The organism is Shouchella oshimensis (assembly GCF_004375095.1).
In the GTDB taxonomy this organism is placed as follows: Bacteria; Bacillota; Bacilli; order Bacillales; family Bacillaceae_D; genus Shouchella; species Shouchella oshimensis.
On the sequence record NZ_SNUX01000002.1, the window covers coordinates 653,180 to 710,850 of the forward strand.

The 57,671-nt window shown below is 40.1% G+C and carries 55 protein-coding genes, 3 CRISPR repeat arrays and 2 riboswitches (2 of these 60 running past the window's edge); of the genes, 28 read left to right on the top strand and 27 right to left on the bottom strand.

Annotation, left to right across the window (positions count from 1 at the left end; translation table 11 throughout):
* Positions 1–775: direct repeats of the CRISPR family, unit length 32 nt; unit sequence ATCGCACTCTATATGAGTGCGTGGATTGAAAT (it extends 450 nt beyond the left edge of the window).
* 123 nt (positions 776–898) lie between these two features.
* From E2L03_RS09265 to E2L03_RS09290, 6 genes are all read right to left on the bottom strand, one after another.
* Positions 899–2,404 carry an SLC13 family permease gene (locus E2L03_RS09265; protein ID WP_134259031.1) on the bottom strand — a complete coding sequence of 502 codons (1,506 nt, stop codon included), beginning with the start codon at positions 2,402–2,404 and terminating at the stop codon, positions 899–901.
* A 155-nt stretch (positions 2,405–2,559) separates the two neighbouring features.
* On the bottom strand, positions 2,560–3,744 hold the full coding sequence (locus E2L03_RS09270) for a pyridoxal phosphate-dependent aminotransferase (RefSeq protein WP_134259032.1): 1,185 nt from the start codon (positions 3,742–3,744) through the stop codon (positions 2,560–2,562).
* A gap of 59 nt (positions 3,745–3,803) precedes the next feature.
* Positions 3,804–4,352 (bottom strand): AraC family ligand binding domain-containing protein, encoded by a 549-nt coding sequence (locus tag E2L03_RS09275; protein WP_134259033.1) that lies wholly within the window; start codon positions 4,350–4,352, stop codon positions 3,804–3,806.
* Between the two features lie 38 nt (positions 4,353–4,390).
* Positions 4,391–5,017 carry a methylthioribulose 1-phosphate dehydratase gene (locus E2L03_RS09280; RefSeq protein WP_134259034.1) on the bottom strand — a complete coding sequence of 209 codons (627 nt, stop codon included), beginning with the start codon at positions 5,015–5,017 and terminating at the stop codon, positions 4,391–4,393.
* Positions 5,014–5,679 (bottom strand): 2-hydroxy-3-keto-5-methylthiopentenyl-1-phosphate phosphatase, encoded by a 666-nt coding sequence (locus tag E2L03_RS09285; protein WP_124741401.1) that lies wholly within the window; start codon positions 5,677–5,679, stop codon positions 5,014–5,016. Before E2L03_RS09285 ends, E2L03_RS09280 begins: the two co-directional genes overlap by 4 nt.
* Positions 5,676–6,866 carry a 2,3-diketo-5-methylthiopentyl-1-phosphate enolase gene (locus tag E2L03_RS09290; RefSeq protein ID WP_134259035.1) on the bottom strand — a complete coding sequence of 397 codons (1,191 nt, stop codon included), beginning with the start codon at positions 6,864–6,866 and terminating at the stop codon, positions 5,676–5,678. The genes E2L03_RS09285 and E2L03_RS09290 overlap by 4 nt, the downstream gene beginning before the upstream one ends.
* 92 nt (positions 6,867–6,958) lie before the next feature.
* Positions 6,959–7,072, bottom strand: a riboswitch (SAM riboswitch).
* Between the two features lie 195 nt (positions 7,073–7,267).
* Positions 7,268–7,405, top strand: a riboswitch (SAM riboswitch).
* Between the two features lie 115 nt (positions 7,406–7,520).
* Between E2L03_RS09290 and mtnK the strand changes: the two genes are divergently transcribed.
* The 14 genes from mtnK to E2L03_RS09360 all read left to right on the top strand — a co-directional run bounded on the left by mtnK (position 7,521) and on the right by E2L03_RS09360 (position 26,762).
* Positions 7,521–8,741 (top strand): S-methyl-5-thioribose kinase, encoded by a 1,221-nt coding sequence (gene mtnK, locus E2L03_RS09295; protein WP_241741816.1) that lies wholly within the window; start codon positions 7,521–7,523, stop codon positions 8,739–8,741.
* Positions 8,728–9,777, top strand: coding sequence for an S-methyl-5-thioribose-1-phosphate isomerase (gene mtnA / locus E2L03_RS09300; RefSeq protein WP_134259036.1), 1,050 nt, complete (start codon positions 8,728–8,730; stop codon positions 9,775–9,777). The genes mtnK and mtnA overlap by 14 nt, the downstream gene beginning before the upstream one ends.
* Positions 9,778–10,242: 465 nt before the next feature.
* The gene (cas6, locus tag E2L03_RS09305; protein ID WP_134259037.1) at positions 10,243–11,148 is read left to right on the top strand and encodes a CRISPR system precrRNA processing endoribonuclease RAMP protein Cas6; all 906 of its coding nucleotides are present in this window, start codon (positions 10,243–10,245) and stop codon (positions 11,146–11,148) included.
* 15 nt (positions 11,149–11,163) lie between these two features.
* A complete protein-coding gene (locus tag E2L03_RS09310; RefSeq protein ID WP_134259038.1) occupies positions 11,164–12,114 on the top strand; it encodes a DUF6602 domain-containing protein in 951 nt (316 codons plus the stop codon).
* Positions 12,104–13,600 (top strand): Cas10/Cmr2 second palm domain-containing protein, encoded by a 1,497-nt coding sequence (locus E2L03_RS09315; RefSeq protein ID WP_134259039.1) that lies wholly within the window; start codon positions 12,104–12,106, stop codon positions 13,598–13,600. Before E2L03_RS09310 ends, E2L03_RS09315 begins: the two co-directional genes overlap by 11 nt.
* A complete protein-coding gene (locus E2L03_RS09320) occupies positions 13,582–15,657 on the top strand; it encodes an RAMP superfamily CRISPR-associated protein (RefSeq protein ID WP_197196479.1) in 2,076 nt (691 codons plus the stop codon). Before E2L03_RS09315 ends, E2L03_RS09320 begins: the two co-directional genes overlap by 19 nt.
* Positions 15,650–17,026: an RAMP superfamily CRISPR-associated protein gene (locus E2L03_RS09325; RefSeq protein WP_134259041.1), complete on the top strand. Its 1,377-nt coding sequence runs from the start codon at positions 15,650–15,652 to the stop codon at positions 17,024–17,026. The genes E2L03_RS09320 and E2L03_RS09325 overlap by 8 nt, the downstream gene beginning before the upstream one ends.
* Positions 17,016–17,549: a type III-D CRISPR-associated protein Csx19 gene (gene csx19 / locus E2L03_RS09330; protein ID WP_134259042.1), complete on the top strand. Its 534-nt coding sequence runs from the start codon at positions 17,016–17,018 to the stop codon at positions 17,547–17,549. The genes E2L03_RS09325 and csx19 overlap by 11 nt, the downstream gene beginning before the upstream one ends.
* A gap of 1 nt (position 17,550) precedes the next feature.
* The gene (locus tag E2L03_RS09335; RefSeq protein WP_166740257.1) at positions 17,551–19,446 is read left to right on the top strand and encodes a TIGR03986 family type III CRISPR-associated RAMP protein; all 1,896 of its coding nucleotides are present in this window, start codon (positions 17,551–17,553) and stop codon (positions 19,444–19,446) included.
* 173 nt (positions 19,447–19,619) lie between these two features.
* A CRISPR array of direct repeats spans positions 19,620–20,119; the repeat unit is 32 nt; unit sequence ATCGCACTCTATATGAGTGCGTGGATTGAAAT.
* 313 nt (positions 20,120–20,432) lie between these two features.
* Entirely contained in the window at positions 20,433–21,143 is a 711-nt protein-coding gene (locus E2L03_RS09340) for a YvcA-related protein (RefSeq protein WP_134259044.1), read from the top strand.
* Positions 21,144–21,325: 182 nt separating this feature from the next.
* Positions 21,326–22,039 (top strand): YvcA-related protein, encoded by a 714-nt coding sequence (locus E2L03_RS09345; protein ID WP_134259045.1) that lies wholly within the window; start codon positions 21,326–21,328, stop codon positions 22,037–22,039.
* The gene (locus E2L03_RS09350) at positions 22,029–24,020 is read left to right on the top strand and encodes a DUF6792 domain-containing protein (protein WP_134259046.1); all 1,992 of its coding nucleotides are present in this window, start codon (positions 22,029–22,031) and stop codon (positions 24,018–24,020) included. Before E2L03_RS09345 ends, E2L03_RS09350 begins: the two co-directional genes overlap by 11 nt.
* A gap of 18 nt (positions 24,021–24,038) precedes the next feature.
* Entirely contained in the window at positions 24,039–24,377 is a 339-nt protein-coding gene (locus E2L03_RS09355) for a hypothetical protein (protein WP_038477055.1), read from the top strand.
* Between the two features lie 565 nt (positions 24,378–24,942).
* A CRISPR array of direct repeats spans positions 24,943–25,571; the repeat unit is 32 nt; unit sequence ATCGCACTCTATATGAGTGCGTGGATTGAAAT.
* A 108-nt stretch (positions 25,572–25,679) separates the two neighbouring features.
* Positions 25,680–26,762 carry a phosphotransferase gene (locus tag E2L03_RS09360; protein WP_134259047.1) on the top strand — a complete coding sequence of 361 codons (1,083 nt, stop codon included), beginning with the start codon at positions 25,680–25,682 and terminating at the stop codon, positions 26,760–26,762.
* An 83-nt stretch (positions 26,763–26,845) separates the two neighbouring features.
* Here E2L03_RS09360 and E2L03_RS09365 read toward each other — a convergent pair whose 3' ends face one another.
* Positions 26,846–27,622 (bottom strand): Cof-type HAD-IIB family hydrolase, encoded by a 777-nt coding sequence (locus E2L03_RS09365; protein WP_134259048.1) that lies wholly within the window; start codon positions 27,620–27,622, stop codon positions 26,846–26,848.
* Positions 27,619–28,509: an aminoglycoside phosphotransferase family protein gene (locus E2L03_RS09370; RefSeq protein ID WP_134259049.1), complete on the bottom strand. Its 891-nt coding sequence runs from the start codon at positions 28,507–28,509 to the stop codon at positions 27,619–27,621. The genes E2L03_RS09365 and E2L03_RS09370 overlap by 4 nt, the downstream gene beginning before the upstream one ends.
* Positions 28,510–28,772: 263 nt before the next feature.
* Between E2L03_RS09370 and E2L03_RS09375 the strand changes: the two genes are divergently transcribed.
* From E2L03_RS09375 to E2L03_RS09400, 6 genes are all read left to right on the top strand, one after another.
* A complete protein-coding gene (locus tag E2L03_RS09375; RefSeq protein ID WP_038477067.1) occupies positions 28,773–29,150 on the top strand; it encodes a GntR family transcriptional regulator in 378 nt (125 codons plus the stop codon).
* Positions 29,150–30,019: an ABC transporter ATP-binding protein gene (locus E2L03_RS09380; RefSeq protein ID WP_134259050.1), complete on the top strand. Its 870-nt coding sequence runs from the start codon at positions 29,150–29,152 to the stop codon at positions 30,017–30,019. Before E2L03_RS09375 ends, E2L03_RS09380 begins: the two co-directional genes overlap by 1 nt.
* A 27-nt stretch (positions 30,020–30,046) precedes the next feature.
* A complete protein-coding gene (locus tag E2L03_RS09385) occupies positions 30,047–30,883 on the top strand; it encodes an ABC transporter ATP-binding protein (RefSeq protein ID WP_134259051.1) in 837 nt (278 codons plus the stop codon).
* The gene (locus E2L03_RS09390; RefSeq protein ID WP_134259052.1) at positions 30,880–31,536 is read left to right on the top strand and encodes an ABC-2 transporter permease; all 657 of its coding nucleotides are present in this window, start codon (positions 30,880–30,882) and stop codon (positions 31,534–31,536) included. The genes E2L03_RS09385 and E2L03_RS09390 overlap by 4 nt, the downstream gene beginning before the upstream one ends.
* 86 nt (positions 31,537–31,622) lie before the next feature.
* Positions 31,623–31,802 (top strand): hypothetical protein, encoded by a 180-nt coding sequence (locus tag E2L03_RS09395; protein ID WP_124741414.1) that lies wholly within the window; start codon positions 31,623–31,625, stop codon positions 31,800–31,802.
* Positions 31,803–31,890: 88 nt separating this feature from the next.
* The gene (locus E2L03_RS09400; protein WP_243839519.1) at positions 31,891–32,421 is read left to right on the top strand and encodes a GNAT family N-acetyltransferase; all 531 of its coding nucleotides are present in this window, start codon (positions 31,891–31,893) and stop codon (positions 32,419–32,421) included.
* Positions 32,422–32,588: 167 nt separating this feature from the next.
* Here E2L03_RS09400 and E2L03_RS09405 read toward each other — a convergent pair whose 3' ends face one another.
* Entirely contained in the window at positions 32,589–33,926 is a 1,338-nt protein-coding gene (locus E2L03_RS09405; RefSeq protein WP_134259053.1) for an amidohydrolase family protein, read from the bottom strand.
* Positions 33,927–33,931: 5 nt separating this feature from the next.
* Positions 33,932–34,423 (bottom strand): GNAT family N-acetyltransferase, encoded by a 492-nt coding sequence (locus tag E2L03_RS09410; protein WP_095149642.1) that lies wholly within the window; start codon positions 34,421–34,423, stop codon positions 33,932–33,934.
* 109 nt (positions 34,424–34,532) lie between these two features.
* Here E2L03_RS09410 and E2L03_RS20390 point away from each other — a divergent pair, with 109 nt between their 5' ends.
* Entirely contained in the window at positions 34,533–34,685 is a 153-nt protein-coding gene (locus E2L03_RS20390) for a hypothetical protein (RefSeq protein WP_166740258.1), read from the top strand.
* A 235-nt stretch (positions 34,686–34,920) separates the two neighbouring features.
* Here E2L03_RS20390 and E2L03_RS09415 read toward each other — a convergent pair whose 3' ends face one another.
* From E2L03_RS09415 to E2L03_RS09430, 4 genes are all read right to left on the bottom strand, one after another.
* Complete coding sequence (locus tag E2L03_RS09415; RefSeq protein ID WP_134259054.1) at positions 34,921–35,838, bottom strand: AEC family transporter; 918 nt, start codon at positions 35,836–35,838, stop codon at positions 34,921–34,923.
* A gap of 137 nt (positions 35,839–35,975) precedes the next feature.
* Positions 35,976–36,707, bottom strand: a complete 732-nt coding sequence (locus tag E2L03_RS09420; RefSeq protein WP_095149644.1) for an ABC transporter permease — start codon at positions 36,705–36,707, stop codon at positions 35,976–35,978.
* Positions 36,704–37,438 carry an ABC transporter ATP-binding protein gene (locus tag E2L03_RS09425; protein ID WP_134259055.1) on the bottom strand — a complete coding sequence of 245 codons (735 nt, stop codon included), beginning with the start codon at positions 37,436–37,438 and terminating at the stop codon, positions 36,704–36,706. Before E2L03_RS09425 ends, E2L03_RS09420 begins: the two co-directional genes overlap by 4 nt.
* A complete protein-coding gene (locus E2L03_RS09430) occupies positions 37,435–37,863 on the bottom strand; it encodes a type II toxin-antitoxin system RelB family anti-toxin (protein WP_197196478.1) in 429 nt (142 codons plus the stop codon). Before E2L03_RS09430 ends, E2L03_RS09425 begins: the two co-directional genes overlap by 4 nt.
* A 223-nt stretch (positions 37,864–38,086) precedes the next feature.
* Here E2L03_RS09430 and E2L03_RS09435 point away from each other — a divergent pair, with 223 nt between their 5' ends.
* Positions 38,087–39,076, top strand: a complete 990-nt coding sequence (locus tag E2L03_RS09435; protein ID WP_038477097.1) for a zinc-dependent alcohol dehydrogenase family protein — start codon at positions 38,087–38,089, stop codon at positions 39,074–39,076.
* Between the two features lie 379 nt (positions 39,077–39,455).
* Here E2L03_RS09435 and sda read toward each other — a convergent pair whose 3' ends face one another.
* Positions 39,456–39,644, bottom strand: coding sequence for a sporulation histidine kinase inhibitor Sda (sda, locus tag E2L03_RS09440; protein ID WP_038477103.1), 189 nt, complete (start codon positions 39,642–39,644; stop codon positions 39,456–39,458).
* Between the two features lie 140 nt (positions 39,645–39,784).
* On the opposite strand from sda, the gene E2L03_RS09445 reads away from it, so the two are divergent.
* The 4 genes from E2L03_RS09445 (at position 39,785) to E2L03_RS09460 (ending at position 44,197) form a co-directional block, all read left to right on the top strand.
* Positions 39,785–40,882 (top strand): DNA alkylation repair protein, encoded by a 1,098-nt coding sequence (locus E2L03_RS09445; RefSeq protein WP_134259056.1) that lies wholly within the window; start codon positions 39,785–39,787, stop codon positions 40,880–40,882.
* 466 nt (positions 40,883–41,348) lie between these two features.
* Positions 41,349–42,392, top strand: coding sequence for a Delta(5) desaturase DesA (gene desA, locus E2L03_RS09450; protein ID WP_134259057.1), 1,044 nt, complete (start codon positions 41,349–41,351; stop codon positions 42,390–42,392).
* A gap of 75 nt (positions 42,393–42,467) precedes the next feature.
* Entirely contained in the window at positions 42,468–43,601 is a 1,134-nt protein-coding gene (locus E2L03_RS09455; protein ID WP_134259058.1) for a sensor histidine kinase, read from the top strand.
* Positions 43,598–44,197 carry a response regulator transcription factor gene (locus tag E2L03_RS09460; RefSeq protein ID WP_038477113.1) on the top strand — a complete coding sequence of 200 codons (600 nt, stop codon included), beginning with the start codon at positions 43,598–43,600 and terminating at the stop codon, positions 44,195–44,197. The genes E2L03_RS09455 and E2L03_RS09460 overlap by 4 nt, the downstream gene beginning before the upstream one ends.
* A 108-nt stretch (positions 44,198–44,305) precedes the next feature.
* Here E2L03_RS09460 and E2L03_RS20395 read toward each other — a convergent pair whose 3' ends face one another.
* From E2L03_RS20395 to E2L03_RS09490, 7 genes are all read right to left on the bottom strand, one after another.
* On the bottom strand, positions 44,306–44,473 hold the full coding sequence (locus tag E2L03_RS20395; RefSeq protein ID WP_158318490.1) for a hypothetical protein: 168 nt from the start codon (positions 44,471–44,473) through the stop codon (positions 44,306–44,308).
* A 193-nt stretch (positions 44,474–44,666) separates the two neighbouring features.
* Positions 44,667–45,734, bottom strand: coding sequence for a sulfate/molybdate ABC transporter ATP-binding protein (locus E2L03_RS09465; protein WP_038477115.1), 1,068 nt, complete (start codon positions 45,732–45,734; stop codon positions 44,667–44,669).
* The gene (cysW, locus tag E2L03_RS09470; RefSeq protein WP_134259059.1) at positions 45,731–46,549 is read right to left on the bottom strand and encodes a sulfate ABC transporter permease subunit CysW; all 819 of its coding nucleotides are present in this window, start codon (positions 46,547–46,549) and stop codon (positions 45,731–45,733) included. The genes E2L03_RS09465 and cysW overlap by 4 nt, the downstream gene beginning before the upstream one ends.
* Positions 46,549–47,376 (bottom strand): sulfate ABC transporter permease subunit CysT, encoded by an 828-nt coding sequence (gene cysT, locus E2L03_RS09475; protein WP_055736662.1) that lies wholly within the window; start codon positions 47,374–47,376, stop codon positions 46,549–46,551. Before cysT ends, cysW begins: the two co-directional genes overlap by 1 nt.
* A gap of 16 nt (positions 47,377–47,392) precedes the next feature.
* Complete coding sequence (locus E2L03_RS09480; RefSeq protein WP_055736663.1) at positions 47,393–48,394, bottom strand: sulfate ABC transporter substrate-binding protein; 1,002 nt, start codon at positions 48,392–48,394, stop codon at positions 47,393–47,395.
* Positions 48,395–48,678: 284 nt separating this feature from the next.
* Positions 48,679–49,668, bottom strand: a complete 990-nt coding sequence (gene mgrA / locus E2L03_RS09485; protein WP_134259060.1) for an L-glyceraldehyde 3-phosphate reductase — start codon at positions 49,666–49,668, stop codon at positions 48,679–48,681.
* A gap of 138 nt (positions 49,669–49,806) precedes the next feature.
* Positions 49,807–50,319 carry a GNAT family N-acetyltransferase gene (locus E2L03_RS09490; RefSeq protein WP_134259061.1) on the bottom strand — a complete coding sequence of 171 codons (513 nt, stop codon included), beginning with the start codon at positions 50,317–50,319 and terminating at the stop codon, positions 49,807–49,809.
* 358 nt (positions 50,320–50,677) lie between these two features.
* On the opposite strand from E2L03_RS09490, the gene E2L03_RS09495 reads away from it, so the two are divergent.
* A complete protein-coding gene (locus E2L03_RS09495) occupies positions 50,678–51,271 on the top strand; it encodes a hypothetical protein (RefSeq protein WP_134259062.1) in 594 nt (197 codons plus the stop codon).
* 74 nt (positions 51,272–51,345) lie between these two features.
* On the opposite strand, the gene E2L03_RS09500 is transcribed toward E2L03_RS09495, so the two are convergent.
* Positions 51,346–52,215: a TetR/AcrR family transcriptional regulator gene (locus E2L03_RS09500; protein ID WP_038477137.1), complete on the bottom strand. Its 870-nt coding sequence runs from the start codon at positions 52,213–52,215 to the stop codon at positions 51,346–51,348.
* A gap of 148 nt (positions 52,216–52,363) precedes the next feature.
* Here E2L03_RS09500 and E2L03_RS09505 point away from each other — a divergent pair, with 148 nt between their 5' ends.
* Complete coding sequence (locus tag E2L03_RS09505; RefSeq protein WP_124741430.1) at positions 52,364–53,836, top strand: DHA2 family efflux MFS transporter permease subunit; 1,473 nt, start codon at positions 52,364–52,366, stop codon at positions 53,834–53,836.
* 240 nt (positions 53,837–54,076) lie between these two features.
* Here E2L03_RS09505 and E2L03_RS09510 read toward each other — a convergent pair whose 3' ends face one another.
* The 4 genes from E2L03_RS09510 to E2L03_RS09525 all read right to left on the bottom strand — a co-directional run.
* A complete protein-coding gene (locus tag E2L03_RS09510; protein WP_148305223.1) occupies positions 54,077–54,799 on the bottom strand; it encodes an amino acid ABC transporter ATP-binding protein in 723 nt (240 codons plus the stop codon).
* Between the two features lie 101 nt (positions 54,800–54,900).
* A complete protein-coding gene (locus E2L03_RS09515; protein ID WP_134259063.1) occupies positions 54,901–56,103 on the bottom strand; it encodes an amino acid ABC transporter permease in 1,203 nt (400 codons plus the stop codon).
* A gap of 4 nt (positions 56,104–56,107) precedes the next feature.
* Positions 56,108–57,283, bottom strand: coding sequence for an amino acid ABC transporter permease (locus E2L03_RS09520; protein ID WP_134259064.1), 1,176 nt, complete (start codon positions 57,281–57,283; stop codon positions 56,108–56,110).
* Positions 57,284–57,347: 64 nt separating this feature from the next.
* A protein-coding gene (locus E2L03_RS09525) for an amino acid ABC transporter substrate-binding protein (protein WP_038477149.1) crosses the window boundary here: on the bottom strand, positions 57,348–57,671 show its end. 723 nt of this gene lie beyond the right edge of the window; the window shows 324 of its 1,047 coding nt (coding positions 724–1,047); its start codon lies off the right edge, out of view; it ends in the stop codon at positions 57,348–57,350.

Here is a 57,671-nt window from a genome sequence, read left to right on the forward strand (position 1 = left end):
CTTGTTCAAACGTTGTCGCACTCTATATGAGTGCGTGGATTGAAATATCATTCGGTTACCACGTTGTACAGCCGGAGCGTTGTCGCACTCTATATGAGTGCGTGGATTGAAATAACGAAGAGGATTTTATAAAAGAACATGGGTTTGAGTCGCACTCTATATGAGTGCGTGGATTGAAATTTGAAGGAAAAGGTCGTAAAGCAAGTGGTCAATTATCGCACTCTATATGAGTGCGTGGATTGAAATATCTGGACCGCATGTTCCCTTTCGAATTTTATGATCGCACTCTATATGAGTGCGTGGATTGAAATTAAAATTGTTGGCTTCCAGCAATTTGGACCACCTCATCGCACTCTATATGAGTGCGTGGATTGAAATATAAATGGTTTATACATTAATCACTTTACTACTATCGCACTCTATATGAGTGCGTGGATTGAAATTCGAAGCAAGCTCTTCGAAAAAAGAGAAAGAACAATATCGCACTCTATATGAGTGCGTGGATTGAAATAAAGAGCGGGACTGGAAATGCGATAAACTATGCTATCGCACTCTATATGAGTGCGTGGATTGAAATTTCTATGTACTTTCTTTCTTCCTGAACCTGCCTGATCGCACTCTATATGAGTGCGTGGATTGAAATAACTCCTTTATTGGATTGTGTTCATCGTGAATATATCGCACTCTATATGAGTGCGTGGATTGAAATTCTAATCATTCCATTGAAATGTCTTCTGCCGGGAATCGCACTCTATATGAGTGCGTGGATTATAGAGTGCACGAATTAGAATGATGACCATAGCATCCTAGAAAATCGGACTATGTATCCCTCTCGCTATGTCTGTACTTGTAAATGTCTAGACAAAAACCCCCACTTTTAAAGTAGGGGTTTTCAAGTTTACAATCCAAACACAATTGGCATCCAGAAGTACACGGCTCCGGTAATGACGATAATAGAGACGATGTTGAGCCATACACCAGCTTTCGCCATGTCACCGACAGCGAGATAGCCTGCGCTAAATACAGCTGTATTCGGAGGTGTGGCGACTGGGAGCATATAACAGGAACCAGCAGCTAGTGCAGCGGCAGCCATAAGAGGTAGAGGATCAACACCTAAGGCAATACCGAGTCCGACAGTAAGTGGTAGAATTAAATTTGAAACGGCTGTATTCGAGAGAATTTCAGTAATCCCGAGTACAAATAAGACTAAAAGCAATAGGACAAAAATGTATTCCATCCCTTGAAGCATTTGTAGTAAATCTCCAATCGATTCATTCAGCCCAGATTCTCCAAAAGCGGCTGCGATGGACATCCCTCCGCCAAATAGAATGAGAATTCCCCATGGGAGGTCTTTCATATCTGTCCATTCGAGCACCCGCTCACCTTTTCTCGAACTAGGAAGAAAGAATAGTAAGACAGCACCAAATACGGAAATGGTGGCATCATTGAGATTGTCGAAAAACTCACCGACTTGACCAGGAATAAACCCAAGGGCGGAAACAAATGGAGACAATGTCCATAGTAAGACTGTAATGCCGAATACAACAGCCACTTTTTTCTCGTCGGATGTAAAGTTTCCTAGTTTCGTTATTTCTTCTTTAATAAAGGCCATTGTACTTTCTGTGTCTTCATCATTTGAATCTACTTTGAATTGTATTTTTGTTAAATAAAAGTAAACAACAATTAGTAAGATGATGGCTACTGGACTCGCGAATAATAACCATTCAGCAAATGTTACGGTACGATCAAGCTGAGAGGATGCGATCCCTGCAAGTAGGGCATTCGGGACTGCTGCAACAAGGGTTGCAAGTCCACCGATTGTAGCTGCATAGGCGACTGCCAGTAGTATGCCTTTTGAGAAATAGTCGAAATTCTTACCTTTAAGGATGTTTTTATCTTTCACTTCGTTAATTAAAGCGATTGCAACGGGAAGCATCATCAATGCGGTAGCAGCATTTGATACGAACATGGAAATGGCAGCGGTTGCGATTAAGATACCGAGAATGATTCGGTTGCTTTTCGTTCCGATCATCTTAATAATATTTAACGCGATGCGTCTATGTAGATTCCATTTTTGAATGGCAAGGGCGATGACAAAACCACCACCGTACATGAAAATTACGGAGCTGCCGTATGCTGGTGCAATTGAACCGATCTCGACTCCGTTAAATGCAGGAAATAAAACAAGAGGAAGTAGAGACGTTACTGCCATATGGATCGGCTCTGTTACCCAGTATGTTGCAACGAGGAGGGTTACCCCTAATACGATTTTTGGTTCATGGGATAAAACGCTTTCAGGAATGAGGAAATAAACTAAGGCAAAGAATAGAGGACCTAAGAATAGCCCGACTAAGTTGCGCGTTGTGTACTGCTTGTTGTTATCTGTCTCTTTGTTTGCCTCCATAAAATAAGACTCCTTTTTCAAAATATATTCCGAAAAACTAGTATAATGTTTCGATCCGTAGATTGTCAAAACGATAGAGAGAGAATGCTAAGGGAAAATCCTAGCAATAATAATAAGAGACGGAAGAAGAACTCTTCCTGTCTCTTATGTCTTCATTATGATGTAATAGACGCAAAACGTAGCTTCGCCATTCTCTGAATCGCTTCTTCTAATCGATCTTCCTCTGCAAGTAAGCCAATTCGAACGTAGCCTTCGCCATATTGACCGAATCCATTTCCAGGTGCTACAACGAGATGTGCTTCTTTTAGTAAATAGTCAGCGAACGATTCGGATGTGAACCCTTGTGGAACAGGCATCCACACGAAGAAGGAGCCTTTTGGTGCTTCCACTTCTAAACCGATGCGTTTTAATCCGTTAACAAAGACATTTCGTCGTTTTTCATAACGGGCAACTAGTTCTTTTACTTCGTTTTGATCGGATAAGAGTGCGGTTGCTGCAGCTTGTTGAATGGCACCGAACAGGCTGACGTACAGGTGATCTTGTAGCAAATTAATAGACTTTATAACCGACGCATTTCCAACCGCGAAACCAACACGCCAGCCAGCCATATTATATGTTTTTGAGAGAGTGTACATCTCGACGCCGGTTTCTTTTGCGCCAGCAGCTTGTAAAAAGCTCGGCGGTTTCACACCATCATAACCAATCGCGCCGTATGCAAGATCGTGAACAACACAAATGTTATTCGCTGATGCAAACCGGACCGTTTCTTCGAAGAAATCGTGTGTGGCGACGCCAGCAGTTGGGTTATTTGGATAATTTAAAAACAAGAGCTTAGCTCGTTCGGCTGTTTCTTTTGAGATGGACTTGTAGTCTGGTAAAAAGTCATTTTCCGCAAGCAATGGAAAGAGTGACGCTTGAGCTTGTGCTAATGCAATACCGGACGTGTAATCAGGATAGCCTGGATCTGGTAGAAGCGCTACGTCGCCTGGATTTAGCAAGCATTGACTAATTTCTACAAGTCCTGTTTTGGCACCGAAAAGAACGGCGACTTCCGTTTCTGGATCGATGGTGACGTTGTATTCACGTTTATAAAATGTGGAAACAGCTTCTTTTAAAAAAAGATGACCACTAAAAGGAGAATATTGCTGAAATTGTGGCTCGCTTGCCGCTTGCTGAAGCGTTTCAACAATAAAGTCTGGTGTCGGTAAATCAGGATTGCCCTGACCTAAATTAATGATGTCGTGACCTTGTGCTAGGTGTTTTCTTACAGTCGCTGTTAAACGGGCAAAAAATTGATCGGGAAGGCCTTGCAAAAGTGCTGATTGTTCAAATTGGGTCATCATTTCCCCTCCAAAAAATAGGGCTTAGGACAAAGGTGCCATAAGCCTGAATAAATCGATTATACTTCGTTAGAGTTCTTAAAGGCAGGATCATCATACTTGTGCGCAACCCAACCTTCGGAATCAATGAAAAGGCGCACTGCAACAACTTGACGTTCGTCAGAAAGAGTGAAGAAGTGGGGTGTATCTACGGGAACGCTAATCACATCACCTGGCTCTAGCTGGACATCGAAGTACCCAACGTCAGCCCCTTTTATCACAAAGCTTCCTGAGCCTGCGGTAATAGCACGAACTTCGTCTTCGGTATGGGTATGAACCTGTTCAAACTTTTTCAGGAGCGCATCTAAATCAGGTGTATGTTCGTTTAATGCGATAACGTCCCAATTTTTGTAGCCGCGGCGTTCAGCAAGGGACCGAATATCGGCATCATACGTAGTTAAAATTTGTTCTTTGTCCTCATCACTGATTTGGCAGTTTCCTTGTAGACTACTCGGTAATTTTGCTGGGTCCCACTGTTCATATAGGACGTCTTGACTGTCTAGAAAAGCTTGTACTGCTTCTTGTCCTTTAATGATTTCCTCTGTGTCTCGAATAACGATTGTTGCCATTGTCCATTCCTCCTCAAAGTAGATACTAGGCGACGTAGTTAACGTGCCAACAGCTCTTTTTTTAGTTGATATGAAAATAAAAATTCAAAGGCTTCTAAATGTTTTTTAGCTTCAAACCCATTTCGTCCCCACGCAGTAATGCCATGGTTACGAATTAACACCCCATAAATGCCAGGGTGAATTCGATTGGCAACGACATCTGCAAGCTTAGTAAGATCGGCGTAATTTTCAACAATTGGAACGGTTAATGCACCGTCTTCCTCCCAAATTTGAAAGGCTTTAATAAGCTCTTGGTTTCGAAAGACAATCTCACCTTTGTCCCCGTAAAGATCGGAAATAAGGTTGTTATCAACTGTGTGGATGTGAAGGGAGCACCCTGCATCTGTTTGCTCATAAATGCGTTGGTGAAGCACCGTTTCAGCTGATGGTTTTAGTAAAGTTGTTTCAACTGGCTGGCTATCTCTTCCAACAAGAAGAAAGTCTTCAGATGTTCGCTTACGTTTGTCTTTGCCACTAGCTGTCACAAGAAAAGTGAGGGGATCAGTGGATACTTTGATGGATAAATTTCCACTTGTACCAGGAAACCAATCCCGTTCAGCAAGCTCATCTTTAATGGCTGCTAATTCATCCCATTTTTGTGTAAGAGAAAGTTGTCCAGTAGTCATCGCGTCACTCCTAACGTTTGTAAGGCATCTACAACGGTATGGAACTGTTCAAAGCGCGTATAAGGGAGCTGAAGAGCTTTGCATTTGTCTTCCAGATAGTCCCCACATACAAAAACATGGTCGGCGATTTTTGCTGCTTCAAGATCGGTTATGGAATCCCCAATAACAATTCGATAATAGGAATCTTCTGGGTACTGACGTAAAATAGATGGTTTGCAACAACCGCAGTCATTTCCGCAATGTTGGTCACAGGCATGGGGCCACGTAATGTGAATTGTGTCACCACTAAAATCGCTGCCATTGCAATAAAGTTCCCCGTTTAATGAATACCCCCTCAACATCGGTTCTACAAAAAAATCAATTCCGCCGCTGACAATGTGAAGGGGAATGTTTTGACGGTTGGTTTCATCGACAAAGGCGGCAAATCCAGAACGAATGGTTGCTTGTTGAACGAACGCACGAATCTCTTCTTTTTTTGAAGAAGGAATTAAATGAAACATGTCGCCAACACCAGAGCGAATGGAACGCTTTTGCGCAAGTATGTCATCTTTTATCTTTTCCCATTCTGGTGGAGCAAAAGCAGCCATAATGGCCATGATGTTGTCTTTCGTTGTTATGGTTCCATCAAAATCACAGAATAGGACAGGTTGGCGTTGCGTCATCCTTTTCCTCCCCACTGTTCAAGAGCTGCCGCGAGTTCAGTTTTTTCATAGGCGGCATCTGTTAACTGGGAATTCGTTAACACTGCATCAATGGCTTGGCGAAAAGCTGTTGCACCAGCGGCAGCTCCTTGAGGATGCCCGTGAACACCGCCTCCAGCATTAATAACAGATTCTTTTCCGAAATCTTCAACCAATTGAGGAACAAGCCCTGGATGAATTCCTGCGGATGGAACAGGAAAAGAAGGGCGATAAACAGCTAATTCAGTTAATGCAGATGCAATTGCGGTTGTCTCGTTTTTCTTTAAGGCAACATTTCCGTATGGGGATGGAAATAGGACAAGGTCAGCGCCTGCCGCCCGTAAGAGTGTACCTAGTAATACTTTGTTAGAAATGCCGTACTGATCTGAAGCCGTTAACGCTCCAGATACTGCTGGATGAGCCATAATCGGTAGTTGAATGTCAGGATCTTCTGCGAGGGCTTGCAGCACATCTAGTCCATACGCGAACACATTAAGCAAGAGTGCTGATGCACCGAGCTGCTTAGCTTGACGTGCTTTTTCTCGTAACTCATAGGTACGGCCACTTAGATTAACAGCGTATAATACCCGCTTGCCGGTTTCCTGTTCAACTTGGTCGAGTATACGTTTTCCTCGTTTAACACGCTCTTCAAACGGTGTAAGAGGGTTATCAAACAAAATTTCATCATCTTTAACAAGGTCAACGCCACCACAGGCTTGCGCATAAAGCTGTTGTTCAAATTCATCAAGCCCCTTGCCGATCATTCCTTTAAAAATACTCATGACGAGCGGACGGTCATAAACACCAATTAGCTCACGAATACCTTCTATTCCAAAGGATGGTCCGGGGAATTGGCGAGCAACATCTTCGCTAAACGAGAGATCAATGAGCTTAATGGTGCCATCTAATGACAGTTTCCCAAAAACGGTTGTTAATATAGCGGGAATGTCATCGCTAAAATTGGCTGAGGGGTAGCGCACTGTAAGAATTCCACTTTTACCGTCGTCTTGAACATCTACAACCACACCTTTATGCTTGTGAAGTTGTTGCTTTTCAAGTGTTGGCAAGTTCGTCCATGAACCAACCGTTAGTCCAAGAGCAATGTTTTCTGCTTTTTTATGTAAATCTCCACCACTTGGAACAAGGTAAGTCGCTGTCACATCGCTCATCGAAGTAGCCCCTTTCGTTATGCTTACAAATAAAAACGTCCCCTTCGTATGAGGAAGAGGACGTGTCGCGTGTATACAACAAAAGTCGTGTCCTCTTATCTGCCACGCACAATGCGCGAGAGAATTAGCACCTTGAATCAGCCTAGGGACTGAAACAGGTTGCCGGGCTTCAACGGGCTCGTCCCTCCACCTGCTCTTTATAAGAGTTGTATCTTTCATTCAATTATGAATCGTTGGAATAGATTATGACAGGGTTCTTGTGGCACGTCAATCTTTTTTTCTTCTTTATTAAGATTCCAACAGACGGTTCTTTTGTAAACCGTTTGGATTTTTTTGAAAAAAGAGTATTGACAAATAACGGAGCTGCATTTTATGATTACTCCCAACACAATAAAATATTGCTCTTATCGAGAGTTGGCTGAGGGATTTGGCCCTTTGACGCCCAGCAACCGACCTTCCGTATATTATTTTATGGAAACCTCTTAGAAGGTTCAAGGCACGGTGCTACATCCAACAGGTTTTCACCTGAGAGATAAGAGACGGATTAAGTATGCTACCGCCTCTTTCTTGTACATGAAAGAGGCTTTTTATATGAAATGATGGCGCTAGGTGCAAGGAGAGTTGATACAAGCAAACGAATGAGGAGGAAAAACGATGACGAAACAAGAATGGCCGGCAGCCATTATGACAGAAACAGAAGTGGTTACGTATGTAAAAGAAGCGTTTGGTTTTTTTAATAAGGATGCTCGCCTTGTCTGCAAGGAAATTGGAGATGGTAACTTAAATTATGTGTTTCGTGTGCATGATGAAGAGAGTAAGCAGTCATTAATTGTTAAGCAAGCAGGTCCCGTTTCGCGTCTTTCGGATGAATTCGTCGTCTCTCCAGATCGCAATCGAATTGAGACGGATATTCTTCGGTTGCAAGGAGAGCTTGCTCCTGGCTTTGTTCCGAAAGTATACCACTATGATCGGGACAAGAACTGTGTTGTTATGGAGGATTTATCGGATTATACAATTTTACGAACCGCTTTATTAAACAGGCAACAATTCCCCCAGCTCGCTGAACACCTCTCAACGTTTCTTGTGGAAACCCTTGTGTCGACGTCTGATCTTGTTCTGGATCACAAAGCGAAAAAAGAGCTAGTGAAATCTTATACAAATCCAGAATTATGCGAAATTACAGAAGATCTTGTTTACACGGAACCATTTTTTCCACATCCCCGAAACGATGTTTTTCAAGGAACAAAGTCTTTTGTTGAAAAAGAAATTTGGGGAGATCGACAATTAGCTCTGGAAACAGCGAAGCTTAAATTCCAGTTCCTTACAAATGCGCAAGCGTTACTCCATGGTGATTTACATACAGGCTCCATTTTTGTTACATCATCAGAAACAAAAGTCATTGACCCTGAATTTGCTTTTTATGGACCAGCTGGCTATGACGTTGGCAACATTATCGCAAACTTCATTTTTGCGTATACGAACAGTGTCTACACAAGTGAAGGAGAAGAAGCATTTCAACACTATCTTTTAGACACAATTGAAACATTAGTTGATCAATTTAAAAAGAAGTTTATTACGGCGTTTCAGGAGAAAACAACAGAAAGAGTGGCTCACTATGAAGGGTTTCTAGAACATTACTTACAAAGTGTTTTAGAAGATGCGGTAGCGGTTGTTGGTTTGGAACTATGTCGCCGAATCATTGGCATTGCAAAAGTCGTTGACATAACAAGTATTGATGACAGTCAAGCCCGTAGTGAAGCTGAAATCGCATGCTTAACTTTAGGAAAGACGTTTATTTTGAATCGTAGCGATTATCAAACAGGCCATGGGATTGTCGAAGCGATTAGAGGAGTCGGAAGCTATGTCAGCCATTGAATCAGTTAAGCTAACGAGTGAAGATACACTCGTCATTCTTGATCAAACGCTTCTGCCAGGTGAAATCGTGTATCGAACATTAACAACTCAAGAAGATGTTTGGCAAGCCATTGTTGCCTTGCAAGTGAGAGGAGCACCAGCCATTGGGATTGCCGCGGCTTATGGTGCCTACGTGGAACTTGTCCGGCATCCTTACGTTACAGTGGCTGAGCTTCGGCAGACGTTTGCTGATGTAAAAGCGTATCTCCTTTCATCTCGTCCAACTGCGGTCAATTTAGCATGGGCGTTAGAGCGCTTGGAGAAGATTGTTCAGCAGCCAAGGGCAAATGTAGAAGATGTACTACAAGCGGTGCGTACAGAAGCGGAAGCCATTCGTACTGAAGACGCACAGGTTTGCGAAGTAATAGGCAGGCATGCCCTAACATTACTTAAAAAAGAAGATGGGATCTTAACCCACTGTAATGCAGGCGGCATGGCAACAGCAAAATATGGAACTGCCCTTGCACCACTTTTTCTTGGAAATGAACAAGGCTATTCCTTTCGTGTGTATGCTGATGAAACAAGGCCACTTCTGCAAGGCGCAAGGCTCACCGCCTGGGAGCTTCAGCAAGCGAGCATTGATGTTACATTAATTTGTGATAATATGGCGTCGATTGTTATGCAGCAAGGCAAGATTGATGCTGTACTTGTTGGCTGTGACCGAGTTGCTGCCAACGGGGACACAGCGAATAAGATCGGCACGTCAGGTTTAGCGATCCTTGCCAATCATTACGGCATCCCGTTTTACGTCTGTGCACCAACATCCACCATTGATTGGAGCTGTCATACAGGAGCAGACATTGAAATTGAAGAGCGTTCAGGTAAAGAGATAACCGACTCTTGGTATGAACAGCCGATGGCGCCACCGGCTGTAAAGACATACAATCCAGCTTTTGACGTAACAGACAATGCTCTTATTACCGCGATTATTACAGAGCATGGTATTGTTCGACCAGCATATAAAGAAAACCTTGCCGAACACCTTCAAGTAACCTGATAGGGTGTATAAAAAAGAAAAAGCAAATAAATACGTAGCACTCTGAAAATGGTGCGGGCCCGAAGCGAACATGCCTAGGAGACCTGCACCATTTTTTTCGACTCAACATGTAACAATGTGTAATAGGTATTGTGAAAAGCCTTTCTGGAAAATGAATATATGGTAATATTTAGGGATATGAAGGTGGCGTGAACCTATTAATATTAACAAGGTAGGTTACTATTTTATGGTGGATAAAAGTATCTTGGTTTTTTATCGAAAGTATGACAAATTGAACTAGTATATAGAAAAGATCCCTTTCTACATGTCGGTTTAATTTTTAAAATATTAACTTTAATTTAATTTCATACAAAATTCGACAAGTACATATTAATATAAAGGAATAAAGTTGTTTTGTGTCGAAAGGTATGGGTATATAGATCGGAGATTCTGGAAAAATGAATTGAATTGAGGGTGAAGTGAGTTTTGTTCGAACATATTAATTTAATAACATTACGAATTACATATAAAGCAAGAATAGCAGGGCGATTGCCTGCTTTTTTGGGGTCTAGTATACGGGGAACTCTTGGTCACACGATTCGAGCATTTTCTTGTCCAACACCAAAAAAACAATGCTATCTTTGTCCAATCTCGGCTTCTTGTGATTATGCTAATCATTTCAATACTGTCGGTAATGAGGGTGGTGCAGTAAATCCCTTTACGCTTCGCATGGTCACTCCGTCTGGAAAAATAGATTGGAGGGAAGGTGATCGTTTAGTTTTTGATCTGACACTGCTTGGAGAAACTAGTTTTCGAGCAGGTCTTTTTATTGATGCCTTGCAAGAGTTGGGCAAACGTGGATTAGGTATAAGACGGTTGCCTTTCCAACTTACGACAATCGAAAACTATGATCTAAAAAAAGTTATCTGGAAAGATGGTCAAATGGCACTGAGATATTTACAACCGCAACCACTTATCTGTAAAGAGACACCTTCACAGATAGTTGAACTCCGATTTCATAATCCCGTTCGTGTAAATGTAGGAAAAACGATGCTTCTTTCTCTCAATTTTTCCGATCTTATTCGCTCAATCAGTCGTCGATTGACACTATTGTCACAAGCTTTTGGAGAAACTGAGCTAGAGTGGAACGCAGTCAGTCTATTTCAAGCATCAGAACAGATTAAAACCATTGCACAAAGCTGGGAATTAAATGATTTTAAGCGCTATTCAATCAATCAAGGCACTAAACTAGAACTTCCGGGAATTGAAGGTTGGGTAGAGTTTGAAGGGGATTTAACACCATTTACACCGTTACTTGAAGCTGGTAAGCGTCTGCATGTTGGGAAAAATGCGACGCATGGTTTTGGCAGTTACACGATTATTTATAAATAGAAGAGGGGAGTTCGCATGGATAAAAAAAATATGATTAAACAAATTGCTTTAAATTATAAACGCATTGAAGACTCATATGCGTATCAATTGGGGGTGGATACACCGAACCATTATCTATCAATCGGGAGTTACCGTGAAAAAGTATGGCTCCAGCTTTTTGAACAAATGATTCCAAAGAAATTTCGAATTGCGCAGAGTGTATTTATTATTGACTCGTTCGGGACAATTTCACCTGAAATTGATATTTTGATTTACGATGAACAGTATACACCATACATTTTTCAAGCTGGAAATCAGTTAAAGTTCATACCAATTGAAGCCGTCGCCGTTGCCGTGCAATGTAAAAGCGAAAACGTAGATAAAGGGGATGTCGATGATTGGGCTAAAGAAGTGAAAAGTTTAAAAACGATTCTTAATGCGGTTGTGCGTTTGCAGACAGGGTTATTAGAGACGAACCCTGATAAATTACTCAATGCAAAAAGGAAATTACCGCAAGCACAAACTTCAACACGTCCAATTCTTATTTTATGTAAATTAAATGATACACAAAAAATAGTAGAAGAGAATTTTGACATTATCCTAAGTACAAACCAAAAAAACGCCTCCAAAGATAAAAAGCCTTTTGAGATGAGTAAGAAAATCAACAATGAAAATAAAGACCTCGCGTTCTGGCATTACCAATTGAACCATTATAATCATGAAGACTATGAAAAAGATTTAAGAGACAAATTAAAGAAATTGCTCTATCTCGGGAAAGATATTATATGTACCGATCTCATTAATACAAAACTCTCCGACCTAGCCGTAATTGATAAAGACGGCAATGAAAACGTCATTCTTTCACTAACATTTCAACTGAATCAACTTTTAATGTTGTTAAATAATCCACTGTTTTTTCCGCACCAATCATATGCAGATTTATTTGATGAAACTCGATTAAAAGGAGAAACGCAGAATGAGTCATGACAAGCTTCTTCTCGCCATCTATGATATTAGTGGTATCCAAGAGTATATTTTCGCAACAAACGAACTAAAACAAAATATTGGTGGCTCGAAAATTGTAGGAAACTTAATGAAAAAAGAATTAGTCTATGTTTTTCAAGGGTTAGAAGATCCGTACAAAGTCAAATGGGAGTGGGAAAGTACAACGTCGTTTGATTTGTATGACGATGTTAATCTAGATGCCGAAGTGATTTTCATTGGTGGAGGGAATGCCTTAGTCGTCTATGGCAATAAAGAATTATACCAAAAAGTGAATAAAGAATTAGCGATTCGTTTAATTGAAAAAAGCTATTCATTAACTTTAATGACCGAATCAATTGAAATTGAAACGGATAAATCTTATTTTGCTATTTACGGGGAATTGCAAAAGAAGTTAAGAGAAGCCAAAGAAGAGCGCGTTCGGCCACAGCCATTTGGGGCTTATCCCATCTCTGCACAAGAATCATTTGGAGGATTTCCAATCACGCAAAGTAATGAGAAGTCAACGGTTCAGGCTTTAAAAGAACAAGCAGTAGGCAGCGATGACGAAATGATTCCGATGCCGAGCGAAAAGAACTGGGCACTACAGATTAGTGATCTGAAAAAGAATCAAGGTGAGGATAGCTATATAGCGGTTGTACATATAGATGGTAATGGAATAGGAGAACAGTTGAAAAAGCAACTTGGAGGTATTACAGGTCAGGAGAATGATGAGGAACATCATTTTCAACATGCAGTACAAAAGCATCGAGAATTATCTAAATTTATTTCTACGGGCTATAAAGAACTTGTTAAAGAAGTAATGGCGGAATTGAATTGGAATAAAAAAACGCTTCCTATTCGGCCTCTAATAATGGATGGGGATGATTTAACATTCCTCTGCCGCGGCGAGTGGGCACTGCCCCTTGTTGAAAAACTCCTTAGTAAGATGGAACAGCATGAAGGTGAAGTAGGTTTGAAATTAACTGCTTGTGCTGGCATTGCCTATGTACATGGTCATTTTCCTTTCCACGTTGCTTATAACATTTCAGAAGCTTGTTGTAAGGAAGCGAAAGGAAAGCGATTGTTAAAGGGAAAAGAGGGTTCCTATATTGATTTTCAACTGGTGAGAGGAAGCGACACAACTGAACGAGATGTATCGGGTCGAGGAGATGAGCAATTGGGAAGAAAAAGGCCTTATCGCCTAGATGAGGACTTAGGGGCGCTAACAAAAGCAATTGATGTCTTACAAACGGAACGGAAACGAGCAAGAGAAAGTGATTTTGCCCGCTCTAAACAAGCGCAGCTTTATCAAGCTTACTTAAAAACCGAAGAAGAAATTTATAACACGATGAGTAAAATTAAGTCACGCGGTTTTTCATTTGAGGATTTAGATAAAGCCTTGTTGCTTGATGCGTTTGAGTTAGTTGATTACTACGAAAAAGAACTGTTTAAAGAGAGTGGGGATCAATCGTGCAGTCTTTTAACTTAATTATAAAAACAAAAAGCGAGTTATGTGTGGCGACTGGTCACAGTATTCCTGGGCTTGTCGATATGGAAATCGCACATGAAAAAGGATTTCCTCTTATTCCAGGGAAGCGTATAAAAGGTGCTTTGCATGGTGTTGGACGTGAACTTGTTGACTGGGGTTTGATAACCATGGAAGAGTTGGAGCAGTTGTTCGGTCAAGCAGGCGGTGGCAAGTCCAGTCCGTTACAAATATTTGACGCGAAACTTTCAGGCATTTGTGAAAGAGAAGATGAAAAAGATGGTAAAAGCAAGAATGAAAATGCAAAGCGATTTAAGCAAAGAAAGATAGAGAATATTCAAGCCGTAATGGCAGATTTCAACGAAGATGAAGAAGAAAAAGTGTTGGAACAATTTACAACGATTCGCACACAGACGGCGATTGAAAACACAACAGGAGTTGCAAAACCAACTTCACTACGAACCATTCGTACCGTGAATAAAGGGACAGAGTTTACATGCTGTGTTGTATTAGAAGACAATGCATATCAACCTGTCTTAGAAAAGTGTGTCCAAGGACTACGCGCTATTGGCTTAAATCGCACGCGTGGGCTTGGAGAAGTAGTTTGCAAGCTTGAAAGAGTAGTCTGTAAGTGTGAAGAAGCAAAAAATCATGAATATAGTGTAAAATCTAGTCAATTTAATTATTCACTCACGCTTGAACAACCACTCTTAATTGCTGGTTCAAAAGGGCTTTACCATAGTAGTGAAAGCTGGATACCGGGGCAAATGATCCTTGGGGCGATGGCTGGCATGTATATTCAGGATCATCAATTAGGTGATGATGCTCATGCAGATGAAACCTTCGCCCGTATTTTTTTACGTGGTGGCGTGACGTTTGACTATGCCTATCCTCTAGTAAATGAGAGAGTATTTTCTCCTTGTCCAGCACATTTACAACAAGAGAAAACAGATAAGAAACATGTTTATAATATTTATTCAACAACAAACCTACAACAACCCCGCACTCTTCATGCGCTTGTTCATCTTGAAGAAGAAACGCTATACGTACATCAACCAGCTCATGAAATTCGAATGCATCATGCTCGACCTCAAGATCGGTCGTTTGGGCGTGCATTGGGAAAAGATGAGGGAAAGAAAAAAGGCATTGAAAATCCAGGGCAGTTTTTTCAATATACGGCTTTATCAAAGGGACAAACCTTCTATGGATCATGGCAAGGAAGCGAAAGTGACTTAAGACTCTTAGTTAATTGTATGAAAAAGCGGAACGGGCAGCTTCGTCTAGGTCGTTCACGAACTGCTGAATATGGGACGGTAACGATGGAGCAAAGTGAACCGTTAAGAAAGCTCACTACAAATAAAGAAGCTTTAAAAACAAGCAAGATCGCTATCTGTTTTCAAACACCTTATATTGGCATAAATGAGTTGGGCGTTGCAACTGCTGATCCAGATGTCTTTATAGAAGAAATAAACGAACACCTTGGCATAAATATTGAGATAAAAAAGAAGTTCTTAAAACAAACAACGGTATCAGGTTTTCATGCGAAGTGGCGTATGCCGAAAAAACAACAAGCTGCGCTTGATGCAGGAACTGTACTTATTGTGGATCGAGCTACTATTGATTGGGAATCTATTGAACAGCATTCATGGGGCGAGCAAACAGGTGCCGGTTATGGACGTGTGAAGATACTACCAGTTGATTCTGACAGTAGTGAGTTTGTAAAAGAAGAATGGAATCCTCAAGCGAGAGAATCCTCACAATCAACCGACAGTTTTTCTAAATATTTGAGGGGAAATATAGAAAAAGCTTTAGAGATAGAAAAAGACAAACAGCAAGGTCGTATGTGTGCCAAGGCACTAAATATAGATGACTCATTTGGACAAACGATGATTCATAACGCGGCAGCGGCGATAAGGTATGGAGAGAGATCTGGAGAAAATTTGAAAAAGAAAGAAATATATAAAGCGATGCAAAGAGCATGTGAGAATAAGTCATCAGCGTTCCAAAAAAGTTATTTCCAAGAGCTTCTTATTATATTGAGGGAGGGAAAACATGACTAATCACATTACAGAACGGACTTACTTCTTATTAAAAGGTAAATTGGCGTCTCCCTTACTTTCAGGATCTGGTGAAACAGAAGAAACGGAAAACGATATTGTCGTCGATCAATTTCAACAACCATTTGTACCGGGCAGCTCTCTTGCAGGTGCATTTCGGCACTACATAGGGAATAGATTTCCAGATACGAAAGATATTCCTAAAACGGGCAAACTTGATGAGTCCGTTTCTGACTTGGAGAAATTGTTCGGTGGAAATGAACGCCAAAGCCGTTTAACAATTCACGCAATGATGATCGAACATGAAAAGCTTACAATACGAAATGGTGTGAAGCTTGATGAGAATAAAACAGCAATTGAAGGTGCGCTCTACGATTATCAAGTCATTGAGTCAGGGGCAAGCTGGACAATTCGGTTGGAGTGGATTGTTCGTGCTCAAGACAAAGAAGCAGAAACGACTAAAGGAAGAGAAATACTAAATGCGTTATTAATCGGAATAAACGAAGGAGAAGTCACGATCGGCGCAAAAACAAACCGTGGTTTTGGGAAACTACAGCTTGATACGGTGTATCACAGAACCTTCGATTATCGTAATAAACTAGAAGTGTTAAATTGGTTGAAGTGGGATTGGAGCAAGGAAGTAGATACGAAAAATTCACTGATGAAAGAGTATCCTTTAACTGGAATAGAGCTAACACAATTAAAGCCTATTCAAGAATATTGCTTACGGGTTCCTCTAAAGTTAGAGACTACTTTAATGATTCGTTCTTATTCTTCGGAGAAAAAAAATAAAGAGGATGAGAAAGAAAGCGATTATGCTTCACTTCAATCTAATGGTCAACCTGTTATTCCCGGAACGACGTGGACAGGAGCAATACGTGCAAGACTAAATACGATTATTAAAACGATTTTAAAAAATGATCGTGAGTCAATCTTATTAAATGAGTTATTTGGATCGGACTCGGAAAAGAGAGCATCACGTATTCGAGTGGAAGAATCGACTTTAGAAGGTAGTCGCTCTCTTCTTATTACACGAAACGCGATTGACCGATTCACTGGTGGAACCGTCGAGGGTGCTTTGTATACTGGCGAACAAGCAGTTGGAGGCACGACAGAACTTATCATACGCTGGTCAGAGCAAAAAGACAGTGTATTAAGCAAAGACGAAATTTGTGGTATGTTGCTTTGGGTTATTAAAGATTTACAGAACGGATTACTGGCAGTAGGTGGAGAAACATCGGTTGGGCGAGGTGTATTTTGCGCTATAGAAAGTCAGTCTATCACATTAAATGGAGAAAACATTGCAGGTGAGCAAAGTTTTTTTAAAGCGGCAATCAATAAAGTGAAGGAAAGGGAAAAAGATGCAAATTAAGGTTCAGACAGGAAAATCTTCCTTTGAAAAATATGATCTACTAAGCGAAGGAGATTTACTGCAATCTATTCCTAACTTTGGTAGTGATACCTTTGTGTACGCTGTGTTTGACGATCAAATCTGTTTTGGTACATATAAAGACGAGACGATCAATTTGTTTGATAGAGGTATAGAAGAGACTCGTGAGCATTTGTTAGAGCTACGAATATTTTCTAAAGAAAAGGAATATCGAGCTATTCGCGCCGGGCAACATTTTAGAGCGAGAATAATTGAAGAACACGGTCATGGGAATGATTCTCATTATATCGAAGAGACGCATAAAGTTTGGGGGAAAGTGTCATCAGTTAAAGAAGACTGGATTCACTTGAAAGAGACAAGAGGTGCACAGCTACATGTGCCGTATTGGTTGAAAAAAGGGGAACAGCTCGGGTTACGTGTGCGGCAATATATTGAATTTAGTGATGAAAACTATGCATTTGTCGATGAACGATTTGTTGGTTTTGTAAGGTGGGAGGATGATTGAAATGACGGATAAGAAAAAGAATTTGGTTGTTGCAGGGGATCGCTTTGTTAATCCATATAACTTTGTCTCTCTAGCGGAAAAGTGCAAGCGAAGGAAACCGGAAAAAGGGGAGTTCACGGGTTATTTTGAGTGTACATTAACTAATTTGTCCCCTTTATTTATTCCGAATTCAGAGACAATTAGTGAAGATGAAGTACAGGAATTTTTTTCGTATAACTATAGGAAAGGAGAAACTAATTACAAACCAACGATACCAGGATCGGAACTAAAAGGAATGGTGCGAAGCGTACACGAAGCTGCATTTAATGGTTGCTTATCGCAAATTAATCTTGATAAACCTATCCACAAGCGCTCAATGGAACCGAAAAAGCCGGGGTTGTTATCAATGGACAAAAAAACGGGCCAATTTTTCATTCAGCCGTGCGAGAGAGTAATGCTGAATGTGACTAAAGGAAATCCTCATGGGGAGCTAGTTAAGAAGGGGGAGTATGTTGAAGGAGAAGTAGTATATATCAAAAGGTCAATAGACCGTTATAAAAAGGATATAAACGGTTTTGAGTATCCTTATGTAGTAGATAAAGTATCTAAAAAATTTGAAGAAGGTTTTACAAAAGGATATATTCATATTGGTGAACATTTTGTAAGAAAACACCATGAATCGGTGTTTGTTCCAAATAATGAAGATAGAACTCCAATAAAAAAAGAGGAGATTGATAAACTAGAAAAAGTGATAGCTAATTATGGGGAGAATGATATAAATAAAAACTTAAAAACGGAAGGGGGAAAGCATTTCGGTTACAGCAAGTATAAATCTCTATTTTACAGATTTTTAAATAAGACTTATGCAAATCGGTTTCTTGTTTTTTATTCAGAAGAAAATCACCATAAGAATAAACCAATTTTTGTGAATTTAGCTCCTGCTATGTTATCTCAAGAAGCATCATTGAAAACCATAAACGAATTAATAAAAGAACATGGAGAGTATCAGCCTTGTGTATGTAAAGATTTATTGTGCCCAAGCTGTGCTTTATTTGGATTCGCATCAAATAAGGAAGCAAAAGCCTCAAAGGTAAGATTTGGTGACGCTGAAACCGTAAATAAACAGAATTATTTTAAGGAGCCTATTGCTATTCTTTTAGGTGAACCTAAATTTAATACTACAGAATTTTATACGGTTTTAGATGAGAAGTTGGATAGCTCAAAAGTTTGGACTTACGATTATATCGTAAAAGCAAATAAAAAAAGGGTCACATTCAATCCAGATGAAATAAAAATAAGAGGGCGCAAGTTTTATTGGCATGGTTCAAAAGTTCCAGCAAATCTTCAAGAAAAAAGCAAAATGATTCAAAAAATTAGACCACTAAAAGAAAATCAATCTTTTGTTTTTCGTGTTTATTTTGAACAACTTACTAAAAGGGAACTTCAACAACTTCAATGGTCGCTAGATTTTAATAATAAAAATAATGCACATAAATTAGGGAGAGGGAAGCCATTAGGTTATGGTAGTGTGCAGGTAAAGCTTGAAAAACTTGCTTTGCGCCAGTTCGATTTTGAAAGTGGTGAATGGAAGTTAAGTACTTACAAACCCGCTGAAATAGTGTATTGGAAAAGCGAAGAAAAAAATAGAGATTTGTTAAATAATAAATTAAGTGACAAAGCTAATTCTGTTAGAAAACAACTACTCGAAATAACAAGCATAAATCTTGAATTGAAAGATTTGATCTCCTATCCAAAGATAAAAGGAACAAAAAATGACAATAGAATAAACGCCAAAGCCTCTCATCAATGGTTTACGAAAAATAGGAAATTGGTTGAAAAAAATAAAAAGAAAAACCTTCCTACAATATCGCAGGAACTAGATAATAAGCAGGAAAATAAACATTTAAAAAAGTTATAAAGCAAACATGCTAGGTGCGAACCCCAAGCAAACATAAAATCCCTAGGGGACTCGCACCACTTTTTTGAGGGAATGTGTAAAAATATGTGCTATATTTGCGAGGAAGTTGCTGTTCATCAGTTGATTTATAGTGATATGTAGTAGGAAAGTGCTTTTTTTAGCCAATTTTCGCTATCGCACTCTATATGAGTGCGTGGATTGAAATTTTCGTCTCAAGCGCTGACCAGACGTGTGTGCCTTATCGCACTCTATATGAGTGCGTGGATTGAAATTCCAATTATCCGCATTTTGTGCTCTTGGCTCGTCATCGCACTCTATATGAGTGCGTGGATTGAAATATTACGCTTCAAAAGATAGTGCTGATAGTTCACAATCGCACTCTATATGAGTGCGTGGATTGAAATTTTACGACGGCTGAGGGAAGCGATCTTCTTCCCATCGCACTCTATATGAGTGCGTGGATTGAAATTAGAGCTAAGAGGAACGTTTGATGGTGCTGCTCCTTATCGCACTCTATATGAGTGCGTGGATTGAAATATAATATCACAATTCAATTCAACTGGTAAGTTTTTATCGCACTCTATATGAGTGCGTGGATTGAAATAATTTTTGCTTTTTTCCCAACATTCGATTGTCTAAATATCGCACTCTATATGAGTGCGTGGATTGAAATTTTTTGATAACGCATATTTAAGCAAGTACCTATAACAATCGCACTTTATATGAGTGTGTAGATAAAGAGCCGAAAGTTGCCAAATAGATTTAGAGGAAAAATAAGCGTATGTGCTCCGGTGAATGAAGTCGATTCGACTTTCTGACACTCGTAGCAATGGAGATGAGACCGATGGCGAATGACAAACTATTAAAAAGACAGACCGATAAGAAAGCAGAATCTAGTATTTTTTTCAATCTCTAATAATTTTTCGGTAACGTCCATAGAAAAAGTGATAGCGGAGATCAAAGGAAGTTGTAAGGAGTCGAACAGAATGAACAAAAGCAAGCTATTGCTGGTGGTTGTTCTTGCCATCATGTTAGGAGGATGTGGCCAAATGGGTAGCTCTTCAGGAGAAGAAACAGAAAAAACACCAGCGGAAATGGACCCGGCAGATTTGCCGCAAATTGATGCGTTTCAAAGCGAACATTCTCGTGAACTGATGGTGTCGACAGATCCAGTAGCGGAAGGGTTTTACTTAATGCGTTCAAAAATTGACGCCTTTACGATTTGGTTTCCAGAAGAGGCTGTGTTCATGTACAATGCATCTGGTATGGATGGGGATCATTATGAAAAAATGCGTTTTGCTTATGAAAATGAAGAAGAAAATCTGGGATATTTGGTTGACTTCCAATATAATTATAGCGGGTATGCTGAAAGGCCAGATTGGATACTGGATAATTTAAGAAAGCGCTGGGATTATGAAGAAGACTGGAAAGAAGTTGAAGATGAAAAGGGTCTCACTTATTTTGGTTCAAAAGTTGAAGAAATGGATGACTACCAGCGATATGTCGTCATAGGCTATAAAGTGTCATCTCAAAAAGAACCTCAAGGGATGGAATTTCTCTATATCGCATCATGTGTGGATAAAGAGTCTGAAAGTTGCCAGATGGATCTTGAAGAGGAAGAAGAGTATGTTCTTCATTGGATGAAGTCGATTCAGTTTTCCGGAATCCGTAGCAATGGAGATGAGACAGATGGTTAATGACGAACTATTAAAGAAAGACAAACCGATAAGAAAGCACAGTCTATTGGCTTTTTCCCTCCAATTGCTTTCTAGTAACCTTAATAGGTATAAACTCACAAGTCTTATGTAGGTGTCGCTATTTTCATAATTATGTTAAGAATGATAAAAAAGCGGTAGTAAGGTCTAAGGAGTCGAGTAGAATGGTCAAAAGCAAGATATTGTTGGCAATTGTTATTGCCTTGATAGTAGGAGGATGTGGCCAAATGGATAGCTCACCAGAAGAAGAAACAGAAAAAACACCAGCGGAAATGGATCCGGCAGATTTGCCGAAAATTGATGCGTTTCAAAATGAGTATTCCCGTGAACTGATGGTGTCGACAGAGCCAGTAGCGGAAGGGTATTATTTAATGCGCTCAAAAATCGATGCCTTTACGATTTGGTTCCCAGAAGAGGCTGTGTTTATGGACAACGCATCTGGTGTGGATGGGGATCATTATGAGAAAATTAGTTTTGCTTATGAAAATGAAGAAGAGAATCGAGGGTACTTGATTGATTTTCAATACAATTACAGTGGGTATGCTGAAAGGCCAGACTGGTTGTTGGATAATTTACGAGATCGTTGGAGTTATGAGGAAGAATGGAAAGAAATTGAAGGTGAACATGGGCACATATACTATGGATATACAATAGAAGAATTTAAAGGCCATCAAAATCATGTCTTTATGGGCTATAAAGTTTCATCCCAAGAAGCGCCTCAAGGAATACAATTTCTCTACATCGCTTCATGTGTGGATAAAGGTGTTGAAAGTTGCCAAATAGAATTAGAGGAAGAAGAAAAATACTTGCTCCGGTGGGTGAAGTCCATTGAGTTTTCAGGGACCCGTAGCAATGGAGATGAGACAAATGGCGACTGACGAACTATTAAAAAAAGACGAAGTTTGGCTTCGTATTACTCAGTTAGAATATAAAATGAAAGATGGAATGTCTAAAGAGGAATTTGAAAAAGAAGTGCGGCGAATTTATATAGAGGAAACGGGCGAAGAGCTTCCAGCAGACATGAAAGTGTACTCTTCAAATGAAAGTAATATAATTAAATCGGATTATGACGGTACAGCAATTTATTTTGAGAACGAAGAAAAAGGAATCAACCAATTGTATGTAGTTTCACAAGGTTCAAATGACTCTGGTGATTGGTTGTATAATGCGATTGGGCTGTTCCAAGGAAAAGATGCTTCGCAAGCGATGGACGTTGAAATTTTTTTAGAAGAAGCGAGTGACAAGTTTGGCGTTGATGAAGATGTAGCAATAATTGGTTTAGGCCATTCGCTTGCGAACAACAATAATTTGATGTCTCAAGTATTAAACAACCATTTTGATTCTGTTTACGGGGTTAATGGCGCTCAAATCAATGTGTATCAATTATATACTGCTGATGCCGAGTTTAGACAAATAGTCAATCAAAACTTCAATCTACCTAGAACAGACAAAAACGCCATCTACACCCTCTCCCCTCATGAATTTGAACAATTTGCCATCGAGTACATAGAAGAAAAAATCGACACCGGTTCCATTTACCAACTTCGTTCGATTAATGACCCCCTTTTTGCGTTGATGGAGAATACGCGAGGATTTTTGACGGTTCCGATCGACGCGAAAGAGGGGATTGTAACGAACAAAAATTATGCAGGGCTGTCGCCGCTTTTTGCCAATCTGCCAGATGAGGAAATCGCTAAGTGGCAAACGATTTTTATGCCGGCCGCTGATGCGTATGTAACTGATGGGGTAGATGGTGCACTTGGAGTGCTAGAAGACATGACGGGTCTCAAACGGACGGTGTTTGATGATGTAAGCGAGTTGCAAGCAGATTTTCAAAAGTTAATGGAATCGGAAACGATTGATTTAGATGAGTACCCTGCCTTTATGCGAGGCGAGATGGCTCGTTCCCATGCGCTCGGGCAGGTAGGGGCGAAAATTCCACAGGCTTTTGATTTGTTAAGCAAGGCATTGACAGAGTTTGACCATATAAAACAATTTCAACGGAACATAGGGCCGATCATAGAGACAGTTCAAGGCTTAAACGATTCGGCTGAAGAGGTGTTCGGGTATTTGGTTGAGGCTGGCTACATTGATGAGGCTTCGAAAGACAACATTGTCAAAGAATTGAATGGATTGACCGAGTCTTTGGAAATCCTTAATGATTATGAGCATCTTGAAGATGTGTATAAAGAATATCCGCATTTAATGCGAGATGGAGGAAGTGGACTATTAGGAAGTGACTTGGCTTTTTTGTTGCTCTTAATTGAACATGGCGAAAAATTATCTGGCCATTGGCAGGCGTTAGAAAAGGAATTGCAGGAAGTCATGAGTGAAATTGGTCATAGCCACAGTATCCATGAATTGTTGAATGCGCTGAATGCAGAAAACGGAGTCTCGTACTTCAACAATGAAATGATCTTGAGCACTCAGCACGGAGGCGAGGAAATCCGTGTTAATTTAAGTACTACTGTCGAAGCGTATTACAACGGTCTAACGATTGTGGAGCAACAACAAGAACAAGTACAAGCGTTTGTTCGTCTGTATGAGAATGAGATCGTAGAAGATGTCGAAACCCGGAAAAAGGTGCTTGTCCAAGCGTTTAATGATATGGAAAGCAATCCTAAGGGCTATCAGCACTTGTTAAATAAAAGCCATGCGCCTGTAGGCAGCCGTATGGAGCGAATTGTCGTGCATGACCAAATTGGCGGAATCGCATTGCCTGAAGGGCCAGTGTGGGAAGCGGCTTTGGTGGAGCAATTGGAAAAGCAGCGCACTTTCCTTGAAAAGATGCGTGAAGGGATCGAAGAGATTTTTGATGAAGAATACAACGTTGCCGCGATTTTTACACTTTCGGGGTAATAGGAAGGAGGATGAGTCATGATTCCTGATGATACAGGAGTGGTTGTGATATCACACCAATTTAAAGAACCACCAAGCTATATGTGGAAACGACTTCAGCTTGAGCTATCGATAAATCAACTTTATTTGCTTCAAGCCACTTTAGGCCAATCCCTTCGTGCCAGTTTAGGTACGAGCAGCGGCGCGTTTATTGACGCCCTTGAAGAGAAGGAAACAGAATTGACAAGAGATATGACAACGCGAATTGAAATGGTTTCTTCTGAAGCAAAACAAGCGACACAATTAGCTGAGAACTATTTGGAAAATATCTCTACGCAGCGAGTATCCCTCCATTACAGGCGCATGCTTACCGATTAAAAGTGGGTCTTTAAAACACGCTGGTCGTAATCAGGGTGTTTTTGTTTTAAAGCAGTCTTTTTGATGTATGTAGAAGATGCACGTTTGTCTAACTTAATGAGATAAAGCAAATTATTATTATTATCTAGTGAATGTTATTGAATAAAAGTATTACTTCTTACCGTTCTAAAAAATGGTCGCTGTTCATCAATTGCGCGCCATATGACCTTTTTACAATTAGACAAACTCTATTAAATTTATGCAGGAAGATCATTTATCAGAGGTCAAACAATAGATTTTTATTGTATGAAAAAAGGAAATCGGTGAATTTATTAGAACAATTAATAAAGAACCAATTCCAAGTCACAAGTATAAAGAGACTATCTTCATTTAGGAGAACCTTTTTTGAAAGTAACTTCATAATTGGTGCGAACCCAAAGCGAACATAAAAACCCTGGGTGACCCGCACCGCTTTTTTGACTTAATATGTAACAATGTGTAATTGGTTTAGCTGAAAAATCTTACCTGAAGGCTAATTTGTGGTAATATTTAGGGGGAGAAAGGTGCTTTTAAGCGTTCTCCCGCTATCGCACTCTATATGAGTGCGTGGATTGAAATTGAAAGCTATTGAAAATAACATCGGTGGCGCAGATCGCACTCTATATGAGTGCGTGGATTGAAATACCTTGTCCCGTCGCGGTAAGCGGATAACGTGTGCCATCGCACTCTATATGAGTGCGTGGATTGAAATCCATAATTCCATCTAACATAATGACATTCATTATCATCGCACTCTATATGAGTGCGTGGATTGAAATTCCGCCGCCTGACGCCTCTTGTAGCGCTTTTAACAATCGCACTCTATATGAGTGCGTGGATTGAAATAAGAGCCAAATTATCAGCGCGCCCCCGCTGCGGATCGCACTCTATATGAGTGCGTGGATTGAAATAGTTTTAGGAAACATGCTCGGAGCAAACCCGTAGCATCGCACTCTATATGAGTGCGTGGATTGAAATATGTCCAACGCTTCCTCTGCGTGTCTGTATAATTATCGCACTCTATATGAGTGCGTGGATTGAAATATCCAAAATTAGAAACTTTAACCAAGTTATCTAATCGCACTCTATATGAGTGCGTGGATTGAAATCCAGCAAATTTAGCGCGATTAAAAATCGGGTCACTATCGCACTCTATATGAGTGCGTGGATTGAAATATCATTCTCAGCATCTTCGAATCCTGTAATATTTAAATCGCACTCTCTAGAAGTGCATGAATTCATACTGCAGAAATTGAGGGAATATGTTTAAAAAGGGTGGAAGGTATGTCTACAACTGACATGAAAGCAAGTATCAATCAAGATACGTTAGTGAAATGTGTGAGTCTGCAGCTTAAGCGCCCTTTAATAAAAGGAGAGCTTGAATGGAACGTACAAGCTTTATCGGGAGAAGTGAATTTTACAACGCAAGGCATTTACCGTGTTTTTGGCTCGGCCCTTAAAAAGATAAAATGGTCGCTTATAATAAAAGTGATTCAAGAGGTAGAGGATAAACGGAACCCGCAGCACCATAATTATTGGAAACGAGAGGCTCTTATACATCAAACTGGTATTCTTAATCGTTATTCGAATGTCATAAAAAGCCCAACCTGTTATGAGGTCGAGGAAAAAAGTGATGGTACGATTTGGATTTGGATGGAAGAAGTGAATGGAGTTCATAAGCAGTTCTCGAAGGAAGACTTTGCTGTTATAGCGAAATCAATCGGATATTTTAACGGAACGTACGTAAATGGTCCTGCTCACGACGAGGAATGGATTTGTCGGACTTGGATGGCATCTTGGATTAAAAGTAGTCAGAAGTACGCAATGCAGGTGGACGGTTTTGTCGATTCAAATCGATTGAGTGAACAGGTGAACGATAGGTTACGAGCGTACCTCTCATTAACTTCTAACATGGAGAAACAATTGAACATATTGAAAGCGCTTCCTAGAGTGCTTGCCCATCAAGACTTGAGTAAAGGAAATATATTTGTTAATCAGAAGCAAGTGACGCTGATTGACTGGCAGTTTATGAGTCTTTCAGGTGTAGGGGAAGATTTAGGGAAGTTGTTTGGCGTTATGCTGAGCCAAGAAGCTATTCCTATTCAAGAAGCGGAAGAATACCAAGAGCTTCTGCTTCGTTCTTACGTAGATGGATTGGTTGAGACAGGTATTCAGTTAAACGAAGCCTTTATCCGATATGGCTTTTTTACTTCATTTGCTTTGAGATGTGTATGGGAAGTACCGAAACTTGTTGAACTTCACATAAAACAGCACAACAACTGTAGCGAATATGAGCGTTTATTGAACCTAACAAGCTATCAGCTAAAGGTCTATAGAGAGATTATGCAATTTCCTCTAGTCATCTAGTATCGCTGGTGGAAATAGGGTGTAAATGTACATTAACTTCCCTACTTCCTGATAAAGCAATCTGAGGGCTACCAACAATGTTATTAAGGAATAATGGAAAAATGCTTTAGTCCATGCTCAATACCGTTTTCTGATGAGGATTTAGTAATGTAATCGGCAACCTTCTTTATCCCTTGAGAACCGTTTTCCATCGCAACTCCAAAAGAAACATAGGATAGCATTTCTATATCATTGTCCCCATCTCCAAAAGCAATTGCACGAGAACGGTCAAGGTGAAAGTAATGTAACACGCTTTCGATAGCCCGTGCTTTACTAATATCTGTTTCCAACACATTTAAGATGTAAGGATGCCAGCGCTTGAACTGTAACAATGGGAATGCTGTTTTGTAGAGCTGTTCAATCCGTTCATCTCCAAATAGACAAAGCAAATGGACAGGTAAAAGAGTATCTTTTTGTCTAATTGGTGGATAGGTCATGAGAGATAGGGTTTCCTGCAAGGCATGGGTGATCTTCTCATTTTGAAAACCATTCATATGAAATGTGTGACTGTAAAACGATAAGGCATGCTGATGTTGCCGTGCAAAGTTTTCGATTGCTTGCACCGTTCTTACGTTCATCGTTTGACTGTAGATGACATTGTCTTGATGTGTGACGAGGCCTCCGTTTGCAGTGATAAACGTTGTGATACCGAGCTTCTTTAACTCTTCACACATAGATAATGGTCGACCGGTTGCAGCCACGACGAGTGTCCCTTGATTTAGTAATGCGTGAACTGACCTTTTGGAAGACTCAGGTATGCGTCCGGTTTGATTGTTTGTGAGTGTTCCGTCAACGTCAAAAAAGACGATGTCGTAAGTCATTTAAACCCTCCCAATTTTTTTAATTCAAGAAAACGGTTAACAAAAGGGCTAGCTTTGTCTAGCTCTTTTTGTTCGTGCAAGTAAAGTAGATGGTGGAAAAGTGGTTGAAGTCCATAAAACCGTTTTACTCGTTCAACGATGCCTTGCTTGCATTCATCTGTTTTGTAATAGCGTAATACAGAAAGAACCGTATCAAGACCATATGTCCAATAAAGACCAGCAAAATCAAATGCTGGATCACTTAATTGTGCGTCTGTAAAATCAATAATCCCCACTAGCTTTTGTTCGCCTTGATTATAAATCATATTAGCCGTTGTAAGATCTCCATGAATCGGTACTGGTTTTCTATTATTTGATGACAATGATTCTAAGAAAGTCTCATAAACAACGTTAATTGCATGGCTGACGTTGGTTTCGAGCTGGGGAAAAATGTTTTGTTGCAATTGAGCATACATAGTATCCCAAAACGAATGACTATGAGTGGCATGTAGATTCGGAAGTTCATCAACAGTAATACGATGTAAAGTTGTTAAAAAATTTCCTAGATGCTGATAATCAATGGTTGAAAGTGTTGTTTGGTTTTCAATGGTCTCGACTGGAACACCAGCAATAAGAGGATAGGAAAGGCCAACTAAAGTCTCTTCTATAAAGAGTGGAGTCAGTCTTGGAACAGACAAACTAGTTTGTCTTGCTTGTAAAGCGCGGTTTAATTCTAACTCCTTATGCAGTGCCATCTCAAAACCTCTTTTTTTAGGAAAACGAAACACAATAGTGTCATTTACAAACAAGATGGTATGATCCCAACCTGAATGGATCATTTCAAGCTTATGAATACGTAAAGTAGAATCGAATTGGCTTATGCGTTCGATCCATATGGATTCAGTCATTTTTAATGGTCTCTCCTAGTCTTCTACTAATCCTTATTGGTCTTTTCCCGTAATGATTGGGGGATAACATAATAGTTCTTCTCTCTCATTAAAGAGACAGCAACAACTCCTGAGTTTCATAAAATACCTCTCCTTAGAAGAACTTTCGACAATGATCCAGCAAATCCTTGTTTTTTACTGAAAAAATGGACTGTATAAAACCGTTGACATTGTATATAAAGTATATGTACAATAAATACAAAGATAACAATTGCGAGGTACCTATGAATATTATCTTATCGAATGCGTCTCAAGAACCAATCTATGTGCAGATTAAAAATCAAATTAAACAAAGCATATTGAGAGGGGAGTTGATGGAAGGCGACCCGCTACCTTCAATGCGAAAACTAGCTAAAGAATTACAAATTAGCGTCATCACGACAAAGCGCGCATACGAAGAATTAGAGCGAGACGGCTTCATTATTTCGTATGTTGGGAAAGGGTCTTTTATAGCAGGACAAAATCAAGATCTCATTCAAGAGAGGCGTTTGCAAATGGTTGAACAGGGCTTGGCGGAAATTGTAAAAGAAAGTAAAAACCTAAATATTTCCCTTCATCAACTTCAAGAATTAGTAGTAATGCTATATGAGGAGGAAGAATAATGGAAGAGGTTGTTTCATTTCATCATGTTCATAAAACGTATAAAAACTTTTTGTTAAGAGATGTCTCTTTCTCCGTTAAAAAAGGGTTTATTACGGGTTTTATTGGGCCCAATGGTGCAGGGAAAACAACAACGATTAAACTGATGCTTGATTTAGTGAAACCAGATTCAGGCGAAATCAACTTGTTTAATCAGACGTATCAGTCTAATAGGGAGGAAATTAAGCAGCGAGTAGGGGTTGTTTTCTCTGAACACCATCTTTACCAGCATCTGACCATTGAAAAAATGAAAAAAGTTGTCTCCAACTTCTATTCTAAATGGGATGATGATCGATTTGAGCATTATTTAAAACAGTTCAACTTACGTCCCGATCAAAAAATTGGTCAATTGTCTAAGGGGATGGGAATGAAGCTTTCCATTGCGATTGCGTTATCCCATCACGCTGATTTGATTGTGTTAGATGAACCAACGTCAGCTCTTGATCCAATAAGTCGTAGAGAGATTTTGCAGTTGTTAATGGACGTCATTCAGGATGAAGAAAAAGCTGTATTTTTTTCGACGCATATTACGACTGACTTAGAGCAAATCGCTGATTATATTCTGTTTCTCCATAATGGAACAGTCCTTTTACATGATGAGAAAGACGCGATTCTCGATCAGCATTTTATTGTCAGAGGTGCTACTGACTTGCTTGATTCAGATACGCGAAAGCTATTTTTACAAGTGAAAGAGACATCGTTTGGGTTTGAAGCGTTAACGAATCAAGCTAGCCTTGTAAGACGTCTAATGGGAGATGAAGTGGTAATGGAGAAGGCGTCTTTAGAAGAGATAATGGTGTACACGATCGGTGATGGATCGGAAATAAGGTAAACGGTTGAGGTAAAGGAGGGTGCGAGTGTGAATGCTTTAGTGGAAGTAAGCGAACTTAACAAAACATTTAAACAAGGTGGTTTTGGTTTAAAAAAGGTTTCTTTTACCATTAAGCCAGGCTCGATTGTTGGCTTTATTGGGGAAAATGGTGCCGGTAAATCAACAACCATTGGTTCTATCATTGGTTCCATTCGCAAGGATCAAGGTACTGTCCGCGTGTTTGGTCAAGAAATGCAAGACGGAAAAGACTTTGTAAAAGAAGAGATTGGGGTTGTATTTGATACCGTTCAACTTCCTGAAGAATTAACTATTGTGAAGTTAGAACGTGTGTTTAATGGAATTTATCGCAATTGGGATAAAGAGATGTTTTACTCTTATGTCGAACAATTCTCTTTACCAAGAAAAAAGAAAATAGGGTCATTTTCAAGAGGCATGTCGATGAAGGTATCGGTTGCTGTGGCACTCTCCCATGATGCGAAGCTGCTTCTGTTAGATGAAGCAACGGCAGTGCTTGATCCGAGTGGGCGTGATGATCTTTTGAGTGTATTACGCACATTTGTCAGCGATGGAAAGCGATCCATTCTTCTTTCTTCTCATATAACCAGTGATATTGAAAAGATTGCCGATTCGCTTATTTTCATTAAAGATGGCAGGATTCTATTTGATATTGAGAAAGAATCATTGCTATCGACTTACCGCATACGATCGTGTACGACGAAGGAATTTCACTCTTTAGCAAAAGAAACAATTGTCGCCTATCGAGTACAGGAGGAGCTTGTTTCTGTTCTTGTTAAAGGGAAAGAAGGCAAGGCAGCATCTTTAGATGAAATGACAGTATTACTCATGAGAGGTGTTCATGTATGAAAGGGTTGCTATTAAATCAATATTATAGTGTGCAAAAATCAATATGGGTGTATGCGTTGCTTGCATTCGTTATTCCGGTTGTGATCCTCATATTTTTTGAAGGGAGTATGCTTGATCGATTAGCGGCTTTTGTTGCGATAGGTTTTATGGTTTCCCCAGCGTTAGAAGTGTTAAAGCATGAAGGAAAGTCTGGGTGGAGTAAATATATGGCTACACTCCCAATAAGTCGAGCCAAAGTTGTCCAAAGTCACTATTTATTCTTTGTGTTGTTACTTCTAGTTGGGGTTGGTCTGGCTGGAGCCGCTTATTTTATCGCAACTCAATTATTTAATCAGGTGCCTACAGATTATTTCTTTGTTGGAATCTTGTCGATCATTGGCATTGTGCTAACCTCGGGAGTCATTACGTACCCCCTAACCTATATCCTTGGTGCCGAAAAGAGTGATATGATTTTGGTTTTAGGAATGGGTGGCTCAATCGGTGTTTATTTATTGACTTATACGATTTTTTCAATGGTATTTAATGAAGAGGGAACTTATTTTGGATCAGACGCCGATTTATTCTTTGGCTTACTGTTTATTGGGATCACCCTCATCGTGTTTGTCCTTTCCTATATCGTGTCACTCATTCTATACAAGCGAAAAGAATTTTAAAGGAGACGCATCTAAAGCAGGTGCGTTTTTTTATGTGAAATGGGTATACAAAAGATTATAATGCTGGATGTGAGGAGGCGAACGAATTGAAGGTACTAGTATTTTGTGATAAGTGCGGAAACCCGAAGGTCCTATCGAACTATGTATTAAAAGCATATATCGCGACTGCTCATTATGTTTATTGCGACGTGTGTCAGCATGAAAACAACGTTACATCAACCTTAAGGCGGTATGCGTTTCAATTAAGAAGAAAGCAAGGGTATTAATTCGTTTAGAGCCTAATAGGCTTTTTTATTTTGCCTATCGTTCATGATAGAGTAAGGGTAAGTGAATAAAAAGGGAGGGAAAATTGAAGTGAGAAAAGTAGTATTTTCAGAAGCAGAATTCGATTTAGCAGAAGTGGTTTATGAAGATTGGAAAGACATTCATCGTTATGCGTCACTTCCAATCGTTAGTCAATACCAACCATGGGAGACGATGAGGGAGAAAGATACGACCGATTATGTGAAAGGAATTGTAAAGGCTGCTCAGCAGGTGCCACGTACCCGTTTTGCGTATGCTATTCAAAAAGATAGGCGAACGATTGGCGTTACAGAATTAAATGTGCGAGATAAAACAAATGGTGAGATTTCGTACATTTTACATCCTGATTATTGGGGACAAGGTTTAGCAACAAAAGCAGCAAAAAAGATGCTTCTATATGGATTTGAAGAATTAGAGTTACATCGTATTTATGGAACATGCGATCCGAATAATGGTGCCTCGGCAAGGGTACTACAGCGTCTTGGCATGCGGGAAGAAGGAAGATTACGCGAAAACCTCTGGTCAAAAGACCATTGGCGGGATTCATTATTATTTAGCGTGCTTGTTCATGAATGTGGATAACCATCACAGACAATTAGAATTGATGATCAAAGAGGTTAATATGTGTATAAAAAATGTAGATAAGTCGGAAAACTGTGGAAAATGAATTCGTTTTCGAAGTGTTATCCACAAAAAAATTTAAAAACGAACAGCCTTCCGAATGCTCGTAAGGCTGTTATGTTCAGCTACTATACGTTCGTATGCGCAAGCACATGCTGTTGCGCGTCCGATAACTGGCTACGAAGTGAGTCAAGATTACTGAATAACAGCTGACCGTGTCGTTTAACGGCCTTACCAGCAACGAATACAGAATCAACATTGCCTGAATGTGCAGTTTGGACGACAGCGCCGATTGGATCGGTAATCGGACTTAAGTTTAGATCACACGTATTTAGTAAAATAATGTCAGCTTCTTTTCCTACTTCAAGACTACCAATCTTTTCGTCAAGTAAGAGTGCTTTAGCTCCTTCAATAGTTGCGCATTCTAGGATTTGATTGGCAGAGAGATGGAGGTCTGGTCCGGGCATTATGCCTTCATCAAGAAGCTTTTCATTGACTCGCGCTCTCTCTGCTTGTAAGGCAAACTTCATTTGAGCAAACATATCGCCACCTGTAGACGTCACGACATCGACACCGAGAGTAGGCTTGACACCATTTTCAAGAGCGAGGCCTGTAGCTGGGTAGCCATGGCCCATCATCATTTCGACTTCTGGTGTGACAGACACACTCCCACCCTTAGCGGCAATTCGTTTCATGGCCTCATCGGTTACGCGGTTCATATGCGTAAAGTTCAAGTCCATTCCAAGAAGGTGTTGCTCGTCAAGGCGTTCGATGGAATGGGCTGTACGTCCCCAAGTACCAAATCCTAAATGCATGGTAGCCAAAATTCCCATTTCTCGAGCGGTGTTTATTTCGTTTACAGCTGTATCCCATGCACTGAATTCAGGGCCGCGAATAGCAAGACCTAATGTAAGCAGCTGGTTTGGGGATTGGAAGTAAGCCGATTGAATGGTTTTCGCATCGTCTGTATGCGTTAATGTACTGTCATTGTTCCAAAATGCCTCATCTCCAGGTGCACCATATGCAAATACAGCTCGAATTCCAGCATCTTGTAATCCACGAATGCTTTCTTCAGCATGTTCAATGGAATTAATCATTGTCCAATCGAGGATGGTTGTTACACCAGCGTCTAATGCTTCTAACGCGCCAAACAAATTGCCGATGTAATCGTCTTGAGGTCTACGCTTTGAACCTATTCCACCATAATAGAGTTTACTCAAGTAGGTTTGTAAGGACCAATCAGCACCAATATTCCGAATCATGGATTCCCAAGTGTGACGGTGACTGTCAACAAAGCCAGGCATCACAATCCTATTACTCGCATCAATGATGTCGGCCTCTTCATCGTGGATAGAAGGTTCAATTTTACTTATTGTTGTACCCTCTATTAAAATATCAGCTTCTATGTAAGTAGTTTGATCTGTTACGGGTATGACAGTCCCGCCTTTAATAAGTGTCTTCTTCATAAGGATCATCCTTTCCCATTTAGTTTTTTTTCCATTTCAATGAGGGTGACTGGATAACCAAAAAAATCTCCAGTACGCTCTCCAGTACGCTCAAACCCTTCATTTGTGTAAAAATCAACGCTTTTATTCCCTTTATAAACGATCAGACGGCAGTGGTCTGGTTGTTCAAATCGTCTCAGTCCTGTATGAAGCAAAGATCTGCCAATACCTCGACCTTGCTGATCTGGATCTACATAGAGTGATTCAAGGTAAGCGTTATGCTCAGAATATTTCTCACGGGAAAAGAACGCATATCCATGAATACGACCATGTTCCTCGGCAACAAGTGTAATAGAAGAACGAAAACGACGATTCATCTCGTGGGAGGAATAAGCATCTTGAATGACTTTTTTCTGAATGTCATCTGGAATTTGCGGTGTATAGGTTGCCTTCCACGTCTTAGTAGCGAGTGCTCGGATGGCATGGATGTCACGCTTTTTCATATCTCGTATGTGCATCAAACATTCCTCCTTTAATGAAGGCTTTAGATGATTATTACTGTAAGCTTACCAAATAGTTGCAAAAAAGCGAAAAACAATGCTTACATAGATTCAGAGAGGTGATGAAATGAGAGAAGATGTAGTTAATTACGAAAAGCGAGGTATAACGATTACTGTTCGCGAAGCCAAAATGGAAGATGCCACTACACTTGGTAGATTGCGAGCAACCTTAGATGGCGAAACAGACCATTTCGATCGAGTATATGGAGAAGATGTATAACGGAAGAAGGTTTTTGAAGCATTATGGATTGGTACTTATACATGTATTGAGGAGATGTATTATGAACTAGCAATTTTTAATTGGCGGTGACGCCTGTGGAAGAAGGGACGTGTTGAGACATAGCAGCTAGGTCTGCGTTGGCTCAACCGTTCCTCCACGGCAAGCTTCCGCCAATTAAGAAAGTAAATTGCTAATATGTGACTAATTAATTTAAAAATAAAGTACAGATTGCTCCTTAAAAAAGTACGGTTGACAAAGCGATAACACCAGTAACTGTAAGGCAGCTAAAAAGTGTTGTATACAAAACAACTTGTGCATGTAATTCAGGTTCAATATTGTATTGCAGTGCAAGTGTTGCCGTATTCCTTGAGGTTGGAAAAGAGCTAGCAATAAAGAGAGATTGCGCAACAATACCATCAAGATTCAAAAGTACGATAATACCTAATGCGACGGATGGTCCAACGAGTAACCGTCCAATAATAGAAAAAAGAACAACACGATGAAACAAACCAAATTGAATAGTCGCTAATTGGGCCCCTAAAAGGATGAGCGCAAGCGCAATGAACCCACTTGCAAGATAACTCAGAGGTGTTTCAATAAAACTAGGAAGTGGAATCCGAAACAATTGAAAAAGCAGTCCTAGAATAAGGGCATGAATAATCGGCATTTTTAAGAATGAGAGAAGAATGCCTTTAAAGGATTTTGTCGCCGATAAGAGGTTATACAATCCATACGAATAGGTAAGTAAATTTTGAAAAATGAGTACAAAGATTTGAATCGTAACGCCAAGGGGATTAGCGCTGAAGATCATTTGACTGACAGGTAAACCATAGTTTCCTGAATTCATTAGTGAGACACTGTTTTTTAAAACGGCTGCTTCGCTACCTGAAAGGTGAAGTATTTTAGTAATCGCTGTACTAAATAGGATCATCACCAGTGTAAATAAAAGAAGGTAGCCAAGGATTTGTGATAGAACAATTAGATCAATGTCGACGTAATAGAGATTTAAAAAAATCGATGCAGGCATAAAACATACAGTTAATAAAGTAGAAAACGGTTTTAATTTAAACTCATACTGGCGTTGTAACAAGAGGCCTAACGCCATAAGGACAAGAATTGGAAAAATGACTTCAAGGAAGATAGCACCAAACATATGGAATCACTCCATTCGTAATGAGAATCGATCTTTATTGTATCGCGAAAGTAGTAATGAACATAATACCCCTTTTTAATCCTCTATGATAAGAAATTCGAATCATATTAAAAAAGGGGTGGTGTATCTTCCATTTTTCACACGTACCGCATACGTCGTTTAAAGGTAAAGACGGCCATTACACTCATACCGATTGCGTAAAGAAACACCCATCCTACGTGAGGAAGTGTATCGATGAGATGACCAGATAATGCCTCTCTGCTTGCTTCAACAGCATGAACAAATGGGAGGGAATAGGCAACAGCTTCAAACCAGCCGCCAATTAAAGAGACATCAAACCAAGCACCACTAAGCCATGCACATAGGTTCGTCAAAACGGCTCCGCAAACGCCTCCAACTTGTTTAGTAGTACAAACGCTACCAGCTAGTAACCCAATCGCAATAAAGAGCAGAGCCGCTGGAAAGAGAGTTAGGATTGACCAAAAGATGTTAATAGACAGTGGGAGACCAAGGAAGAAAGCGATAAGATAGCAAACAGTCATTTGTACGAGTGCTAATAAAAAAAGGGGTAGTGCGTAACCAAGGATGAAGTGCTGTGAACGTAAAGGCGTTGTAAATAATCTGAGCAAAAAAGAACACTCACGATCGCTTGCTATCAACATTCCTGCGAACAGAGAAATAAAGGAAAAGCTGAACAGAGCGATACCCGGGGTCAGTTGTTCAATGTGAAAAGGTTCATTCGGAATGTTCGATTGTATAAGAGTGAGTAAGAAAAGAAGCAGAGAAGGGAAAGCAAACCCGAACAGTAGGGTGAGCCATTCTCGCGTCATTTCCTTATAATTTCGAGATGCGAATGCCAACGTCTTCAAGAGGGTACCTCCTCTGTTTGCACAAAGGATACGAATGCATCCTCTAAAGAGTCTGTATGCTTCTGCTTTTTTAAGTCTGCAGGGGTACCTGTTTTAATAAGGAATCCATTTGCCATAATACCAATCCGGTCAGCAAGTGCGTCTGCTTCTTCCATGTGATGGGTTGTTAAAACAATCGTCATACTCCCTTTTAATTCCTTGATAACATTCCAAAGCTCTCTACGAGCAACAACATCAACTCCTACAGTTGGTTCATCAAGAAAAAGGACGTTTGGTTTTGTGACGAGCGCCATGCCTATACTTAATCGCCTCATCATGCCGCCAGATAAATGCTTCGCTTTTTTAGTTTTCTCATTTTGTAAATTCAATTGCAAGAGAGTGTGTTTACACTGTTTTTTTGCTTCTAATTTTGATGCTCCATAAATAGTCGCCATTAGAAGAATATTTTCTTCCACGGTTAAATGAGGAGCAACAGCACTTTCTTGTGGAGAAACTCCAATGAGTGATTTTATTTGTTGAGGCTTTTTCTGTATGGAAAGGTGATGTATCGTAGCTTCACCACTTGTTGGCGCAAGTATAGTGGTGAGCATATTGATCAACGTTGTTTTCCCTGCCCCGTTTAAACCAAGCAACGCGAAAAGTTCGCCTTCTCTAATGGAAAGATTAAGCTGATTCACAGCTTTGTGCGTAGCATACTGTTTTGTTAATTCAAGCGTCTCAATTGCTTTCATTCGACGTCGTCACTTTCATTTTGGGCAGCGAAGATGTCATCGGCTAATGTTAAAAAATGCTCATTCTTTACAAGAGCTAATCCTTGTTCTTCATCACCGAGAATTAATAGCTTATCCCCAGCTCGCAATTGAAAAAGATCGCGAGCTTTTTTGGGAATCACAATGTGTCCCCGTTCGCTAATCGTTGTGACTCCAAAAATATGCTTGCCTTTGGGTCCGATACCGTATTGGGACTCTTCTCCTGAAGCCAGATCGTCTAAACGAACGTTAAACAGGCGGGCAAGAGCAATCGCATGGTTCATATCAGGAACCGTATCGCCACTTTCCCACTTTGCAACGGCTTGCCGGGAAACCTGTAGTTGCTCTGCAACGTTTTCTTGTGTGAGTTTGTTTTTCTTTCTTAGTTTCTTTAAATGCTCATTCATCCTATTTTTCATCCTCCTTTTCTTTCATTATAGCGGGATTAACGAGCTTTTCTACCAACTAAAGGTAACGTAAGATGTTAACGACTGTTAACATTTTAAACAAAAAAGAAAAGGAATCCATAAAGTGTGGACATTGAATCGATGGAAAGTCAAGGGAGGTTCCAATTTGTTTTGTTTTTGTTGTTCAACCTAATGCTATAATGCGTTAAAAGGGGTTGGGCTTGTGAATGGTAGACGAATTATTTACCGACAGTTTGGTTCTCCTGCGTCTGTTTTATCTGTTGAAGAAAGTCCGTCTCGGGCATTAAAGAAGGATGACGTACTTGTAAAAATGACGATGATGCCAATTAATCCGTCTGATCTTATTCCAATACGTGGGGCATATGCTCATCGCATTTCACTGCCTGCTGTACCTGGATATGAAGGTGTAGGTATTGTTGAAGAGGTAGGGAGCAATGTGTCATCTACTCTTATTGGAAAGCGTGTTCTTCCGTTAAGAGGAGAAGGGACTTGGCAAGATGTTGTTCAAACAAAAGCAGCTCATGTAGTGACAATTCCTTCAACACTAAATGACCGAACTGCTGCACAACTTTATATTAATCCGTTAACAGCATTTGTGCTTTGTACAGACATTTTGAACCTTAGGCCTAGAGATGTTGTTGTGATGAATGCGGCTAGCTCGGCACTGGGAAAATTAATTGCACAAATGTCAAAATTAAGAGGGTTCTCGTTCATTGCCGTCGTACGAAATGACGTTTATAAAGAAGAACTTCTGCAATTAGGCGCAACAACTGTTGTGAACGATGGCGATGAATCCGTGTACGATGAAGTGCTAGCATATACAGCAGGAGCTGGTGCAACGGTAGCAATTGATTCCATTGGTGGTGAAGCAGGGAACAGGCTTGGTGCTTGCGTGCAAAGAAATGGGGTGTTTTTGGCTGTTGGCTTGCTATCAGGACAACAGGTAAATTGGCAAGGATTATCAAGTCGTTTGCAAACAACGCTTTTCCATTTAAGGCAGTGGAACAAGACTGTTACTGACACTCACTGGCATCAAGCATTCAATACACTGATTTCACATGTAAGTGAAGGCATACTAACTATTAGTAATGATGGTACGGCATATGAATTAGCGAATGTTCAACAAGCGGTCAAGCAAGCAGAACAAGCGTCGAATTTCAATGGGAAAGTGTTTTTACTAGGTCAAAAATAGCGATAGAGCAAGGGGAGAAATGGACTGATAATTAATAGTCCAATAAGAACCGGAATAGAGAATAGTAAACTGAAGAGAAAAAGATCTTGTAAAAATGGATGGTCAATAAATAGGAATGTGAGCGCTGTGAAGATGATAAAGAGAATGAGAGAAAGGGTTATTCCTTTTATGAGTCCTTTTAAAAAAGAATTGAGGGTAGACATATAAATCCTCCATTCGTTGTTGCTTCTGATTATTGTAATGGTGTAAAAGAACAAAGGTTACTTGTTTCTATGAATAGTTGTGGAGAAAGACGATTAAAGAGAGCCATTCTTATTTGTAAGATATGTAAGAAGTAATGGTAATCTATGTGTGGATAAGACTATTCTTTTATAGATCATTATTCATTTCCTATATCTGATTTAGGAAGCAAAACAAATGATGTTGCCGGCGCATTCTGATTGTTTGATTGCATTCGCAGAAGGATTTCCTTTTTAAGAATGAGAATGAAATCTTCTGGTAAAGCTAGCGTGAGAGCATGGGTGTACGCTTCTAAAAGGCATTGATTCGGTAAGCTTTTTAATGACATAAATGCACTCCTTATCGACAGTATTTCACTTATATCCCTTAATTTCTAGAATAACGTTGCAAATCCCTACACAAATTGTCTTTTTTTCTATAAAATTTGTAGAAAAGAGAGTTGGCGAAGATGTGTGGAGAGGTGAGAAGATGGCAGAGCCATTAAAAAATATGTATAGTAGACCACTATTAGAGGATTTGGCTACGCGAATAAGCGCTAAAGATGATCATTTCGATAAGGTGAAATTCATTGAAGCCATCTTTAGTGGACAGTGGGAATCATTGTCTTTAAAAGAACGAATGCGAAAGATTACACTGGCTCTTGGTCAAACCCTTCCTAAGGATTATCGGAAGGCACTTTGTATTTTACAGTCATTAGGAAATGATGCTCAAAAAGGGCTGTTTGTACTATTTCCTGATTTTGTGGAAGTGTATGGACTAGAGCATTGGGAAGAGTCCATACAAGCTCTTGAATATTTTACGAAGGGTTCAACAAGTGAGTTTGCCGTGCGACCATTTATTAAGAAAGACCCTGACCGTATGATGGAACAAATGAAGAGATGGGCAACGGATAAGGACGAGCATGTTAGACGTTTGGCAAGTGAAGGCTGTCGTCCTCGCTTACCGTGGGGAGAGGCATTGACGGACTTCAAGCGCGATCCAAGCCCAGTTTTAGAAGTGTTAGAGCTCTTGAAAAAAGACCCTTCCAAATACGTCCGAAAAAGTGTTGCCAACAATTTAAATGATCTTTCAAAAGACCATCCTGCTATTGTACTAGCCGTTGCCAATCGATGGAAAGGACAGCATGAATATACGGATTGGATTATTCGTCATGGTTGCAGAGGGTTATTAAGACTAGATGTACCTGAAGCTTATGCGCTATTCAATTATGTGAACAGTACAGAATGTTCCCACATTCTTGAAAATGCACACTTAGAGGCTTCGGCAAATAACATTAAAATTGGTGACTCTGTTACGCTATCTTGGGATGTAGCGATTAAAGAGCCTGTTAAGGGCAGAATTCGCTTTGAATATGCCATCGATTTTATGAAAGCTAACGGAAAAAGTTCACGAAAAAAATTCCTTCTTTTAGATCGAGCATTTTCGGAAAAAGAGACATTAACGCGTCACCGGATGCATCATTTTGCGGATCTATCCACCAGGAAGCACTACCCAGGTGATCATACTGTTTCCTTACTAGCAAATGGTGTGACGCTGGCACAAACGACAATAACTGTAACGGAATAGATGCAAAACAAACAGCTGAAGAATAGGCTAATGTTCCTGTTTTTTGCCTTTTTTAACAAATTGATTTTCATTCTCAAGTCAATTGTACTATAGTGAAGATACTAGGCAAAAGGAGGGTATTAGTATTTATTCTTCAGACGTTTTACAGAGACTAATTGATGATTTTGAAAACGGTCTCAATCGTCCCCTGTTAGAGGAAGAACGGGTTTTCTTACAACATATACTTACGGAAATGGATGATAAAGAGATATCAATGCCATAAATTGCTTTTACTTGATAGTAAACCTCATATAAAGTTAGACGAAAGGAGCCTACTCGGAATGAAGGGCTTCTTTTTTTATACGTAAAATGGCTTTTAGTCGGGCTTTATTGTCTTGACCATGACACTTATCATAGTCTGTGAATGACAGATGTGTCTTACGTATGCAAGTATCAACCATTACAATAACGATTGAGGTGGTTGGAGATGAGTAGGGAAAAACAACGAGCGTTAAAACAAAGTGTTGCACCGTATGCTAAATCGAATACAAAGATTGGCGTCTTTCAATTAATAAACACACTAGTACCTTTTTTAATTATGTGGTTCCTAGCTTATCAGAGCTTAACTATTTCTGTTGTATTAAGTCTTGTTTGTTCCGTTATTGCAGCAGGATTTGTTGTTCGAACGTTTATTATTTTTCATGATTGTACTCATGGAAGCTTTTTGAAGTCACCTAAATGGAATCGACTAATAGGAAATGTAACGGGTGTGCTTACGCATTTTCCGTTTGAAAAGTGGAAGCATAGTCATTCAATTCACCATGCAACGAGTGGGAACCTAGACAAACGTGGCACAGGTGATATTTGGGTAATGACTGTAGATGAATATAAAGAAGCATCATCGTTCGAACGTTTAAAGTATCGCTTGTACAGAAATCCGTTGATTTTATTCGGATTAGGTCCACTCTATTTATTTTTAATAGAAAATCGTATCAATTGTAAAGGCGCAAAACGGAAGGAACGCTACAATACGTACGTAACCAATATTTGTATTGTGTTAATTTATGTTGGAATGAGTATGTTTGTTGGTTGGGAAGCTTTCTTACTCGTTCAACTTCCTATTATGTATGTGTCAGGCGCAGCAGGAATTTGGCTATTCTATGTACAACATCAATTCGAAGATTCTTACTTTGAAAATGATCATGAATGGGATTTTGTAAAAGCAGCTGTTGATGGAAGTTCTTACTATAAATTACCTAAGATTATACAATGGCTGACTGGCAATATTGGGTATCACCATGTGCATCATTTAAGTCCCAAAGTGCCAAATTATTATTTAGAAAAAACGCATGAGAATACACCACCATTACAGACGGCAACAACGATTACACTGAAAAAGAGTCTTGAATCCATTTCTTTCCGGTTATATGATGAAGAGAATCAAACGTTTATTAGCTTTAAAGAAATGAAACTGGCTAATCGCTTACAATCCATTCGACGTTCACGAGGTAGAACAAATCGAGTAGGATAAAAGTAAAATGGGAAAGCTCTCGGAAAAGGGAGCTTTCTTTGCTGTACACCAAATTGGCTGTAAGGAGTCTTTAGAATGTATCACTGGTTTCATATTTTCCCCAAAAATACAGGGTTAAGTCTCTATGCATGGATTGTGTTTTGCTTATTGCCCTTTTACTTCATTATTCGTTCATCTACTGTTTATGAAATTATTGTAGGTGTGGCAATGATTATGCTTTTTTTCACTGCCTATCGTTTGTCTTTTATCAAAAAAGGCTGGACCGTTTATGTAGCACTTAGTATTGAAATGCTTATTAGTATTGGCATGACTATTTATTTTGGTTATGTCTACTTCGCATTATTTATCGCCTTTTTTATAGGCAATTTAAAAAGCCGAGCAGGCTTTATTAGTCTATATGTCGTGCACCTTTCCACGACTGTCATAGCGTTTACCATTGGTTCCTTATTAGAGAATGAAGGGTTTATGGCTCAACTTCCTTTTAATGTCCTTAGTATATTAGGTGTGATTTTGTTACCATATACCATTTCTCACCGTAATCGTAGAGAAGAGTTAGAGAGCCAGCTTAAAGTAGCGAATGAACGAATCTCCCAGCTTATGGTTGTGGAGGAGAGGCAGCGGATTGCTAGAGATCTACACGACACATTGGGACAAAAGCTATCTTTAATTGGCCTGAAAAGTGACTTGGCTCGAAAGTTATTAAAAGTCAAGCCAGATTTAGCTGAGCAAGAGCTTGAAGATATAAACCAAACGTCAAGAACAGCATTACGTGAAGTGAGGGAAATTGTCTCAGATATGAGAACAGCGCGATTGAAAGACGAGATGGTCCATGTTCAAGCGCTCCTTGCTTCCAGCGATATGGCGTGTGAGATTTCAGGAGAAGGGTCATTTAAACACCTTCCTCTGCTAATTGAAGACGTGTTCTGTATGTGCTTAAAAGAATCTGTGACAAATGTAGTCAAGCATAGTGAAGCTACTACGTGCACCATTCAATTAGAAAATCATCCGAACGAATGGCGTATGATTGTAAGGGATGATGGCGTCGGATTGCAACATAAGCTACCAGCAAGAAAGAAAAGTGGATTAATTGGAATGAAAGAAAGACTAGAATTTGTGAACGGGGATTTGGACATAACGTCTAGTGAGGGAACAGTACTGACCATTGCTATACCGAGAATTATTTATCAAAAAGAAGGAGAGGTACTATGATTCGAATTGTGATTGCAGAGGATCAAGGAATGGTTTTAGGTGCACTTGCATCCTTGTTAGAATTGGAAGCCGATATGACAGTTGTTGGAAAAGCCAAAACAGGTGTTGACGCCGTTGCGCTTGTAAAGCAGGTCCAACCGGATATTTGCATTATGGATATTGAAATGCCACTTATGACCGGAATAGAGGCTGCTGAACAATTAAAAGAAGAGGCATGCAAAATTATTATTCTCACGACCTTCGCGCGAACCGGTTATTTTAATTATGCTCGTGCGGCTGGTGTCAGTGGGTATCTGCTAAAAGATAGTCCAAGTGATGAATTAGCACGAGCCATTCGCACGATTCTAGATGGACGCAAAGTCTATGCACCTGAATTAATGGATATGATCGACGACAGCACGAACCCGTTAACAGATCGAGAAGGTCAAGTAATTCAACTCATTGCAGAAGGAAAGAGCACAAAAGAAGTAGCAGATCATTTAAACATAAAAACAGGAACCGTACGAAACTATGTATCGGTGATTTATGAAAAGTTAAACGTTACTAATCGAATTGAAGCTATTTCGCTGATTCAAGAAAAAGGCTGGTATAAATAAAAATAAACAGATGGGCATTAATGAGACAACTTCTATGTCCTTTTCCTGACTACCTGTATGGGTCATGTACTTGTTTTGTTATCGGTTCTGTTCCTCTGCTGAAACCTGTTACATACCGAGAAGTAAGCTTGCCATTATAGTAATAATAAAAGCAATTACAGTTGAGGCTACAAACCATGATTTTAGTGTTCCTTCGTTTTTTAACAAAGCATCAAAAATCCCATTAAGAATAAAGACAATAACAAACACTACGATAAAAAGTAAGAAAATAATCAAGTGCTGTCCTCCTTTAAACAACTTTTGCTTTTAGGTAATAAATTGAATCAATTCATTCTATCATTTTGACGAGAAGATCGCTTTCTTGACAATAAGAAAGATTTTTTATTTGAGAGTCATTAATACTAAGGCAATAGAAAAGACAAAAGAACCTATCACTTTGTATAGGCTCTTTGGCATGGAATAGACTTGGTTAAATAACATAGTCATTTACGTGGAAAACACCAATTTTTTCAGGTCGAATATAAGCGGTATCGCCAACTTGTAGGCCAAGCTCGACAATTGTTTTTTTCGGTTGTTGAATGTCAATCATCTCCGGGTGACCTTCATGTTTCGCTTCAATAAAAACAATGGGTCCAACTGGATGAATGGAGGTGATCGTTATTTTTAAGTCGGCTTTTCCCTCATAAGTCGTCGAAATGGAAAATTCGTGTGGGCGAGCAAATCCGATCGCTTCCTCTTCTTCCAGTGTTGAAGCGGTTTCCCAGTCGGCACCTTGAATGTGCAAGGTCCCTGCTTTAGCCTGACCGGAAAAACGGTTTGCGTTTCCTAGAAATTCATAGACAAATGGTGTTCGGGGTTCTTCATAGACGTAAGTAGGTGTGCCTACTTGCTCGATGGTGCCGTTGCGCATGACAACTACTTTATCAGCTACATCAAGTGCTTCTTCTTGATCGTGTGTAACAAATACAGTCGTAATACCTGTCTGCTTGTGCAACGTTCGTAACCATCGGCGTAGCTCTTTACGTACTTGGGCATCAAGTGCCCCGAACGGCTCATCTAGTAGTAATACATCTGGATTAATAGCTAAGGCACGAGCGAGTGCTACACGTTGACGCTGTCCTCCTGATAATTCAGAAGGATACCTTTCTCCAAGACCGTCGAGCTTCACAAGAGAAAGAAGTTCATCCACACGCTTTGTAATCTCTTGCTTAGAAGGTCGTTCGCTACGTTTTAAAACCGTTAATCCGTATGCAATGTTTGCTGATACAGTCATGTGAGCAAACAGGGCATAGTGTTGAAACACGAAACCCACTTTTCGTTCTCGTGGGGATCGGTGGGTGACATTTTTCCCTTTAATCTCAATTTCGCCACCATTGGTTGTCTCTAATCCAGCAATCATGCGTAGTAGTGTCGTTTTACCAGAACCAGAAGGACCAAGTAAAGCGAACAATTCTCCTTGTTCCACTTCAAGGTTAATATCCTTTAAAATCGGTGTGGTACCGAATGATTTATAGAGGTTCGTCATTTTTATGGTCATTTCGTTTTTACCTTCCTTTGACGGGATTCCACCAATTGCTTTACAACGATGGTAACAATGGCAAAGAGGGACATTAATGCAGCAATGGCAAACGACGCCGTGAACTGGTATTCGTTGTATAAGATTTCAACGTGAAGGGGCATCGTATTAGTGCTGCCTCGAATTCGACCTGATACAACGGATACGGCACCAAATTCACCAATTGTGCGGGCTGTACAGAGAATGACGCCGTAGAGAAGTCCCCATTTAATAGCAGGTAACGTCACACGAAGAAAGGTTTGCCAGCCGCTGGCACCAAGGGTAACGGATGCTTCTTCGGCTTCTGATCCTTGTGCCTCCATTAGTGGAATGAGTTCTCTCACTACAAAAGGTAACGTGACGAACATCGTCGCGAGAATGATTCCTGGTAATGCAAAGATCACTTGAAAACCATTTGCTGTAAGCCATTCACCAAAAAAGCCATAAACACCATAAAGCAAAATAAAGAGTAGCCCTGCAATAACAGGAGAAACCGCAAAAGGAATTTCTATAAGCGTTATGAGAAATTGTCTACCTTTAAACCGAAACTTGGTAAGCGCCCAAGCGGCAGCTAGACCAAATAATGTATGTAAGGGAACAGTAATGACTACGACTAATAGTGTTAACTGAATGGCAGATAATGCATCTGGTTCTGTGATTGACGCAACAAAGACTTGAAAGCCTTGGGCAAAAGCACCTGAGAAGATTACGATTAGTGGAAGAAACAAAAACAACAGTAAGAATAAAAACGCAACACTTATTAATACATAGCTTAACCATGTTTTTTTTGTTTGCATTACGTTATCCTCCTTTGTCCAAGTTTCCTTGAAATAAACCACTGAAGTGCATTAACAGCCAAAAGAAGCGCAAACGAAAGTGTTAGCATGACAACGGCAATTGCTGTAGCGCCACCATAATCAAATTGCTCAAGCTTCGTCATAATAAGCAACGGTACAATCTCTGTTTGCATCGGCATATTACCGGCGATAAAAACGACTGAGCCGTATTCTCCAAGGGCTCGTGCAAATGCTAGCGTCATTCCTGCCAGTAAGGCAGGAATGAGCACAGGGAAGATTACGGTCCGAAATGTTTGGAAAGGAGTAGCGCCGAGCAGTGCCGAAGCTTCTTCCGTTTCTTGATCGATGGTTTTTAATACCGGTTCCACCATACGAACGACAAATGGAAGTCCAATAAAGGTTAGCGCAATGGTAACTCCAATTGGTGTGAAAGCGACTTGAATGCCCAGAGGAGCAAGTAGTGAGCCAATCCATCCACTTTCTGTGTAAAGGCTTGTCAACGCTATTCCTGCTACAGCAGTAGGTAAGGCGAAAGGTAGATCAATCATGCCGTCCATGATCCGTTTACCTGGGAACGTGTAACGCACCATGACCCAAGCAATTAAAACCCCAAAAACACCATTTATTAATGCAGCAATTAACGAGGCTGTAAAAGATAAGCGAAACGCTGCGTATACACGTGGGTCATTTAGCGCGTTCCAAAACGTATCCCAGCCATTATAAACAGTAAACACAATCAATGCGGCAAGGGGAATGAAAACAATAAAACTCATATAGAGCATCGTAAAGCCTAAGCTTAACCCAAAGCCGGGTAATATTCGTTTCATAATCGACTCCTACGTATTAAGGTTGATAAATCGTATCGAAAATGCCTCCGTCGGCGAAATGTTTTTCCTGTGCTTCTTGCCATGAACCGAACTTCTCATCAATGGTAAAGAGCTCAAGCTCGGGGAAGGAATCACTATATTCTGAAAGAACTTCTTCGTTTCTTGGACGATAGTGATGCTCTGCAATTAATCGCTGTCCTTCATCGGTATATAAAAATTCTAAATAAGCTTCGGCGACTTCTCGTGTTCCTTTCCGATCAACCACTTTATCAACGATTGCTACTGGTGGTTCGGTTAATATTGAAATAGAAGGCGTTACAATATCGAATTCATCTTCCCCTAATTCGTTCGCAGCAAGAATCGCTTCGTTTTCCCAAGCGAGAAGAACATCCCCAATATTACGCTCAACAAATGAAGTCGTTGCCCCGCGTGCGCCTGAATCTAAAGCGACCACATTTTTGTAGATATCACTCACAAATGCTTGTGCTTCTTCTTCGGAGCCATATGCTTCTTCAGCAAATCCCCATGCGGCTAAATAATTCCATCGAGCACCACCAGAAGTCTTAGGGTTTGGAGTGACGACTTCAACGTCCTCACGAATTAAATCATCCCAATCTTGAATATCTTTTGGATTACCTTTTCGGACGAGAAAATTAATAGTAGATGTATAAGGAGAAGAGTTATCTGCGAACTGTGATTGCCAATCTGAATCGAGCAACTCTCTTTCCTGTAGAACATCAATATCGTAAGCCAATGCTAACGTAACAACATCTGCATCAAGGCCATCTAAAACTGAGCGTGCTTGACTTCCAGACCCACCGTGTGAGGCATTAATTTTAATTGTTTCTCCTGTTTCTTCTTCCCAATATTCAATAAAGGCATCATCCACATCCGTATACAATTCACGCGTAGGGTCATAAGAGACATTTAATAACTCCACTGTCGATCCAGAACTAGAGGTGGTATTGCAAGCAGCGAGAACACCTAATGATAGTAAGGGAAGGATAATTTTTTTCATGTCAACACTCCTTTTATGTATTCCTATGTATTTAGTGGGAATTAAGACTAAAAAAATAGCGTGCTAATGTGTTCTTATATTATTCTTATAATTCCGATCTGTCAATAAGTTTTTTGTGAATGAAGCATCCTTTTAACTGGAATGATTGATAAGGGGAAGAAAGTGAGTACAGCTTCATATGGCTAAAATAGCGGGGCACAAGGCATGGTGATAAATAAAGAGCTTGTCTCGAATCGAAACAAACTCTGGGCATTCTAGTTTACATTGTGATGCTCTGAACGAAATTAAGATGTTAGAATACTATCAATCATTTCTAGTTCGCTCTTGCTAAACGCTAAATGATCAAGGGCTTTTACATTCTCTTCAATTTGTTCCACCTTACTTGCGCCAATTAATGCTGATGTGACTTTCCCTTCACGAAGTACCCAAGCTAGGCTCATCTGGGCTAGGGACTGGTTGCGCTCCTTTGCTATCTCGTTTAATTGAATTAATTTTGAAATGGTAGCATCGGTGATCTCTTCTTGAGACAAGCTCGTTCCCTTACTAGCGCGAGATCCTTTAGGAATTCCATTTAAGTACTTGCTTGTTAACAAACCTTGAGCAAGTGGAACAAATGCAATCGAACCAACTCCATTCTCCTCCAACACTTCTTGCAACCCGTCTTCAATCCAACGGTTCAACATGGAGTAAGCAGGTTGATGAATGAATAATGGTGTACCCAGGTCACTGAGTATCTTCACGGCTTCAGAGGTTTGCTTTGCATCATAGCTCGAAATGCCAATATATAAGGCTTTTCCTTGTCGAACAAGTAAATCCAGTGCATGCATCGTCTCTTCAAGGGGTGTATCAGGATCAGGACGATGATGATAGAACACATCAACATACTCTAACCCCATTCTTTTTAAGCTTTGATCTAAGCTTGATACGAGGTATTTTTTTGAACCCCAGTCTCCATAAGGGCCGTCCCACATCTTGTAACCTGCTTTGCTGGAAATAATGAGTTCATCTCTGTAAGGCGCCAAATCTGTCTTGAGCATCTCTCCAAAAAATTCTTCTGCAGAACCTGGTGGTGGTCCGTAATTATTTGCCAAATCAAAATGTGTTATGCCTAAGTCAAAGGCTTTTCGTATCATTTCTTTTCCCGTTTCCCTTGCATCGACACCGCCGAAATTATGCCACAAGCCAAACGAAATAAGTGGAAGTTTTAAACCAGAGTGTCCAGACCGACGATACTGCATGTGTTCGTATCTATTACTAGCTGCTACGTATACCATAGAATCTCTCCTTTATCGTCATTCTTCACATTGTAAACGTTTTCTTCGTTTCCTTCCACTTTTAAAATTACGAGTTATACTGTAAGCTAAATCAAAATGTGGCATGTCTATTTTGTATAAGAGTTTACTTGCTCATAGCTAAGAAGACTCACACAGACTATAAACCAAAATTTCTTTTCCCCACGTAAGAATGCGTTTTTCTTTTGTCATACCAATTCGCTCAGCGACTCGAATGGAAGGGTAGTTGAGTGGAGCAATTAAGGAAATGAGTCGCTTTTGTCCTAAGTCGTTAATGGCGAAATCACGGCAAGCAGATGCCGCTTCGGTTGCATAGCCATTGCCCCACGCATGCCTTGCGAACAAGTAACCAATTTCTACTTCATCTTTCCCTTCTACATGTTGGGGCACTAAACCACATTGACCTAAAAATGTTTTTGTCTCTTTGTCTTCAACAATCCATAGACCAGCCCCGGTTTGTTGATAAAGACCTAGCTGCCATTGAATCCATTTTTTTGTTTCAGTTTCACTTTTTGTTCCAGGATAATGAACCATTGCTTCTGGATCAGTAAATATGGTCATTAAATGGTCTACATCGGTAAGTGTCATCTGCCGCAAGGCTAGTCGATCCGTTACGAGTACATCCTCGTTCAATTTGTTTTCCTCCTCGTTTTTTTTTTTACAATTCACATGTTGCTAGGAGCGTGCCTCTTTTTTCGAGTCACTTTTTTTAGAAGCTAGACAGTAGTAGCGAATCTGTAAGTATTTTATCGTAATTTGTAGCTTGTTAAGTAAATAAAAACAACTCGTTCCTTAAGACAAAAAGTGTAGAAAGTGGGTATTGGTAATGAAATTCATTCTTTTATGGCGAAATCCTGCAAATGCAGATGGGCGATTAAAGTTTTAAGACACAGTCGTTGCACAATGGGTGAACAAATGGCTTGCTCGCAAAACAGTCTAATGGGATGAAACATGGTTCATGTTGTTACGTAAAACGAGTGGAGGTGATTAGGTGAAAAAATGGATCGTAGGAGCTCCTATTTTAGGTGCAATTCTTATCGTAAGCCTTTTCTTTTTCCAAATTCAAACCATAGCCCCGGAAGAAAATGAGCAGTTCCAACAGCCACTTTTAGAAGCAATTGTACAAGCGCGAGAAGATGTCGCCGCTATAGATGGACTAAGGGACAAAGGAATAGAGAAATGGGCAATAAGACTAAGAATCAATCAACTGACTACTGGTCATGTGCATTCTGAAGAAGATTTACTCGCACAAGCGGAACAGGCACATGTAAAAAGAAACGATCAACTAATGGTAGCAAAAGAAGTATATGGTGTAGATATGAGTGAGAATCAGATTCATACCTTCATAAATCAAGAATTGGAACAAGTCGACGACGCGTTTATGAAACCTATCGCTGCCGCTCATGGAATGTCACTAGAAGCATTTATGTTTGAATGGGAATATGACCATTTTGCTTACAATTATGCGTGGCGTGAAATAGGGAGCCAGCTCGAAGAAGAATTTCCTATTCAAGAAGGAGAAACAGCAGAGGAATACAATGAACGCTTACGTGAAGAATGGCGTTCGAAAATAAAAGAGATGTAGCGCATCGTTGCTACATCTTTTTCTCTTATTTCATAAGTGAAGCCCTGCCCTTATGCACGTTGTATGAAAAGGAGTCAGTATGAATGAACGTAATACCAAATCATGTTAATAAACGTTTGTACAGTGTCTTCCATTGTTGTATCTTGTGCTGATGCTTGAAACGGTTTCAATAAAGGTAACAGAACGGCTTTTCGTATACGCTCTTTTTGAAGCTCTTCTAAAATGGCATCAAATAAATCTTTCTGCTCTTCGTAAAAGTGTGCTACATCAAATGACTCTGCGTAAGACAACACATCTTTTTTTGTAATCGTTCTATGTTCAACTTGGGAACGGAATTGCTGAATGGCACCATCGTTCAACAACAGATGCTGATCTCGCTCCATTTTTTTCAGAATGTCTTCTAAATAGGAAAGTAGGATGTCTATGACTGTCTCAAGATGGTAACTACTGTTTGTATAGCGATGAACAAATAGTGTGTGTTGCATCATACCCGTAAAAAGAACGACTCCTTCAAATGCATAAGGGCGTACGGATTCACCTCTTACTTCAATTAAGCGTTGGGTGAGCCATTCCATATCATGCACGCGGTGCTTGAGGACTAGCTTCTTTAAATCGGCTTCGTTTGAATGGAGAATCGCTTCGAATAGCCGATATAGGTGTTTTTCTTCTTGCAATTTAATGAAAATCGCAATTTGCTCAATGAAAATGGTTCGATCGTTTCGGGCTTTGCCGATTTGTGCAGCAATGCGCCGTTGGCTTGCTTCATATCGTAAATCCTCTAAAATTTCGGCAACACAATCATTTTTAGAGGAAAAATAATTATAAAACGTACCTTTTGAGATAGATGCTGCTTTTACTATATCTTGGATCGATGTATGCTGAATGCCTTTCTCTTGAAAGAGTTTTAAAGCCGTTTCCGCGACATGTTTCTTTCTTTCGTTCATTGGAGCCTCCTCGATAGATTCCGATGTGCTTAGTATAAATTCTAGAACGAAAAAAAACAATTTATACAGTGAGTATAATATATTGACTATATTGTACCATAGGTATAATATAGCGTAGTGTTGAATTTCTGATTAGAGGTGACGATGCATGAACGAAAGCATGCAGCTAAAAAGACCTCCCTACTTGATGATAGGGATTTTATTTGTTGGTGCGTTTGTAGCATTCTTAAATAATTCATTATTAAATGTGGCTTTACCAAGTATTATGGTGGATTTAGGCATTGAAGATTACTCCACAGTTCAATGGCTAGCAACTGGCTATATGCTTGTCAGTGGTGTACTAATTCCAGCTTCTGCCTATTTATTAACCCGGTTTACAAATCGGAATCTTTATATAGCAGCAATGGCCATTTTTACAATCGGAACAGCTCTTGCGGCATTTGCTCCAAACTTTGGTCTGTTATTAACAGGAAGAATGGTGCAGGCGGTAGGCGGCTCTGTTATGGGACCGTTGCTGATGAACGTGATGCTCATTAGTTTTCCACGGGAAAAACGGGGGACGGCTATGGGTGTATTTGGTCTTGTCATGATTACTGCACCTGCGATTGGACCAACATTATCTGGTTACATTGTGCAAAATTACGATTGGCGCTTGTTATTTGAAATGATTCTGCCACTTTCTATTATTAGTCTTGTTTTAGCTTTATGGAAATTAGGAAACGTGATGCCTCAAAATAAAGAGGCTCACTTGGACTACACGTCAGTGGTCCTTTCAAGCTTAGGCTTTGGTGGGTTGCTTTATGGATTCAGCTCAGCAAGCTCGGATGGATGGACAGATTTTTGGGTATTAGTGACATTAATCGTTGGTGTCATTACCCTCACTGCCTTTATCATACGGCAATTGCGGATGGATGAGCCGCTCTTAGATTTACGAGTGTATAAGTACCCAATGTTTGCATTGGCATCGGTTATTGCTGCAGTTAATGCAGTGGCTATGTTCTCCGGTATGATTTTGACGCCTGCTTATGTACAAAGCGTACGCGGTATCTCACCGCTAGATTCCGGGTTACTTATGTTACCAGGAGCCATTATTATGGGATTGATGTCTCCTATAACCGGGAAGCTATTTGATAAATTTGGACCACGAACCATATCTGTACTTGGTCTTGTGATTTCGGCTATTTCTACTTATATGTTGGCTAACCTCCAACTTGATACACCGTATGCTATGATTGTTGTTATTTACAGTATACGAATGCTAGGAATGTCTCTTGTCATGATGCCCATTATGACAAACGGATTAAATCAACTACCAACACGTTTAAATCCGCACGGGACGGCCATTAACAATACGGCACAACAAGTATCTGGATCCATTGGAACAGCAATTCTTGTAACGATTATGAACAGTGTTGCTGCTAGCGAAGCAGAAAGTATTTTAAGCCAAACTGATCCTGCTGCTGTCAATGAAGCTGCGCTAATGCAACAGTCGTTATTAGCGGGAATACAATTTTCTTTCTATGTCGCGTTTGGAATGACACTTATTGCATTACTGCTCTCGTTCTTTGTGAAAAGAGTTGATACAAGTATGGAAGCTGTACGAAAAATCGAAGCAGAATAAAGAAAAAGAGTATGGAGTGATCCTCCATACTCTTTTTCTTAGTGATTCTCATGAATCTTTTACTCGTTCTTTACACTAGCTTAATGAAAGGGCTTTACAGTGTAAGAAAGGAGTTGAGGGTAATGGTGCTATTTCTCTTAACCATCAGTCTTTATTTCTTTGCCACAATTGTTGCGTTGCGAAAGGTTCAATCGACAGAGAACAGAAATCAAACCGGATAAATGCATCCGGTTTAGTTTCTTAAAGAATCTGTGACAAAAATAGTTTTGTTCGCTCGTGCTTTGGATTTTCGAATAGCTCAGTCGGTGTACCTGTTTCAATAATTTCTCCTTGATCAAATAATATGATCCGGTCCCCGACCTCTTGCGCAAAATTCATTTCATGTGTCACGACAACCATCGTCATCCCCGTTTTAGCGAGCTCTTTCATAACGTCTAGCACTTCCTTAATCATTTCAGGATCTAGTGCAGATGTAGGCTCGTCAAACAGCATAATCTTTGGCTCCATGGCAAGAGCTCTAGCAATCGCAACACGCTGCTGCTGTCCTCCTGAAAGTTGACCAGGGTATTTGTTCGCTTGTTCTGGTATACCGACCCGCTCAAGCAATGCTAATGCCTTTTTCTCTACTTCGGCTTTGGGCCATTTTCTTACCCACATAGGGGAAAGCATAATGTTTTTCTTAATTGTCATGTGCGGGAACAAATTAAATTGTTGAAAAACCATCCCCGTTTCCCTACGAATTTTGTCCATTTCTTTAATATCATCTGAAAGGCTTGTGCCATCAATTGTAATTGAACCTTGCTGGATGTCCTCAAGGCCATTTAGCGTCCGGATAAAAGTGGATTTCCCTGAACCAGATGGTCCTAAGACGCAAATCACTTCTCCCCGTTTCACCTCTAAATTGACATCTTTCAGTACATGTAAGTCCCCAAACCATTTATTGATACTATCACATGTAATAATGGGTTCTCTCTCAGCTAGAGGGATATCCGAATCAAATGCATCAAGCGCTGTTGTCGTTTCTTCTGTCTGTGACATAACCTCATATCCTTTCTGTTTTTAAATTAACGATCGCCTACACCAAGGGAGTGCTCAATTCGTCTTGAAGCGTAAGAAAGTATGGAGCAGAAGATAAAGAAGACGAGAGCAACGAATAAAAATAGCTCCATTTGATAACCAATAAATTCAGGGTTGGCGGCAATATTTCGTGCCATACCGAGTAAGTCAATTAAGCCAACGATGGCAACAAGGGAAGTATCTTTGAAAATGGCGATAAACTGTCCGACCATACTTGGAATGACGGCTTTCAACGCTTGCGGTAATATGACAAAGCAGGTGGTGACAGGTGTTCCTAGACCGAGTGCGTGAGCTGCTTCAAATTGTCCTCTTGGTATAGATTGAAGGCCACCTCGAATATTCTCAGCAAGGTACGCAGCATTAAACATGGTCAACCCAATCATAGCCCGAACGATATGGTCGATGGATACAGATCCACCTAATAAGAGCGGCAGCATGATTTGAGCAACGAATAAAATCGTAATAAGTGGTACACCACGAATGAGCTCAATATAGAAGATACAGAAGTATTTAATAGCCGGTAACTTACTGCGCCGTCCCAAAGCTAGGAGCAAGCCAAGGGGGAACGAACAAAGAATGGCGACAGAAGCGAGTAGTAATGTCAGTAAGAAACCACCCCATAGATTCGTCCCAACGCTAGGCAATAGCCCGAATCCGTGTAGTAGAAAACCAGAAATGGGTATAAATCCAATCCATACGAGTAGCACGGTTTTTTTTATTTTAAAGAAATGCCCGAGGCCAAATCCAGCTCCCATGATCAGGATGGCACCACTAAGCCAAAGTCTAGTTTCAAACGCGACAAAAGGAAGCGCAAGGCAAACAAGAAAAATAAGACTGAGAAAAAAGGCTACATGGGTCATTACACCTTTCCAGCTGCCTGCACTCAGGCCGAGGAGGAGTGCAAAAAGGAGTATTCCTGTCCATAATCGCCAAAGCTGATCTACTGGATATTGACCAGAAAGAAGGAGCTTGAAGTTTGGTGGGATGACCGACCAATCTGCTGTGACGAAAACCCAATGACCAACTTGATATAAAAGCCAGCTGGCAAAGCTAAGTAAGGCCAGAGTGAATAACGATTGCCGCCAGTTCGTAAATAAGTTTTCTTTTAACCAGTTTGCTAGAGATGTTGTATGTTTAGGCGGAGGAAGGGATGTCTTCAATCCACTAGGCTGTAAGTCTGACTGTGCCATGAGCTCACCTCTCTTTTAGTTGCGTGAATTTGTTAAATAGATTCATAAAAATAGAAGTTAAAATGCTAAATAGTAAATAGCATGCAATCATTACGATGATCATCTGTACAGCACGACCAGATTGGGATAACGTAATGTTGCCAATTGTTACAATTTCCGGATACCCTACAGCTACACCTAAGCTTGAGTTTTTCGTCAGATTTAAATACTGGTTCGTCATCGGCGGTATAATAATGCGATAGGCTTGTGGAAAAATAACAAGGCGCAGAGCTGTTGACTCTTTTAAGCCAAGGGAATAAGCAGCTTCTCGCTGACCTTTATTCACACCGAGTATGCCTGCCCGTACGATTTCAGCAATAAAAGCGGCTGTATACATAACAAGGGCAATAAGAATAGCACCAAAGCTAGGTGAAAGAATAAAGCCCCCTACATAACTACGACCGTTTTCATTGATAGCTGGAATACTAAGTTGAAAGGGACCTTGCATAGTGATAAGAAACGATGCAATCCCGGCAATGAGAATAGCACTGATAAACCAGAGGTACGGGCGCTTGTTTTGTCCAAGTGCCATCTGTTGTTTTAATTTAAATCGATAGATGAGAATACCAACAATGAATCCGATAAGGAGAACAGCGCCCCAAATCCATGTGGCGGTGGTTGCATCATCAACCCAAGGAATGGCAACACCTCGATTACTGAAGAAAAATGCCTGACCGATGTTCACTTCAGATTCAATAAGTGGCAACGTCAGAAATACAGCCGAATACCAAATAATCATTTGAACGAGTAATGGTGTGTTTCGGAAGATTTCAACATATACTTTTGCAATTGTACGAGCAAGCCAGTTTTTGCTTAAACGAGCAATGCCAATAATTGTTCCTAAAATTGTGGCAAGTATAATGCCGATAAAGGCTACTCGCAATGTGTTTAGAATCCCTACCAATATAGCTCGCGCATACGAATCAGTTGCTGAATAAGAGATTAACTTATCACCTGAAATATCAAACGATGCTGTACGGCTCAGAAATGAAAAATCAAGAGACATGCCAAGTCGGTTCATTCCGACAATAACGTTATTGACAATAAATGCGATCGCAGCAAGAACAATGACGATAAAAATGACTTGAATGGTCGTATCTTTAGCGCGTCGATTGTTCCAAATTCGCTTCATTGCTTCCATAAGTTCACCTCAAATATGTGAAGGCCTGACTGATGAGGCAGGCCTTGTTAATAGTATGAATGATTTAGCGGAATGGTGGAGAATAATGTAAACCGCCATTTGTCCATATGTTGTTCATTTCTCGTTCTAAGCCAAATGTTGTCTCTGGACCAATATGGCGATTGTAAATTTCCTCGTAATTACCAACTTGCTTGATAATGTTTACAGCAAAATCATTCTCTAAACCAATTTGTTCACCGAGGGCGCCTTCTAAGCCTAAGAATCGACGAATTTCTGGGTCCTCTGTATCCATAAAGGAATCAATATTTGTTGAATCAATACCGAATTCTTCGGCTTGAATAGTTGCATATACAGACCAATTCATGATGTCAAACCAAGTAGCGTCTGT

Excerpts from the sequence above, each read along its gene's own strand:
- E2L03_RS09285 (WP_124741401.1), bottom strand. The coding sequence starts at position 5,679 with ATGACGCAACGCCAACCTGTCCTATTCTGTGATTTTGATGGAACCATA.
- E2L03_RS09315 (WP_134259039.1), top strand. The coding sequence starts at position 12,104 with ATGAGTCATGACAAGCTTCTTCTCGCCATCTATGATATTAGTGGTATC.
- cysW (WP_134259059.1), bottom strand. The coding sequence starts at position 46,549 with ATGCAAACAAAAAAAACATGGTTAAGCTATGTATTAATAAGTGTTGCG.
- E2L03_RS20390 (WP_166740258.1), top strand. The coding sequence starts at position 34,533 with ATGAGAGAAGATGTAGTTAATTACGAAAAGCGAGGTATAACGATTACT.
- mtnA (WP_134259036.1), top strand. The coding sequence starts at position 8,728 with ATGTCAGCCATTGAATCAGTTAAGCTAACGAGTGAAGATACACTCGTC.
- E2L03_RS09270 (WP_134259032.1), bottom strand. The coding sequence starts at position 3,744 with ATGACCCAATTTGAACAATCAGCACTTTTGCAAGGCCTTCCCGATCAA.
- E2L03_RS09520 (WP_134259064.1), bottom strand. The coding sequence starts at position 57,283 with ATGGAAGCAATGAAGCGAATTTGGAACAATCGACGCGCTAAAGATACG.
- E2L03_RS09505 (WP_124741430.1), top strand. The coding sequence starts at position 52,364 with ATGAACGAAAGCATGCAGCTAAAAAGACCTCCCTACTTGATGATAGGG.
- E2L03_RS09310 (WP_134259038.1), top strand. The coding sequence starts at position 11,164 with ATGGATAAAAAAAATATGATTAAACAAATTGCTTTAAATTATAAACGC.
- E2L03_RS09265 (WP_134259031.1), bottom strand. The coding sequence starts at position 2,404 with ATGGAGGCAAACAAAGAGACAGATAACAACAAGCAGTACACAACGCGC.
- E2L03_RS09500 (WP_038477137.1), bottom strand. The coding sequence starts at position 52,215 with ATGAACGAAAGAAAGAAACATGTCGCGGAAACGGCTTTAAAACTCTTT.
- E2L03_RS09335 (WP_166740257.1), top strand. The coding sequence starts at position 17,551 with ATGACGGATAAGAAAAAGAATTTGGTTGTTGCAGGGGATCGCTTTGTT.
- E2L03_RS09455 (WP_134259058.1), top strand. The coding sequence starts at position 42,468 with ATGTATCACTGGTTTCATATTTTCCCCAAAAATACAGGGTTAAGTCTC.
- sda (WP_038477103.1), bottom strand. The coding sequence starts at position 39,644 with ATGTCATTAAAAAGCTTACCGAATCAATGCCTTTTAGAAGCGTACACC.
- mgrA (WP_134259060.1), bottom strand. The coding sequence starts at position 49,668 with ATGGTATACGTAGCAGCTAGTAATAGATACGAACACATGCAGTATCGT.
- cysT (WP_055736662.1), bottom strand. The coding sequence starts at position 47,376 with ATGAAACGAATATTACCCGGCTTTGGGTTAAGCTTAGGCTTTACGATG.
- E2L03_RS09465 (WP_038477115.1), bottom strand. The coding sequence starts at position 45,734 with ATGACCATAAAAATGACGAACCTCTATAAATCATTCGGTACCACACCG.
- E2L03_RS09410 (WP_095149642.1), bottom strand. The coding sequence starts at position 34,423 with ATGCACATACGAGATATGAAAAAGCGTGACATCCATGCCATCCGAGCA.
- E2L03_RS09390 (WP_134259052.1), top strand. The coding sequence starts at position 30,880 with ATGAAAGGGTTGCTATTAAATCAATATTATAGTGTGCAAAAATCAATA.
- E2L03_RS09365 (WP_134259048.1), bottom strand. The coding sequence starts at position 27,622 with ATGACTTACGACATCGTCTTTTTTGACGTTGACGGAACACTCACAAAC.
- E2L03_RS09405 (WP_134259053.1), bottom strand. The coding sequence starts at position 33,926 with ATGAAGAAGACACTTATTAAAGGCGGGACTGTCATACCCGTAACAGAT.
- E2L03_RS09325 (WP_134259041.1), top strand. The coding sequence starts at position 15,650 with ATGACTAATCACATTACAGAACGGACTTACTTCTTATTAAAAGGTAAA.
- E2L03_RS09415 (WP_134259054.1), bottom strand. The coding sequence starts at position 35,838 with ATGTTTGGTGCTATCTTCCTTGAAGTCATTTTTCCAATTCTTGTCCTT.
- E2L03_RS09350 (WP_134259046.1), top strand. The coding sequence starts at position 22,029 with ATGGCGACTGACGAACTATTAAAAAAAGACGAAGTTTGGCTTCGTATT.
- E2L03_RS09355 (WP_038477055.1), top strand. The coding sequence starts at position 24,039 with ATGATTCCTGATGATACAGGAGTGGTTGTGATATCACACCAATTTAAA.
- E2L03_RS09370 (WP_134259049.1), bottom strand. The coding sequence starts at position 28,509 with ATGACTGAATCCATATGGATCGAACGCATAAGCCAATTCGATTCTACT.
- E2L03_RS09430 (WP_197196478.1), bottom strand. The coding sequence starts at position 37,863 with ATGAATGAGCATTTAAAGAAACTAAGAAAGAAAAACAAACTCACACAA.
- E2L03_RS09425 (WP_134259055.1), bottom strand. The coding sequence starts at position 37,438 with ATGAAAGCAATTGAGACGCTTGAATTAACAAAACAGTATGCTACGCAC.
- csx19 (WP_134259042.1), top strand. The coding sequence starts at position 17,016 with ATGCAAATTAAGGTTCAGACAGGAAAATCTTCCTTTGAAAAATATGAT.
- E2L03_RS09460 (WP_038477113.1), top strand. The coding sequence starts at position 43,598 with ATGATTCGAATTGTGATTGCAGAGGATCAAGGAATGGTTTTAGGTGCA.
- E2L03_RS09340 (WP_134259044.1), top strand. The coding sequence starts at position 20,433 with ATGAACAAAAGCAAGCTATTGCTGGTGGTTGTTCTTGCCATCATGTTA.
- E2L03_RS09280 (WP_134259034.1), bottom strand. The coding sequence starts at position 5,017 with ATGACTACTGGACAACTTTCTCTTACACAAAAATGGGATGAATTAGCA.
- E2L03_RS09380 (WP_134259050.1), top strand. The coding sequence starts at position 29,150 with ATGGAAGAGGTTGTTTCATTTCATCATGTTCATAAAACGTATAAAAAC.
- E2L03_RS09515 (WP_134259063.1), bottom strand. The coding sequence starts at position 56,103 with ATGGCACAGTCAGACTTACAGCCTAGTGGATTGAAGACATCCCTTCCT.
- E2L03_RS09360 (WP_134259047.1), top strand. The coding sequence starts at position 25,680 with ATGTCTACAACTGACATGAAAGCAAGTATCAATCAAGATACGTTAGTG.
- E2L03_RS09445 (WP_134259056.1), top strand. The coding sequence starts at position 39,785 with ATGGCAGAGCCATTAAAAAATATGTATAGTAGACCACTATTAGAGGAT.
- E2L03_RS09375 (WP_038477067.1), top strand. The coding sequence starts at position 28,773 with ATGAATATTATCTTATCGAATGCGTCTCAAGAACCAATCTATGTGCAG.
- mtnK (WP_241741816.1), top strand. The coding sequence starts at position 7,521 with ATGACGAAACAAGAATGGCCGGCAGCCATTATGACAGAAACAGAAGTG.
- desA (WP_134259057.1), top strand. The coding sequence starts at position 41,349 with ATGAGTAGGGAAAAACAACGAGCGTTAAAACAAAGTGTTGCACCGTAT.
- E2L03_RS09345 (WP_134259045.1), top strand. The coding sequence starts at position 21,326 with ATGGTCAAAAGCAAGATATTGTTGGCAATTGTTATTGCCTTGATAGTA.
- E2L03_RS09275 (WP_134259033.1), bottom strand. The coding sequence starts at position 4,352 with ATGGCAACAATCGTTATTCGAGACACAGAGGAAATCATTAAAGGACAA.
- E2L03_RS09290 (WP_134259035.1), bottom strand. The coding sequence starts at position 6,866 with ATGAGCGATGTGACAGCGACTTACCTTGTTCCAAGTGGTGGAGATTTA.
- E2L03_RS09480 (WP_055736663.1), bottom strand. The coding sequence starts at position 48,394 with ATGAAAAAAATTATCCTTCCCTTACTATCATTAGGTGTTCTCGCTGCT.